This window comes from Sphingobacterium prati, assembly GCF_013167215.1.
GTDB lineage: Bacteria > Bacteroidota > Bacteroidia > Sphingobacteriales > Sphingobacteriaceae > Sphingobacterium > Sphingobacterium prati.
On sequence record NZ_JABJWY010000032.1, the window covers coordinates 57,672 to 115,342 of the forward strand.

The window sequence follows — 57,671 nt, forward strand, 5'->3', positions numbered from 1 at the left end:
GTTGAATGCTGGAATTTCGTGGGTGATATCGACAATATTAACATCAGACAACTGCGTTAAAAGGCTCCCTTTTAGCGCAGCTTGATAAAAATCTTTATGTCCTAGATCTGTCGTTAACGTAATTACTGCCATTATAACCTAAAATAGACCGAATTGCTGTCGAATTCCCTTTTTGAATGAATAGAATAGATCTTCTGTTGTTTACTTGCTCTGTTGTTGAAAAATCTATTTAAATAGAGAGCAAAATTACTATTTATCAGCTGATTTGTAAAGCTAATTGAAGAACTTATTTTGAATATATCTTTTTTCGATTGATATACACAAACATAGCTTTGTCTTCTGTTGTAAAGAATCGATTTGTGCAGCCTGCAGATCTACTTTTAAGAGCAAGACGCTAGTATGAAATGCAAAAAAAATAATTTGGTTTTCTTTTTGCAAAAATCTCTGCAGGATGGCATATTTTCTCATTAGAATACGTTAATTTTGAATAGTATTACGCATAGGAGTTATTGCGTAATAGCTACAATCTAATTAATTCTAAAATAGGATAAAATTTGAACGAATTACTAATTGCATTAGATGGTCTGAATTTGCCCATATTATGGGGAGCAGACAATGAGCACTTTGATTATTTGAAGAAACAATTCCCAAAACTGCGGATTGTAGCTCGTGGAAGTGAAATGAAAGTGTTGGGAGATGCGAAGGAATTGGAACTATTTGAGCAATCGTTTAAGGAAGTCATGGCTCATCTAGAGAAATTCAACAACATTACCTTGTTGGATTTTGAAAATCTCCTAGGGGCTAGCGCAGGCTCAGCCGCGCAGCAGGAAAAGGAGATTGCGGCTAAGCAAGCAGCATTTGGTTCTGAACCCATTGTTTACGGACCTAATGGTGTGATTGTTCGGGCACGAACAGCCAACCAACGACGAATGGTTGATAGTATTTCGAAAAATGACATCTTATTTGCCATTGGTCCAGCAGGGACGGGAAAGACATACACTGCTGTCGCACTTGCTGTCAGGGCACTTCGCAATAAGGAAATCAAACGGATTATTTTGACAAGACCAGCGGTAGAGGCTGGAGAAAATCTCGGTTTTTTGCCCGGTGACCTGAAAGAAAAGGTAGATCCCTATTTGAGGCCACTTTACGATGCGCTAGATGATATGATCCCGGCAGAGAAATTAAAAGGATATTTAGAAAATCGTACCATCGAGGTTGCACCATTAGCATTTATGCGGGGCCGTACACTTGATAACTGTTTTGTCATTTTGGATGAAGCTCAAAATGCAACGGATATGCAGTTAAAGATGTTTTTGACCCGTATGGGGCCTACCGCAAAATTTATTGTCACCGGAGATATGACCCAGGTGGATCTTCCCAAAAAGAATCAGTCTGGACTTTCAACATCGATCCGTTTGCTGGAAGATATTGAAGGTATCGATATTATCCACCTAAGCGGTGGCGATGTGGTGCGTCATAAATTGGTACGACGTATTTTGGAAGCGTACGGCGATATTTAAATTCTTCGTCGTGCCACGGACCGTTGAAATACCCATGATCGCAAAGGAATGATACTGATGTCAATCTGGATATTCGCTATAGCCTAAAAAAGGTACAATATCTGTACTTATCTATGCTGTCCAGTATAGGCGTAAACGAATAGTTAAGTGAATGGATTCATTGAGATGGATGAAAGCCAACATTGATTATTTAATTATATAATATTTGAATTTTACTTTGAACATGAACGCTATAAAAGAAACAAATTTCAATTTCGAGAATCAAACTGCTTTTTACAGAGGAAAAGTACGTGACGTGTATACGATTGCCGACACCTATCTGGCGATGGTAGCCTCTGACCGTATTTCGGCATTTGATGTGGTACTCCCTCGACCTATTCCCTACAAAGGACAGGTATTGAATCAAATTGCAGCTAAATTTTTAAAAGCGACAGCTGATATTATTCCAAATTGGGTCGTATCAGTACCAGATCCCAGTGTGACGATAGGTCAAATGTGTGAACCGTTTAAAGTAGAAATGGTTATCCGTGGGTATCTGTCCGGACATGCTTGGCGTGAGTATGCTGCGGGTAAACGTGAGGTTTGTGGAGAGTCTCTCCCTGAAGGATTGAGGGAGAATGATAAATTGCCTGAGCCAATTATTACACCAACGACCAAAGCCGCCGTAGGTCATGATGAGGATATTTCACGTGCAGATATTCTGAAAAAAGGTATTGTGAGTGAAGAAGATTACGTGCAACTGGAGAGGTACACCAAAGCTTTATTTCAACGCGGAACCGAAATTGCAGCACAAAGAGGGTTGATTTTGGTGGATACCAAATATGAATTTGGTAAAAAAGATGGTAAAATAGTGTTGATCGATGAGATTCATACACCAGATTCTTCCCGTTATTTCTATGCGGATGGATACCAAGAACGCCAAGAAAACGGTGAAGCTCAAAAGCAATTGTCAAAGGAGTTTGTTCGAAAATGGCTGATTGATAATGGTTTTCAAGGTAAGGATGGGCAGGTTGTGCCTGAGATGACAGATGAAATCATTGCCTCAATTTCCGAACGCTACATTGAGCTATATGAGCATATCGTGGGTGAAAAATTTGTTTACCCCGATCAAGAGAATGTCTTGGAACGTGTGGAAAGAAATGTGACAAAGGCCTTAAAAGAGCTAAATTATTAGTACATTGTATCCTCAAACTAAGGAGATAGACTTATGAAGTATACTATTGATAAACACGATCGCTATATTGTCATAGAGCCTCATGTCGAAGTGATAGATGCGGAGAATGCAGCTAAACTTAAAGGGGAGTTTTTGTTGCGCAATACAATTGGTCAACGTAATATCGTACTGGATATGGTTCATGTCCAGAAGACGGATGAAGTTGGTATACGTCTAGGTATACTGGCGCACCGTTTATGTCAATCTGTTGGCGGGGTATTTATTTTGGTCAATCTTTGCCCTAAATTAATGGATATGGTCCGTGTATCACATTTGGATAAATCGTTAAAAATTGCGCCATCGCTGAAGGTTGCTGAAGATTTGATCTTTGCACACGAATTGGAATCTGAATACCGCGGGACAATCGAGGATTAATATGAAGTTTGAAGTTCTAATATTAGGAAATAGTTCGGCGACACCAATGTTTGATCGGCATCCGACTAGCCAAGTGTTGAACTTTAATGAACAATTGTTTTTAATAGACTGCGGTGAGGGCACACAAATGCAGTTGAGCCGATACGGAATTAAAAGCAATCGCATTGCACATATTTTTATTAGCCACTTACATGGAGATCACTATTTAGGATTGGTGGGGCTGCTCTCTTCGATGCACCTCGTTGGCCGCAAAAGTGATCTTCATTTGTATGGACCGGCTGCCTTGAAGGAGATTTTGGATATCCAATTTCTGCATTCTGAAACGATCTTACGCTATAATCTTATTTTTCATCCAATATCACCCGAAGAGCCCGGTGTTATCTTTGAAAATCGGACCTTAAAAATAAGCACTTTCCCTTTAATACATCGTATAGCCTGCACTGGTTTTCGTTTTGATGAGGGACCAAGGGCCCGGACCCTGCTTGGCGATGTAGTCCAAGCGTTAAATATTCCCACGGTATATTACCCTGCCATTAAGAAAGGGCTTGATTATGTCGACGAAAAAGGGACTGTTTATCCGGCAGATCAATTGAGCTTACCTGCTCCCAAGTCTAGAAGCTACGTGTATTGTTCAGATACAGTGCGCACGGGCGATTATTTGTCCTATATTCAGCATGCTGATCTCCTATACCATGAATCTACATTTTTGCATGATATGGTAGACCGGGCAAAGGAAACCTTTCATACAACAACCTTGGAGGCGGGGGAAATCGCAAAAGAAACCCATGCAAAGAAATTATTGCTAGGCCATTACTCTGCTCGGTACCGTGACCTGGGGCCGCTATTGGAAGAAGCCCGAACGGTATTCCCAAATACCGAACTATCGGTTGAAGGTAAGTGGTTTTCAGTGTAGTTTTTATTGCGCTTCTTGTTGACATCACCTTTTAATCGATCCTTTTTTGCTCAACGGGAAAAGGATAATTTGTACACAACCATATCTACCGGTCAGGGACAGTCTTCTGCGAATAAATTGCTTATTATATTGCATTTGATAAACAATTTATCTAAGTTTACGGCTCTAATTTTTTTATAATGGATAATCCATTCAACTTAAACAACCTATTACGGGAAAATATCAAGAAGCTCGTACCGTATTCGTCCGCAAGAGATGAATTTAAAGGGGATGCATCTATATTGATTGATGCCAATGAAAATCCTTTTGGATCCCCACTAAACCATGATTACAACCGATATCCAGACCCACTCCAACATCAAGTCAAAGCAAAACTTTCAACAATAAAAGGTGTTCCATCTGAAAATATTTTTTTGGGCAATGGAAGTGATGAGGCTATTGATATTTTGTACCGCGCATTTTGTACACCCGGCGTGGACAATGTTATCCTCGTTCCGCCGACCTATGGCATGTACGAAGTGTCCGCAAATATCAACGATGTAGCGCTCAGGAAAGTAAACCTTACCACAGACTATCAATTGGATTTGGATGGAATCGCGAATGCCATAGATGCCCATACTAAGTTAATTTTTATCTGTTCGCCCAATAATCCCACTGGAAATTCTATCCGACGTCAGGATATAGAAACGATATTGAATAATTTTCAGGGACTAGTTGTGGTTGATGAAGCTTATATCAATTTTTCAGCTGTGAAATCATTTACGCAGGAATTGGCTGAATATCCTAACTTAGTGGTCTTACAAACTTTATCCAAAGCCTGGGGACTTGCTGCGTTGCGATTGGGCATGGCATTTGCAAGTAAAGAGATTATAGCGGTTTATAATAAAATTAAACCCCCTTATAACATTAATCAAGCAACACAGGATATTGTGTTGGAGGCGTTGAATAATGTGGATCAAGTCAACGACTGGATCAAAGAGACGGTAGCAGAACGTGATAAACTTGTACGCCAACTCCTTGAACTGGATTACGTGCAACATATCACACCTTCCGATGCCAATTTTATTTTGGTCAAGATGGAGCAACCCAGACAAGTGTACGACTACTTGGTTCAATATGGAATCATTGTCCGAGATCGGTCTAAAGTAGAACTCTGTGAGGGCTGTTTGCGGATTACAGTTGGAACGCCTGCGGAGAATCAAATATTATTAGAAAAACTTAATCAAATCAATAAATAATACTATGCCTGATAACTTAAAACGTGTACTGTTTATAGACCGTGACGGAACGTTAATTTTGGAGCCGGAAGATGAGCAGATCGATTCTTTCGCAAAATTAAAATTCTATCCGGGTGCCTTGCAGTACCTGCCACGTATCGCGAAGGAGCTGGATTTCGAATTGATCTTGGTTTCTAACCAAGATGGCCTGGGGACATCTTCCCATCCGGAAGAAAACTTCTGGCCCGTCCATCATTTTGTGATTGATACGTTTGCAGCAGAGGGTGTAGTATTTGCCAAAGAACATATAGATAAAACTTTTCCACACGAAAATGCCGATACACGTAAACCCGGTATTGGTATGCTCGGTGAATATTTCGATCCGTCAAAATATAATTTAAGTGAATCGTTCGTTATTGGTGACCGTGTCAATGATGTGAGGCTCGCGCAAAATCTTGGTGCCAAGGCAATATGGCTGCGTGCCAATGATCAATTGGGTGTGTTGGAGAACGTCGACATTGACCCGAAAGTGGTGGCTTTGGAAACAACAGACTGGAAAACAGTATACGAATTTCTTAAGCTTGGCACGCGTACTGCCGAACATCATCGTAAGACAAATGAAACTGATATTTTTATTCAGTTGAACTTGGATGGCTCCGGGAAATCAGAAATTGAAACTGGACTGCCATTCTTTGACCACATGTTGGATCAATTAGCGAGACATGGCGCGCTGGATTTAACGATAAAAGCAAAGGGAGATCTTCATATTGATGAACACCATACCATCGAAGATACAGGGATTGCCCTAGGCGAGGTGTTTTTGAAGGCTTTGGGCGACAAACGTGGCATTGAACGCTACTCGTACACCCTGCCGATGGATGATTGTTTGGCACAGGTTGCACTGGATTTTGGCGGACGCAATTGGATCGTATGGGATGCGGAATTTAAACGGGAGAAAATAGGTGATATGCCAACAGAAATGTTTTTCCATTTCTTTAAATCCTTTTCTGATGCCGCTAAATCAAATCTAAATATCAAAGCCGAAGGGGATAATGAGCATCACAAGATCGAAGCAATTTTTAAAGCTTTTGCCAAATCAATTAAGAAAGCGGTACGTCGGGATGCGGATCATATGCAATTACCAAGTACAAAGGGAGTTTTGTAGTTTTGTTTAATTAAAAACGAGAATCAATGGGTAAAGACTAAGGATGACCGCGTAAGCTTGTGGCTCCAAAGTCTTAATACTCAAGTCTCAATACTCAAATCTCAAAAATGATAGGAATTATTAATTATGGCGCTGGAAATATCTTTTCCTTAACTGCTGCGCTAGAGCGGGTGGGGCTGTCCTATGGTATGATTAATACGGCGGAGGAGATTGATCTTTACGATCGTATTATCATTCCAGGCGTAGGCCATGCCGGAGCAGCCATGAATAAATTGCGTGAGTCAGGGTTAGTACCTTATATTAAAGAACTCCGTAAACCTGTTCTAGGTATCTGTGTCGGCATGCAATTGTTGACGGATTATTCTGAGGAAGGGGAGGCCGAGATGCTGAAGTTGTTCCCGCTGAAAACGTTACATTTTGAGGCTGGAGTAGCGGGAAAAGTGCCTCATATGGGTTGGAATAGCGTTTCAATACAGGCAAATAATCCTTTATTTGCGAATATAGAAGATCAGAGCTACTTTTATTTTGTCCATTCGTATTATATCGAATACGACACAGCATTCACTGCTGCTAAATGTGATTACGGATTACCATTTTCAGCAGCAATTTCCAAAGATAATTTCTTTGGCGTACAATTTCACCCGGAGAAGTCGGGAAAGGCAGGTGAGCAGTTGTTGCTCAATTTTTCAACAATTCAATTAGACTAAAAATATTCTATTATGTATATCATCCCAGCAATTGACGTATTGGACAAAAAAGTTGTCCGCTTAAGAGAGGGTAACTATGACGACGTTACAACATATGATATTAGTTTAGAAGCTCAAATAGAAAATTACCATGCAAATGGCACCGAACTGGTTCATATCATAGATCTAAATGGTGCCAAAGGAGATTTTAGTAATCAGGCATATTTGTTTGATATCATTCAGAAGACAGAAATGAAAATTCAGTACGGCGGTGGCGTCAGAAGTATTGAAAAGGTGAAGGAATTGGTCGACGCTGGTGTATACCGGGTTATTGTTGGCACACAAGCGATCACAAATCCTTCTTTTTTGGAAGAACTTGCAACGCTAAATGAAGGGCAGGTTAAATACGCGGATCATATTGTGATTGCAATTGACGTATTGGACGAAGTGATTAAATACTCAGGCTGGCTAGAAAGCTCACCAATTAAATTGATCGAGTATATTGATAAATGCTTAGCACTGGGATTTTTTAGGTTTCTTTGTACTGATATTAGTAAAGATGGTAAATTAGGCGGTGCAGGTGTGGAATTGTATCAAAAATTGTTAAACCATTCACCGATCATCAAATTGATTGCTTCAGGAGGTATCAGTTCGATGGATGACATTCAAAAGCTTCAGGAATTGGGCGGAGTGGAATCAGTAGTTGTTGGAAAAGCAATTTATGAGAATCGGATCTCTATCGATGAAGTCAAAGACTGGAATCTTAAATCATTAATCAGATTTTAACATGTTGGCAAAACGGATAATTCCCTGCTTGGATGTTAAAGATGGACGTACTGTCAAGGGAGTCAATTTTGTTGATCTGCGCGATGCAGGTGATCCTGTCGAACTCGCTTATGAATACTCCCAGCAAGGAGCTGATGAACTTGTATTTTTAGATATTACAGCTACACATGAAGGGCGCAAGACGACAATCGACCTCGTGAAAGCGGTGGCTCGCCAGGTGAATATCCCGTTTACAATTGGTGGCGGTATCAACGAAATCAAAGATGCCGACATGCTATTAAATGCGGGGGCTGACAAGATATCTATCAATTCAGCTGCGGTACGTAATCCGGACCTGATTAATCAAATGGCAGCCGCGTTTGGTGCGCAGTTTGTTGTGGTCGCAGTCGATACGAGATCTATTGAAGGTCAGGATTTTGTCTATCTAAGTGGTGGGCGCATCAAGACGGAGATCAATACGCTGGATTGGATCCTCGAAGCGCAAGAACGCGGTGCTGGAGAAATTTTGCTCACATCGATGGATCATGATGGAACAAAGAATGGATTTGACAACGGATTCTTAAAAGCTGTAAACGATCGCATCCATATTCCTTTGATTGCATCGGGTGGAGCAGGCAATCAACAGCATTTTGTCGATGTATTTCAACAAACCAATGTAGATGCCGCATTGGCAGCTTCAGTATTCCATTATGGAGAAATATTGGTTCCAGACCTTAAACAGACTTTACGCCATAATGGTATTGTCGTTAGATAGTAGCGAATAAAGTAGCAAAGAATAAAGGAGTAATGATAAATATTAGGTAAGCCATCTGGGCTTGCAGAATAAGAAAAATGATTAATGAGTAAGGAGTAGGAACAAAGCTTGTAAGCCCTAGGCTGACACAAGTAAGATCTAAATACTCATATCTCAATACTAAATACTAATACCATGTTAGATTTTGCAAAAAGTGACGGCCTTGTTCCAGTGATTGTGCAGGACGCTCAGACCTTGGAAGTGTTGATGCTAGGTTATATGAATGAAGAGGCTTGGCAAAAAACACAGGCTGAGAAGCGCGTGACTTTTTTCTCCCGTAGCAAAAATCGTCTCTGGACCAAAGGGGAGGAGAGCGGAAACTTTTTAAATGTAAAAAGCATCCATGTTGATTGCGATAAAGATACGGTGTTGATCAAGGCTGATCCTATGGGGCCAACTTGTCATACAGGAAGCCGGAGTTGTTTCAATACAGAATTCAATCAGAATTTTATTTTGGAACTGGAACGTATTGTAAATCATCGTTACGAAAATCCTTCTGACGAATCCTATGTTAATCGTCTGCGTTCCAAAGGGATTAATAAGATCGCTCAAAAAGTGGGTGAGGAAGCCGTTGAAACAGTTATTGCAGCCTTAACAGAAACCGAGGCTGATTTTATCAATGAGACTTCGGACCTGTTGTTCCATTTGATTGTACTGCTTCGTGAGAAGGGATTCTCTTTGGAAACAATCGCTAAGAATCTGGAAAGCAGACATCAATAATGTTGTTTTTGCCAAAAGGTCACTATAGAATCAAAGATACACTTGCTCCGAATCATGCGGATAGAATCTAAGAATCGGGCGAAGCTTTAAGGTAATATGACAAAATAGTCTTGAAAGTGCAGTATATTTGTGAATATGCTGCACTTCATTTTTTTATCGTTTTCTAACTTTTGTTTGGAGTCGGGGAACTTAAGTTGATTGGGCAGGCAGGGGCTAAGCGAAGAATAACTTTCCGGTTATCATCCGGAGAATTTGAATAGATGACTATGGATATTAAATTAAGAGCGACCTTACCGGGGCATCAAAACCCAATTTTTTGTGTAGAAAAAGGATACGATCCACATACTTTTTTTACTGGTGGTAACGATAAGGGGGTAGTTGAATGGGATATTGAAAAGAATGGCTTTAAACGTATCCTATGTGCAGTAACCTCCTCGGTGTATGCTTTAAAATTAATACCTGGAACAGCGATCCTGGTGATTGCGCAACGTGAGGGAAAGCTTCTTTTCGTGGATGTACAGGAACAAAAACTTGTAGCGAGTTTGCAGCTCGGTAATAAGGCTATCTTTGCACTTTCCCATATCCAGAAAAAAAATGAACTGCTCGCTGTAGGGGAAGAAGGACGATTGTATGTGATTGAACTTGCAACGTACAAATCTATTTACGAATTACAGCTGTCCCCAACAACGGTGCGCAGTATCGCCGTTGATGCGGATGAATCCAAGATTGCTTTGGGCGATAAAGATGGTTGGGTATATCTGTTGGATAGCCAAGACTTCCATGTCATCGAACGCAAGAAGTTGCATAGCTTGCCTACAACTTCCTTGGCTTTCCTTCAAAACCAGCTGCTAAGTGGAGGAAGAGACGCCCAGCTTGTCATTTCGGACGTGAACCAATTAAGTAATAACTTTTCCTTTGTGCCGCACTTGTTCACCGTCTATGGGATTTATCCACATCCTTTTGAACCAATTTTTGCGACAGTAAGCCGGGATAAGTCACTGAAATTTTGGTCTAATGCTGATTTTGCACTATTGAAAAATATGAGCCGTGACAAAATGCAGGACGGCCATCATTTATCCGTCAACGCGGGGATATGGTCTGAGGATGGCCAGTATTTCTTCAGTGTCAGTGACGATAAGCTTGTCAAAATTTGGGAATTACAATAGCAAGGTTTTAAAGATCTTCGTAAACAATTTACCGAAGATCCTCTTGTGATCAATATAAATTGTAAACCTGCCTTGATCACCCTGTTATTTATTGAACAGGGCAATCCAATAGCTGCACGATCTGTGACAGGTATTTTTCGTCAATTTCGTCGAAGCTATTCAATTCGCTGCTGTCGACATCAAGTACACCGATAATTGATCCCTGTTTGTATACCGGCAATACGATTTCAGACCGTGATAGCGAACTGCAAGCAATATGTCCGGGAAATTGGTCCACGTCGGGTACGATAAGCGTTTTCGCCTGCGCCCAAGCTCCGCCGCATACTCCTCTTCCTTTTTTTATACGTGTACAGGCAACGGGACCTTGAAAGGGGCCAAGAACAAGTTCGTCTGCACTATCTACGAGATAAAAACCAATCCAAAAAAAATTAAATTGTTCCTTTAACGCTGCTGCGATATTGGCTAGATTTGCAATCTGATTATTTTCTCCCTGTAGCAATCCACTTATCTGTGGAAGTAAATTTTGATATTGTTCTTCTTTGCTGCCTTTGGCAATTGATAGATCCTCAGCCATAAAAATTCGTTTTATATTCTTGTGATGATATTACACTGTAATAAAAAAGCGCTAATACCTGTTCAAAGTTAACAGAATATTAGCGCTTTCTCATGAGCAGTGTGCTATTATTTCTTTGTATTGATAATGTTTACCCGAATGTAATTGCTCCGCTTTCCGGAGGCTGTCACAACCACGGCTTTAAATACACGCTCTTTACTGTTTGGAACGCTGACTTTCACCGGGCCAGTGTATTCAAGATCCAATTCTGAGGGATCATAGTTGTCCAGGGTATAATAAATTTTTGCTCCTTCGACAGATGGTTTTAAATCCCGGATGGTATATTCTGATGCGTATACCGTCGTGTCAACGATACCATATACCTCCGGTACACGGTAGAATGTGCTTGTCTGATCGATCTTTGCCAATTGGCGCGCCGCACGTTGTTCTGAGAAGTTTTTCCAGTCTTTCTTTTCAGGTTTTGTCCAAGCGATCTCAGAAAGTGCCAACACGCGTGGTAAGATTGTGAATTCTACTTTGTTTGAAGAACCGATATATTCTGTCCAGATATTCGCTTGCACACCCAAAACGTGCTTTTTGTTGTTTTCGGAGATTTTGGTAGGCATAGGATCCGCGGTATACACTTTACGCAAGGTCGACAGACCACCAATGCTCAATGGTTCTCTATTTTGGTCAGCACCTTGTTTATGGTCAAAGTAAAGGCCATAACTATTCGCTGTGATGATGACATCGTGTCCTTGATTTGCCGCATCAATAGCGCCTTGATCTCCACGCCAGCTCATGACAGTCGCATTTGGAGCTAATCCACCCTCTAAGATCTCATCCCATCCAATAATACGTTTGCCTTTGCTATTGATGTATTTTTCCATACGTTGAATAAAATAGCTCTGCAATTCATGCTCATCTTTGAGATTGTTATCTTTGATTCTTTTCTGACAATATGGACAAGTTTTCCATCTTGTTTTAGGGCATTCATCGCCGCCGATGTGAATGTACTCGCTTGGGAACAATGGGATCACTTCGTCAATAACATCTTCCAATAGCTTGAATGTTTCTTCTTTTCCAGCACAGAATACATCGTCGAATACACCCCATGTCTGCGCTGCTGTATAGGGGCCTGGTTTATCGCCACAGCCGAGTTCCGGGTAAGCCGAAAGTGCAGCAAGGGCATGACCGGGCATTTCAATTTCGGGGATGACGGTGACATACTTTGATTTTGCATAAGCTACGACTTCTTTGATCTGGTCTTGGGTATAGAAACCACCATAAGGGGTATTATCGTAGTCACCGTCAGTCTTATAGTTTCCTGACAGTGTTTGGTTGCGGTAACCGCCGATTTGTGTCAGCTTAGGGTGAGATTTAATCTCAATGCGCCATCCCTGATCATCGGTCAAATGCCAGTGAAAAGTATTTAACTTGTAAGAAGCCAAAATATCAATGTACTTCTTCACAAATGCTACGGGGAAGAAATGACGGCCGACATCAAGATGTAGTCCGCGGTATGCAAAACGAGGCTCGTCCTGAATGGAAGCCTGTTGAATTTCGATGCTCGCCTTTTTATCGACAGGAAGCAGTTGAATCAGCGATTGCATGCCATAAAACAAGCCTGCTTCTTTTCCTTTGACCGTAATTTGATCGGAAGCAATGTTAAGTTCGTAGGCTTCTTTATTGCTTGGATTTGCATTTTTAGACGAGAAATAGATGCTATTTTTGCCCACCGATTTCACGAGGGATAAATTGAGGTTATAGTTGCTTTTTAAAAAATCCTGAAATAAAGCAGCAACTTTTTTGTCTTCATCGCTATCAAAAACAATTTTGGTGTTTCCATTGATGTTAAATGATCCATTTTTGATTTGGACGTGTTGGGGTAGAGGTACAATGTTTAATGTGACATCTTTTTTTTCCTGCGCAAATAATGCTGCTCCTAAACTTAAAGCGAGCGCAAGCGAAAATAGTTTTTTCATGTGTGTGATTATAACTGAAATAAGAAGCCCTAAAAATAAAAGAATAAATACGATTTAGCAAAACCGTATTGTAACAAATACTGTGCTTTCTTAAAGCCTCTTTAGTGCTAATTTGATCATAGCCTCCACCGAAAGACCGCTTTCTGTTTTTAAAATGGTATTCAGTACTTTCTCGGCAGCGACTTTGTTAAATCCTAACATTACCAGTGCAGATAAGGCTTCGTCCGGTATGGACTGTGACTGAATGGTGGTTGAAAGGGCGTCCCCGCCTTGCTTTTTCAATTTATCCTGAAGCTCCAATATCAGACGCTGTGCAGTTTTAGGACCTATACCTTTGATTTTTTGGATTAAGGCCACCTGACCGTTGGCAATGGCTGATTGTATTTCATCAGGCGTGTTAGACGATAAAATCATCCGGCCCGTATTGGGACCGATGCCCGAAACAGAGATCAGATTCTCAAACAGTTTTTTTTCACCTTCGGATGCAAAGCCATATAGTGTATGGGAGTCTTCGCGCACTTGCAATGAAATAAATAATTTACAGTTTTCCTGATCCTTGATTTGGGAAAAGGTATAGAGAGAGATGTGAACATAGTAGCCAATCCCACTCACGTCAATGATAACGTGAGTGGGGGCTTTATATGCTAATTTTCCATTGAAATATTCGTACATAGTATTACGAATATAGGAAGATTTTAAGCGATTCTATAAATTTTTGAGATGTGCTTGAACATCAACTACAGCAATGGTCACCATATTGACGATTTCACGTACAGAGCTATCCAATTGTAGTACATGGATCGGTTTGTTCATACCCAAAAGAATAGGACCTACAGCTTCCGCTTCACCGACTTCTTGTAAAAGTTTATAGGCGATATTACCTGATTCCAGGTTAGGGAAAACAAGTGTATTTGCCGATTGTCCATTTAAACAGCTGAATGGGAAATTGGCTGTCAGCATATCACTGTTCAGGGCGAAGTTAGCTTGCAGGTCACCATCAGCGATGATATCAGGATGTTGTTCATGTAAAATCTGTGCCGCTGCTCTTACTTTCGTTGGTGTTTTTCCTTCACTCGACCCGAAGTTAGAGTACGACAATAAAGCAATGCGAGGTTGGATATTCATGCGTTTAACAGCTTTGTCCAAAAGTAACGTGATATCCGCCAATTCTTGTGCTGTAGGATCCTCATTCACGGTTGTATCCCCCATGAAAATAGGACCTTTTTTGGTTAACATCATATACATACCTGCTACCCGGCTGCCTGGTTTAGCACCGATAACATGCAATGCTGGACGAATGGTGTTTGCATAATTTTTGGTCATACCAGAAATCAAGGTATCAGCTTCACCAAATTCAACCAAAGAAGCACCAAAATAGTTGCGGTCGAACATCAATTTGCGTGCATCGTAAAGGGAGATTCCTCTACGTTGTCTTTTATTGTAAAGGTGTTCGATGAATTTTTTTGAACGCTCTGTTTCACCATCAACCTCAGCAATCGGATCAAGAATTTCTACACCATCCAATTCGAAGGCATATTCATGGATCAAACGTTGGATTTTGTCTTTCTTTCCTAATAGAATCGGGATCGCAATACCTTCCTCTTTTACGATTTGAGCGGCACGTAACGTTTTGTAATTATCAGCTTCGGCAAACACAACACGTTTTGGATCTCTTTTAGCGGCCATTGTTAAGTTGCGCATGATCGCATCATCTTTACCAAGACGTTTACGCAGTGCATCACGGTATTTATCCCAATCTTCGATCGCCGTTTTTGCTACTCCAGATTCGATCGCTGCTTTTGCAACAGCCATAGAAACTTCTGTGATCAAACGCGGATCGGTAGGTTTAGGGATGATATACTCTTCAGAAAATTTTAAATTGCTGGTGTTGTATGCTTGGTTAACTTCTTCAGGAACGGGTTGTTTTGCCAAATCAGCGATAGCACGTACAGCGGCAATTTTCATTTCCTCATTAATTGCTGTTGCACGGACATCGAGAGCTCCCCGGAAAATGTAAGGGAAACCCAATACATTGTTCACTTGATTTGGATAATCCGAACGGCCAGTACCCATGATAATATCATTACGGGTAGCCATCGCTAAATCGTAGGCAATTTCTGGATTTGGATTGGCCATCGCCAAAACAATCGGATTAGGGGCCATAGTCAACAACATCTCTGCTGACATGACATCCGCTGCAGATAAACCAATAAACACATCGGAGCCTTTGACAGCGTCTGCTAGGGTGTGGATATCACGATCTGTAGCATATTGTGCTTTCATACTATCAAGATTTTCTCTATCCGTACGAATGACACCTTTACTGTCAAGCATCACAATGTTTTCTTTGCTTGCGCCAACGGAAATATACATGGCTGTACAGGACATCGCAGCTGCACCGGCACCATTGACAACGATTTTTACTTTCGAGATATCTTTTCCGATAATCTCACAGGCATTGATCAAGGCTGCACCTGAAATAATCGCTGTACCATGCTGATCATCGTGCATGACCGGGATATTCATTTCCTCTTTTAGGCGACGCTCAATTTCAAAACATTCAGGAGCCTTGATATCTTCCAGATTGATACCTCCGAAAGTTGGTTCCAATGCTTTTACGATTTTAACGAACTCGTCTACGTTTTTGGTGTCAACCTCGATGTCAAATACATCAATATCAGCAAAAATTTTGAACAGTAAACCTTTCCCTTCCATCACAGGCTTGCCAGCTTGAGCGCCGATATCACCTAAGCCCAATACAGCTGTACCGTTACTGATAACAGCAACGAGGTTCCCTTTTGCAGTATATTTATAAGCATCTTCTTTATTCTCGGCAATAGCCAAACACGGCTCCGCTACGCCAGGAGAATATGCCAATGATAAGTCTCTTTGCGAATTTGTTGGTTTTGTCGGAACAACAGCTATTTTACCAGGTCTACCCATTGAGTGGTAATTTAATGCTGCCTGTTTACGATTAGTGTTACTCATTACGATTTTATTAATTTTAAGGCTACAAATCTATCATTCTTTTTGACAATTGAAAATATTTGCCAATATCTTATTATAAATAGACAATAATATGTTATTTCAAAATATCAAGCAATTTAAACATTTGTTTGCGCATATTGGCGCCTGATCCCGAATAATTATTGACCAATAGTGTAAAGGTAAATGACTGCCCACTTTTATTGGTGTGAACACCAGTATAGCCAAGAACTCCACCAATTGTTCCACTTTTCATCTTCATGTCGTTATAGGTCGGAAGGCTTTCATAGAATACAGGATACCAATTTTGCTTTTGTGCATATTGCATGATTTTATTCATGGCTAGGGTAGTGACCCTATTTTGTGGCGAGAGTCCCGAGCCATCCATGCTATTGATCTCACCCGGTTTGATGCCCAATTTAGCATTCCAATATTTCTGTATGTAATTGGCCCCATCATCCGTGCCTGTTTTTCCGGCAGTGGTATAGGCAATAGCCTTTAATAGGGCTTCCCCATAGAGGTTGATGCTTTTTTGGTTAAACCAATAGACAATTTTATCCATGGTAGGGGACAGGTGCACATCCAGTGTTTGTTTCTGGGATATGTCTATTGAATCCATTTTCGCTCCTGTTGTGGGTGGTTGGATTGCAAGGATGCCTTGTGCGTTGAGACCTTCATTCAATTGGAAAGCCAGATCGTATGCAGGGTCGGGAGAAGCCAGCACGATGGTTTTCTTTAAATCCTGACCATAAGTACCGCGGACAAATATCTTAGTAGAATAGGGCGCTGCATAAGCATAGACGTTGTCCCCGCTGCCTGCTCTGCCTGTTGTGGTTTCATTGATAATCTGCAGATAGGGAACTTGGATCGTGTAATTAATGATTTCAGCTTTTACCCCCACTTTGGCTGCAGGATTAAAATTAATTCCAAAGGCATTTTCGCGCCAATTCAGCGATGAGATGCCCGCTCCATAATAATTGCCCATATCTGTCCAGATCCATCCCCCCGGTATCTGGTTGCCATTGTACAGCCGATCGTCAGCAATTACTGCGCCATTGATACTTCGAATTCCTGCATGCTGAATGGCCGAAATCCATTTGTTCAGCACAACATCAGCTTTGGTCTCTGGGTAACGCTCGCTACCCAATGTGGGATCGCCAGTTCCTGATACGATGATATTGCCATTCAGTACTCCATTTTCATCTATTGTACCTGTATAGTATAAGGTTGTTTTGAATTGATAATTCTTTCCCAAAAAATCCAATGCTGTGGCTGCTGTAATTACTTTCATCGTGGATGCAGTGGCCAACCCGATATTTTCATTGGCGGCATAGATGGGTTGGCCTGTCTTTCCGTCAAATACCGTGAGAGAACTTATGGCGTTCTTAAGATTTTCCTGACTTTGAAATTGATTGAATGCATCTTGGATTTTGGTTCTGGTATCCTGTGCAAATAAAGAATTCGTCACAGCCATCAGTGCGTAGGCGGATAATGCAATGGAATAAAAGGTAAATTTTTTCATCAACATGTAATTTCTTCGGACGGTAATACCGCCCGGTTATTTGATCGTGTACTGCTGGTACGATATATCAATTTATGTAAGTGTATAGCAGTTAACGCTGTTTGTTTTATTTGGCTTAAAGTTAGGCATTCGACCCTAAAAAATCCTAACTTGCATAAAATTGTATAGACGACATGAAGCATATCGAAAAATTAGCTGCTATTCGTGAAGCTATGAAGGTTCAGGGAATTGATGGATACATTATCCCATCATCAGATCCTCATATCAGTGAATATTTACCAGAACGTTATAAATGTATTTCCTGGGCATCAGGATTTACCGGTTCTGCAGGTACGTTGGCGATTACACAGGACTTTGCAGGTCTTTGGACAGACTCAAGGTATTTTGTCCAGGCCAATGAACAATTAGACGGAACGGGTTTTGAATTGGTTAAGTTGAAAGCCCAAGGTGCTGCGGAATATGCAGACTGGCTTGGTGAGCGGTTACATGCAGGAGCGAAAGTTGCTTTTGATGGAAATCTGGCGTCACTTTTGGTTGCACAAGCTGTTAAAGGTACTTTGGAACCTTTGGATATACAGGTGGACGGTCATGTTGATTTATTAGCTGATTTATGGGCAAATAGACCTGAGTTGCCTAAAGCGCCGGCCTACTTATTGCCCGAAAGCATTACAGGCCAATCTACCGGAGCGAAGATTGAAGCAGTAAGGACCGAAATGAAGAAAAATCGGACTGATGCACATTTAATCTCTTCGTTAGACGATTTAGCATGGTTGCTAAATATCCGTGGGCAGGACGTACCCTGCAATCCGGTCGTTTTGGGATTTGTATTGATAACGGTCAATACGGCGACCCTCTACATCGAACGGTCAAAGTTGAGCGCAGACGCGATAGCCGAATTAAAGGGCTATGGCGTTGAAATCGCTGCATACGAGGATATCTATAAGACTATTGCGACATTATCAGCGAATGCTATCTTAATTGATCCAAAACGTACCTGTTTTGCTGTATTTGATAGTGTACCTGAACATGTTAAAATCATAGAGAAAATAAACCCTTCTACGAACTTAAAAGCAGTTAAGAATAAGATTGAAATTGAAAATAACAGGCGTACGTTTGTAAAAGACGGTGTTGCGCTTACAAAGTTTTTTAAATGGTTGGAAGAAAATGTTGCCAGTGAAGAGCTTTCTGAGTTGTCAATTGCAGATAAACTGCGCGGATTCCGCGCGGACCAGGATGGATTTGTTGACGTTTCTTTCACGACAATAGCTGGGTACCTAGACCATGGTGCATTGCCACATTATTCGGCAAATGAGATATCTAACTATACTTTGCGTTCAAAAGGTCTTTTGTTAGTTGACTCCGGTGGTCAATACAAAACAGGTACAACAGATATTACTCGAGTTGTTTCCCTCGGAGGTCTTACGCAAGAGGAAAAAGAAGATTATACACTCGTTCTGAAAGGAACGATCGAAGGTTCACAGGCCGTTTTCCCTGTAGGAACGCGTGGGTATCAAATTGATGCCATCACCCGTCGTCCATTATGGGAAACATTACGCAACTATGGACACGGTACGGGACACGGTGTTGGATTTTTCTTAAATGTACATGAAGGGCCACAAGTCTTTAATGCTGCCGCAATAGATGTTGCTATTGAACCAGGAATGATTACTTCGATTGAACCGGGGCTCTACCGTGTGGGTAAACATGGTATCCGTATCGAAAATTTAGTGTTGACCCGTAAAGCAGGATCCTCCGAATTTGGTGAATTCCTGGATTTCGAGACATTGACGCTATGCTATATTGCGACCGACTTGATTGAAAAATCTTTATTGGATAAAAGGCATATTGATTGGTTGAATAATTATAACCAATGGGTATTTGATCAGCTGTCCATGCATCTTTCGAGCGAAGAGAAGAACTGGTTAGCAGAGAAATGTAAGGCTATCTAATAATTTTGATAAAATAGGAACCTGTATTTTGCCGGTTCCTATTTTATGCAACTTGGACGGCATGTGTTTGTTATTGTGTCCAGTTTCATTTCTCAGTTTTTGCTTCAATGATGTTGTGTATTATGTATCATACCATCCTATACGGTACTCAGTGAGAAACCATGGATGTTAACGGGCTCTTCTCAAAATTTTATATAATACTTCTTTGCCAAAAGGTTTCAAAATAAAACCACTTATAAACGGATAATTTACGAGCTGCTCCTGATCTTTCTGACTGGATGAAGAGCTGATGATAAAGATCTCGCTTTGACTGACAAAATCCCTTTTATCCTTTAATACTTCCATTAATTCCCAGCCTGTCATCAGGGGCATACTGATATCCACAAAGAGTAAGGCTGGTTTTGGCGATACACTGATATCGTGTGACTCCAAAAAATCCAATGCGTTTTCAAAAGGGTGGAATTCAATAGGGTAATCAGGAAAACCCTGAACTATATAGCCAAAAATGGTGCGTAAGATCGCATTGTCGTCTATAAGAATGACTTTTCTTTTATTTTCCTGATTCATTACGCTCTTTCTAAAAATTTGACGGAAAAGCCGCTTCCTTCACCTCCCTTTCACAGAACTATTGCTTTACCATGGGGTGATCTGATGTTATGTTAGAAACAAGCCAATATCCGTATTGTAAAGCATGCAATGCAAACCTCCTTAAAACACGAGGTGTCAGGACTTGTATTTAGGTAGATTGAAGCTTAGTCCATGCTAATACTTACTCTAAAATAATAAATAAATATTCAAATAGGCAACATTTGTATAAAGAGTTATTAGATATGTTATGAGGTATATCAGTTTAAATCAAAGCAACTTTGGCTGCCAAAGTTGCTTTGATTTTTTAATACCGTTTTGAGAATAGTTTAGTGTTCTGTTTTCTCCAGCCATAACCAATTAAACCAGAACGGAAGCTGCTGTTGACTTTTGTAGGTCAGGATATATTTCCCGGGTTTATCAAATTTGAATGTCCCGATGCGTTTTTCCACAAACTCTTCGGTGTAGTTATTTTCATTTGGTTCAACAACCATCTTTTTGCCGGGAGCAAAACTTCCCTTGAGTTGTTGATTAGCAAGATCAATCTCGAATGGAATATGCTCTTTGTTTGGGTTGTGGGCAGAGAGATCCAGCGCATAAGTTCCTGCTTCTGGGATAGTGACTTCCCAGTTTATCGTTGTATTTCCGGTAAGTACAGCATGAGTTGGATTTTTGCCGTTATAAGATACAATCTTTAGATTGCTATTTAGGCTATTGGTTGATTTTAGGGAAAAACCGCCAAAGGTTGATTCAGGGACCGTGTTTCTGTCCAGTTCCAAAGGGCCGTCAAAGGTCAGTTTTACCTCTGAGACATAATGATCCGGTTGGTCTCCTGGTAATTCAATATGTATTGAACTAAGTTTCTGTGCATAGTTCAGGCTTGTCAAACTGCCGCCTTTCAGCAGTGCTATACTTGCGGGCTTGGATTTGATGCCCGTAATACGAAGTTTGTGATCCAATGGCCAGTTAAATACATGCGCATATACAACTGTTTTATTTTGTTCGATTTTGGTGGTCAAATAGCCCCAGTCAAAGTGATTGTTTTTTAAGGAAAGACCAGTGCCGCCATAGATGCTTTGGCCATAGCTGTTTAACCAGCTGCCGACATTATGTAATCGGCTTACACTTTCGTAGGGGACAGTGCCATCAGCCCGGGGGCCGATGTTTAAGGTAAATCCACCATTGAGGCTAACATTGGAGATCAGTGACTGAAAAATCTGGCTTGTCGATTTCCATTCGTTTTCTTGGCCGTTATAACCCCAAGAATGAGCGATGGTACCTGGTGTCTCCCAAGGATGAGCAATAAAGTTGCTGCCAAACTGGTTGTCACCCAGTGTTTCGAAATCGACATTTTCGGCATCTGTAGGAAGGCCGAGACGTGAATTGATCAGGCAATTCGGCTGTAGCTCTCGGATTAATTTTACCACCTGGAGTAGTTGTTCTTTTTTAATAATAGATTTTTGATAAGGAATCCACATATCAAACCAAATGAGTGAAATATCGCCGTAGTTGCTCATGAGTTCACGGAGCTGTGGAACGACTTTTTCTTGCCAGTACTGGTTATATTGCGCATCTGTCACATGACCGGATAACTCCTGTTGATGGTTCCAGCCATAGGGATGTTCCCAGTCGATCCAATGTGAGTAGTAGAATCCGAGTTTCATCCCATGCTTTTTACAGGCCGCTGCGATTTCTTTGATCACATCGCGGTTAGCACCACTAAGTTTAGGTAAGCTATAAGTGCCTACTTTGGTATCCCAAAGGGCTACACCATCGTGGTGTTTGGTGGTGATGATGATGTATTTCATTCCGGCCTCCTTAGCCAGTAGTACCCACTGTTCGGGATCTATCTTATCCCAATCGAAGCGTTTGGCCAGACTGCCATATTCTTCCTTTGATACCCGGTTGCGGTAGCGCAGCCACTCCGCATAGTTATTCATATAGCGTAAGGGTTCGCCTTTCCATATCCCTTCCGCAGCGCTGTATAGCCCCCAGTGGATAAACATGCCAAAGCGGGCATCTTTAAACCAGTCTGCCTTTCCACTATCTTGTGCAAAAAGTTTGATGGAAGTGCTGAGGAGCAGTAAGGAGAAGATCGCGATTTTTTTGAGTTGTGCTATCATTAGGTTATTCGATTTTGGATTGCAAGATAAGTAAAAAAAAAGAATGCTAAATCGTATTTTTTAATATGTATATACATTTGATAGCGTGGGAAAAATTTATATTTTTATGAAAACCAAAAAAAATAGACCAATTAAACGAACTGAAGATGGGTTTACATTTTTTTAACATGATGTTAAAATTTGGATAACCCCTAATTTCTACTTTCGCCACACATTATCAATCATATGAATAAATTTCTAATTCTACCACTCGCACTTGGAATTGCCTATCAGGGACAAGCATTTCCTAACAAAAAGCCTTTTTTGTTTACTATTGGAAGTAGTGTCTTTCAGGAGCAAGTCACAGGGACAGTAGTTGCGAACAATGGCGTGCCTGTTGCAGGAGTAACAGTTAAAAACGTTCAATCAGGAAAAACAGCAATGACTGATGCACGGGGACAATTTCAATTGTCTGCCAGAAAAGGTGAAACCTTGCGTTTCAGTTTTGTCGGGTACAAGTCCCTCGATCAGCAGGTGACGGGCAATAGCCTTTCCGTGACGTTAGCCGAAGATGCCAGTCAATTGGAGGAAGTCGTGGTGGTTGGTTATGGTACACAGCGGAAGAGTACAGTTTCTGGGGCTGTTGCTGCCACGGATCTGAAAGGTACAAACAGCCGTTCAATGGCCGGAATAGGAGAAGTGCTTCAAGGGAAGACACCTGGTGTTACAGTAACAGCAGAGGGGGGAGATCCTACTTCGAAACCAAGTATCAATATCCGTGGTATGGGTGGTATCAATGGTGAACAACCGTTATACGTTGTCGATGGTGTACTCCAGGCAAGAGCTCCAGAACTCAATCCCAACGATATCCAAGATATCAGCGTATTGAAAGATGCAGCGGCCGCGGTCTATGGAGCGCGTGCCTCTGGCGGTGTTATTTTGATTACGACAAAAGGAGGTAAGAACGGTGATTTGAAGATTGATTTTGAGGCTAAGTATGGTGTACAAAAAGCACATAATCTACTGCAATCGCTGAATGCGGCAGATCGGGCAATGATCTCTAATTTGGCCGCTGATAATGCCGGTGTAGCACGCGATCCGGCTTTTGACGCTGCAAAAAATCCCGATGGGCAGATTACCCGTACCGATTGGGTAGATGAAATTTTCCGTACAGCACGTACACAGGATTATAATATATCTGCAAGCGCTGGCAATGAAAAGTCTTCTTTTTACACAGGGTTCAATTACCGAAATGCTGAGGGTATATTGATTAATACCTATACCAAGCGATATAATTTTCGTGTGAATTCGCAGACCCAGGTAACACCATGGTTGAAATTGGGCGAAAATATTTCCTACTCCTTTACCAATGGACAGGGCGCCAATACAAGCTCGGGTTATACAGGCGCAGTATTATCCGCGATTCACTATCCAAGGAATGTATCTGTTTATGATGCCGCAGGCAAGTTTTCGGGACTTCCAGAAAAATATGGTCCCGGATCTTACGGTGATGTCATCAATCCGGTAGCTTATCTGATGCGATTGGATGTCAATAATCCAGTGCACAATCTATTGATCAACCCGTATGTTGAGTTTAAATTGCTTCCCGGGTTGAGGTTTAAGTCAAATTTTGCCTATACAAAGCAATTCACTGATTTCAAAGAATTTACCGCACGAATCCCAGAGATTGGAAAACCTTCTTTGTCCAATTCACTTGCAGTCAATACCAATCGTCTGACAGATATCTTGGCTGAGCAGACATTGACGTACGAAAAAGATTTTGGTTTACACCATTTCGACGCCCTGGCAGGATACATGTATCAAAAAACGACAGAGAATTACAGTAACGTGGTGGGCGAAAATTTCGATGATGAAGCCAAAAACTACCGTTACTTAGTCAATGCCGGACGTATTAAGCCGATCGAAGATGGTAAGCTTGAGCAATCTTTAATTTCTTACCTCTTACGTGCAAACTACAATTACGACAATCGTTATATGTTGACCTTGATCGGGCGTCGGGATGGTACTTCATTGGTGGCAAAAGATAACAGATTCCAAAATTACGGTTCTATTTCTGGAGCTTGGGCAATCCATCGTGAGGCATTTCTTTCGGATTCCGAAGTAATCAATACCTTGAAATTAAGAGGAAGTTATGGTATTTTAGGTAATCTGGGATCGTTGACTTCTACGGCTGTAAGTCCGTTATTACAGCGTGTAGACAATTGGGTGGGTAAAATACCAACGTTAATGCCAGGATATGTGGAAAAAATCATGGGCAATCCTATATTGACCTGGGCGCAATCGAAGCAGACGAATATTGGTTTAGATATCGGTGTATTAAATAATCGTTTGACCCTGAATGCGGATTATTTCGTTAAGCGGACAGATCGGATGTTGATGGACATCGCATTAGCAGGGACAACTGGTATGCAGACGAAAACTGTCAATGGTGGACGTGTTACGGACAAAGGAATTGAACTCGCTGTGACCTATAGCAGCAAATCAGACGCAGCCTTCCAATATGATATTTCAGCTTCAGTCAATAAGATCTCCAATAATGTGGATTATCTAATTGATGATTTCCCTCGAATAACCTCGCAGGTAGACTATCGTGGCATCCTGAAACCTTTGTTGACCGAACCCGGTCAGCCACTGTATTCATATTATGGTTTAGAAACTGCTGGTCTTTTTAGATCCAATCAGGATGCTGAGCAATATAAAAACAGTGTTGGGACAAAAATTCAACCGAATGCCCAGGCTGGAGACATGAAATTTGTCGACCAAAACGGGGATGGTAAGATCGATGATAATGACCGTGTATTTTTGGGCAGTGCTTATCCGAATTTTAATTATGGTTTGACTTTTAACAGTAGCTATAAGAATTTTGACGTCAATATCTTTTTCCAGGGGGTACAAGGTAATAAACTATTTAACAGTTTGAAATATACCGGTTTGAATGCCGCATCCGGACAGCCTTATAACATGTTTGAGGAAATTAAGAATGCATATTCAGAGAGCAATCCAAATTCAGATATACCACGTGTGTCGGTAAAAGACCCCAATGGTAACTTCTCGAATGTGTCAGATTTCTATGTAGAAAATGGATCATATCTACGTTTAAAAAACCTGACCCTAGGCTATACGCTGCCGCGGGAGCTGACACAAAGGTATAAGGTGCAGAAGTTGAGGTTCTTTGCTTCGGCAAGCAACCTGTTTACCGTGACGAAATATACGGGAATGGATCCTGAGGTAGGAATGAACAATTATGGTGTGGATGCAGGCCGCTATCCACAATCGCGTACTTTCCTATTGGGAGCAGCTGTTACCTTTTAATTTAAAATTTGGATAGATCAAGGATTAAATAAGGGTTTAAAGTCGGGAAACGAATGGTTAGACTCGACCATCCTATGCATATTTAAATAAATACTCCAATGAAAAAAATAACTCGAACTATATGTTTTGCCCTGCTTTTAGGAAGTATGGGAATATCTTTTCAATCTTGTACCAATAAATTGGATATCCTGCCTGAGGGCGCTCCTTCAAAGGCAAGTTTTTGGAAAACAAAAGAAGATGCGATAAAAGGAGCCAATGGGCTTTATTACCTCTATGATGAAGAAGATTTCTATGGCCGTGGATTTGCGTGGTTTATGAATGCCAGTGATGATATGGTTACTGGAAGAAACAATGCGCAGGCAGAGAATATCCGTACGTTTAACAGCAATTACATCGGCGGCGGTTACACAGAGTCACAATGGCAAATGCGTTATGCCATTATCAAACAGGCCAATGATGTTTTGCGCTATGTTCCTTCAATCTCCATGGATGAAGCGTTAAAGAAACGTATCTTGGGTGAAGCTAATTTTAATGCTGGTTATATGTACTTCCAGCTGGCTGCGAATTATGCGGATGAACGAGCAGGCGTACCTATTGTCACCGTTGAAAATATGGACAACGAAAAGGCTACACCAAGAGCGGCCAATATCGAAGAAAATTATCATCATATAGAAAAGCTGCTGAAAGAGGCTGCTGATCAACTACCTTTTTTCAATGAACTGGAAGAAGCGGATTATGGCCGGGCGCATAAGGTGGCGGCATGGGCTGTGCTTTCCAAAATGTACCTGTATAAGAAAGATTATAAAAACGCCATCCTCTATGCCGATATGGTGATCAATCAAGGCAAACGTGGATTAGAGAAATCTTTTACGGATGTTTTCAAAGCAGCGAATAACTGGGGATCCGAATACATCTGGTCTGTCACAAGCACAGCAGCAGGTACCGATGGTTGGGGATCTATTTTACCGGGTGTTATGTTGACCAATGGAGCCTGGGGCCTATACAATGGCTGGGGCTACTATATGCCAACCAAAGAATTGTATGACTCCTATGAAGTCGGTGATGTGCGTCGGGAAGCAACGATTTTGAAGCCAGGGGATAAGTTTATGTTTTTTGGCAAAGAGCGGATATTTGAACCTGCAGGTTCAGCGACTTGTGATATGCAGTTCAATAAATATATGGAGCCTTTCTCGCATACGGATCCAGTAAAAACGGGGCATGTGAGTCCTAATGGGAATCATATGGCGACGGATCTAAATGTGCCTTTGATCCGTTTTGCAGAAATATTACTTATTAAAGCAGAGGCTTCGATTATGCTCAACGGTGCCGGGGCCGGAGACAAAGAACTCAATATGATCCGTAATCGTGCCAACCTTACTGAAAAAACAGGGATGAGCTTGGACGATCTGAAACGCGAACGTCGTAATGAGCTGGCAGGCGAATTTGCGGATCGTCACCGCGACTTAGTACGCTGGGGCGATGCGGAGGCAACCTATGCCAAACCACTCCATACCTATGCTATGGTGAACGGTTCAGGTATGCCAATTGAGTTTGCCGGTCGTAAGTTTGACCCGAAAATTCACCATGTATGGGCTGTGCCACGTAGGGAAGTGGATAATAGTGGAGGTCTGATTAAACAGAATCAAGGATGGTAAGATTTTCAAAAACCTCTGCAAGTAGACTGGGAGCCTTATTAATAATCGCCGGTTTGTGTGGGGCACCTGTATGGTCCTCCGCACAAACGCTGAATGAGAAGTTTGAGCAGCTGATGTTCAACCGCGACAAGGGACGGGAAGGAATAATCCACTATGCGGGGCATAGTCACAACGACTATTGGCAGCCGCAACCGTTCTATACAGCTTACTATGCGGGGATGCAGTCCATCGAGGCGGATATTTTCCTCCGTGATGGAAAACTGATGGTAGCACATGAGACAAAGGAAATCAAAATGGAGAATACGCTCAATGCGCTTTACCTGGATCCTGTTGCCAAACTATACAAAAAAAATGGAGGAAAAGCATTTGCGGATAAGTCAAAGCACCTTCAACTTTTGATTGACATAAAAGAAAATTACAAACAGCTATTGCCTGTGTTGATCAAAACACTTGAACAGTATGGTGATCTATTCAATCCGCTTAAAAATCCCAATGCTATTAAAGTAATTGTGACTGGTGGAAGACCAAAACCCGATGGGTTTAAGGACTATCCCAAATGGCTGTTTTTTGATGGTGAAGTGAATTGGAACTATGATCCTGCAAGCCTAGCGCAAACAGGGTTGATCAGTGCTGATCTGAAGGACTACACGGATTGGAACGGAAAAGGGTTGCCTGAAAATATTCCAGCGATCAGGAAAGCGATCGCCAAGGCAGATTCATTGGGGTTGCCGTTCCGTTTTTATGGAACACACGATAGCCCAAATGCTTGGCAGCAACTGATTAATATGGGCGTGTATTGGATCAATACCGATCATCCCAAGACTTTAGAATTATTTCTTGATCAGCGTGAACGTTCATCTTTCCAATTAGCAAAACCACAGGCTATCTATACCCCAAGTTTTCAATATGACGGTCAGGATCGCAAGGTGAAACGGATTCTATTGTTAATTGGAGACGGAATGGGACTAGCCGCTGTAAAAGCAGCGACATTAGCCAATGGCGGTGCACTCAATATGACACAGATCAAAACAGTCGGATTGTCACAGACTGAGGCATTGAATTCGGATAATACGGATTCTGCAGCCGGAGGGTCGGCCATCGCCGTAGGGCAGAAAGTAAATAACCGGGCCATTGCGGTAGATTCGAATGGTAAGTCACTTCCAAGCATTGCTGCGGTACTGGCTGATCATGGATGGAAAACAGGAGTAATCAGTATCGGTGATGTGACCGATGCTACGCCGGCTGTATTCTATGCACATCAGCAAGAACGGAATGAGAGTGAATCGATCTTAGGACAGTTTCAACATTCCACCATGGGTTTCATTTTGGGAGGAAAACCAGATTGGTTGAAGAAGAAAAGTGACTGGAAAGGATACGCTGGTGTTTCGGTTGAGAAGGATCAGATCAATCAAGCCGGAGGTAAGCAAATGGTGTTTCTCTCAGATGAGCTGTTGAAGCCAGTGAAAGATGGTCGCCAAATGATTTTGAAACAGTCTATGCTGGACGGCATAAAGTTTCTGTCCCGCGATAACAAGCCATTCTTTCTGATGGCTGAATCTGCGCAGATTGATTATGCCGGTCACGCAAATGATCTCAAATATTCAGTCATGGAAACATTGGATTTTGATAAAACAGTAGCGGAAGCCCTCAAGATCGCCGATCAGGATCCGGAGATGCTGGTTGTAGTAACTGCTGATCATGAAACCGGGGGAATTACATTGCTCGATTCCGACCGTAAATCAGGGCGTGTGCTAGTTAATTTTAGTAGTAACGATCATACGAATGCTTTCGTTCCGGTATTTGCTTACGGAGCTCGCTCCTTTTTATTCCGAGGAGTATACGATAATACCGCAATTTTCCACAAGCTTTTGGAAGCTGTAAAATAAAGTATTTAATTTCCTTTACATTTTCAAACCCCGTCTGTGTGTGAAGTCACAGCGGGGATTTTTTTGATAAAAAGCCTTTAAAAGGCGGCGATGGAATAAATTACTCCTTGAACTCTTTTCCGGTATAGATGTCTATGTGATAATAATTATCTCCATTTCCCTTGTCTTTTACCCGTACTAGACCGCTTGGGTTGATTGTATCATAGCTTTTGGTCCCGATCTGCTGTTTTGTTTTATTATTGTACAAGGTAAAAGGGCCATCTTTTTGCATCTGTAAGGCAAAGATCTGTTGTTTGCCATCCAAGATATCAATATGCTGAAAATTTGGCGGTAGATCCCATGTTTTGGTCTCGGCATTCCAGAGGCCCATGGTTGGATCCTGCTCTCCTTTTTTGATGTTGATAAGATATAATGCCTCAGTTTGATAGACGTATTTTATTTTTCCCGTTTTCCAATCTTTTTCAAGGGTATTCTTCGTAAACAACATATGCTTATCAGGCCAGACCAGATAACCTACCTGATCCAAAATAAAGAAATCCTTGACGTTGATCTCATCCAATAAGTTGCCCTGCTTGTCAAGATACAGCCAGTCATAAGCCCATACCTCGTGGTCATAATTAAATCTCCCCAGAATAAAGTAAGGTGAATTGTTGACAGAATACACGAGAGAAACTTCTTTCAGGAAAGCCATCTGTGCTGCAGTAGCCTGTTTGATCTGTTTTGGCAAAGCTTTCTCATATTCCGGAAAAACATAGATGGCACCTGTGCTGTTGTCTTTTAACAATTTAGGCACTGTTGGTTTATAGCGATCCTGATTGATGGAATCCAGCTGTAAAGGCTGGCCGTTCCAGAGCAAATCTATTTTATCGACACCGACCAGATTGGAAAAAATAGGCCGCTTATGTTGAATATCGTAGATCTCAAAACGATTTTCAGCAGGAGGAATATATCGGCCATTTTCCAAAATCATATCAATTTTTGTATTAAGCTTTTTTAGATGCTGATTTTTTAGTTCATAAAGATTCCCATTTAGGACGAAATGTTTATCATCCAGTTGGTATGCAGCCGAACTGTATTCGTTTTCGTCGTAGGGAACATCTTTGTCCAACAGGATCTGGTCGGTTTCAAGCACACGGATTTCTACCTTAACATAGGACGCTGTTTTTTTTATGCCACCGCCCATGATATTCCAGTCCCAGTTCCAGAAAGGCAGTTTTTTCTCATGTTCCCGACGTTTCATAAGCAGCGTCACTTGGCCTAGTGGTTGTAACCCAAGATCAGTATCAGAATAATTTTCGATAAAATCCCCCTTTGAATTAATTAAAGCCTGCTGGTTCTTCTCATTTGAGACGATAGCATAGCCAGTGGAAGTGAAAGGTTCGGCTCCATAGAATTTTTGTGTCAGCTGCTTCCGGAGCGAGCTGTCCACATAGACAAATTGTTTGTCCTGGGTCTGCATCGGAATCCAATGGATAGATTTTAGCGATGAATTTATGGTGGACTCTTGTGCACAGGCTGTCATACAAAGAATGGATATTAACCCTACTATTATTGATTTGATCATTTTTTTTCTTTTTAATTGAAAGCGTTAGCTGTTAAAAGAGCAACGAAAAGTTTTGTATACTCATTATGCCAATGCAACGCTTTATGACAGGATCCATGTTAAATACAGGGATCCTGAGGCTAAAGTAGACGAAAATTGCCTTTGGAAAAATAGCCGAATTCAGTGATTATAAAGCGACTTGATTGGTTGCTGGACAGCCATGTTAAGCTCGTTTGTTCCTGTATTATTTTTTCGATGAGCCGATTAAATTGGCTAATCGGCTCAAAATTTGCTTATATTTGAGCCGATTAGAGTTTAAAATCGGCTCAAATGTATAATTGGCAATATAAAGAATGGCCCCATTTCAGCTATAGTATCGAAGATATTCTACCTATAGCTGTTGCATTTGCTAAAGAAATGGGAGAGCTAAATGGTTTGTTAACAGGATTAAATGCGGAACTAAAACAGGAAGCGTTTATGGAGATTCTGATCGCTGAGGCAATGAAAACTTCAGAGATCGAGGGCGAATATATGAGCAGAGAGGACGTAATGTCCTCCATCAAAAGAAATCTTGGCATTAAAGACGACGTAGTCGTTCATGACCAAAGAGTTACTGGTGTTGCGAAATTGATGACAACCGTACGGGAGAGTGCGGTAAAAGAATTAAGCGTCGATTTGATCCAGCAGTGGCATGCCATACTTATGGCAGGATTTCCGAAAATTAATGCCGGAGTATGGCGTACAGGTGATAAACCTATGCAGATAATTTCCGGCTCATATGGTAAAGAAGTTGTCCATTATGAAGCTCCCCCATCTGTTGTTGTTCCGAAAGAGATGGAGCAACTGGTTCACTGGTTTAAATCCTATGAAATTAAAGAGTCGGAGTATATTATCGGCGCCCTGACTAAGACAGCTATTGTCCATTTGTATTTTGAATCTATTCATCCTTTTGAAGATGGGAATGGACGGATCGGAAGAGCGCTGGCAGAATACACTTTATCCAATACATTACAGGCCCCTGTCTTGTTGTCGATATCAAAGACGATTGAAAAAAATAAGCAGGCTTATTATGAAAATCTAAAAATTGCTCAGGCTAGCTTGGATATTACAAGTTGGATAGGCTACTTTACCCAAGTTATTTTAGAATCTCAAAAAGAAGCAAAAGAACTGATTGAGTTTACAGTAATAAAAGCAAAGTTTTTTGATCGTAACCGGGATTTATTGAATGAGCGGCAAATGAAGGTTATTAATCGCATGCTCGAACAGAGAATTGAAGGATTTGTCGGTGGTATGACCGCAAAAAAGTATATGTCCATTACGAAGACCTCAAAAGCTACTGCGACAAGGGACCTGCAATACCTGCAAGAGCATGGTATAGTTGAACAAATTGGGCTTGGAAGATCAGTGCGTTATGAACTTATACTTAGTTAGACGACCGATTTTAAAAGAATAGATTCAAGCGATATCATTATTTCTTCTCTACCGGAATAAGCTCCGCTCCGCCCGCTTTGGGTCGATACCAATACTTATGCCCCAGATCATCCTCAAAATCGTGGTTTACTTTTGCTTTATCTACACTTCTGAAGCTTTTGACATCGGGACCTTCAAAGATTTTATCGCCGACGAAAATATGCTTGGCATCTTTAGCAACGGCACGTTTCAGCACTTCAAAGGTTTTTGGGTCAGCTGCCGACAGGGGCTGTTCGTTGTAATAAATATGATTTTTGTCGCCGGACCAGAACGAGTTCCCTCCAATCCCTTCCAATATTTTGAAGCTTTCGGCATCCACATCTGTGAATTCAAATTTCTTTCCTTCAATGAGAACCAGTTGATCAATGAGTACCGTTTTTCTATCAAGTAATTTAATTTTATTGGTCGAAGGCAAAGTCGTTTCAAGGACCCCGATACCCTGATAGGGCTGGTAATAAAGTAATTTTTTACCATCCAAAATGATGTATTCATTGTTGAGTACATCAATCTTATCCGTTGTGTAATTGAGCGAATTGATACCTTTCTGAGTGACCACATAAAGCCTATTTTTGTCTTTCACAAAATTTTCATTTAAAATTTTAAATGAAGCGTAGTCAACAGCTAATGGTTGGGCATTGTAGAAATAATGTGATTTATCTTTCGATAGGGATGCGATTGTATCATACAAGGTAATATACGTTTCGGGATCAGCACCTGTCACGACGGTAAGCTGTTGTTTGCTACATGCTCCTGTAGCTGATGGAGAGCCATCGAATTCGAATACGTGAGACTGGTCGACGGGAATCTTTCCTTTCAATCGAAAGGTCTTTGCATCCACGAATTGTTGCGGACAGCCCATAAAATAGATATTGTCTTTATCACGTGCATAGACATCTCTGATCACGGAAAAGCTATTTATATCGGCCTCCATCTTTCTTGATCCACGCTCAAAACTATTGCCTCCGGGAATAAAATAAATTGTTTCTCCTTTTTTGTAGTAGTTTTCAGACAAAGGACTGACCTGCTCTTTGCAGGAAAAGAACAAACCTATGCATGTGCTGATAATTCCCATTTTTAAAATGCTTTTCATACGTTCCTATGTGATCTACTAACTTTGCCTGGTCTTACTCCACTATAAAAATACAACGCATCGATTTCAAACTCGACAGGAGTTTACAATCCGCTTATGGCTATTTATGATCCGTCTACTGTAAATTGCAATACCCTGCTGCACTCTATTATTCACTAAGTCCTGCCCGGTCAATTTATGGATAAACATAGCAATAATTTGGTAACTATTTTCCTATTCATATCCGCTTGCCGAGAAACTGTTTAATGCAAAAAAGCACGCTTCTACTCTTGAATATAGGTTAAGCATTGGTAAAGACTCTCATTAGGTATGGCTGTCATACATAAGCATACTAGAGATACCCAAATTGACCGATACCGGGGAAGCGGTATCGTTTGTAGCAAAAGAGAGGTCTGCTTTAACATTTTTAAAGATATAATCAATATAAATATTTGTTATAATATTTATATTGATTATATTTGTATATATAAACTATAATAATGTATTGTTATATGTTTTCTGTAAGAGGATTACATACTGTTATGTCTGTTTAAATGCCAACTCCGGACAATAACTTTTTCGCTTAATGAATATTTCAATACATTTTGATTTCAAGATTGGCACTTTCTAACTAGACCAAGGGGCAAACGTTTATATTTATTACCGTCTTGAACCCTATTCAGTCTCCTTGGTGACGGCAACTATTTTTTTTACAAATTAAGTGTTTGTTATGTGCAATTATAGCTATCGACAGCTTCGTTGTTAAGCTTTTTGTTGCGCCATTTTTTACCTAAAATCGTGTTTTGGAATGGAAATTAATAGCCAATTGATCATTGATCGTCTATCCGAGCGTATGGATCTCGATCGCGTTTATCTCGTTAAATACCAGTTTCTCAATCAGGAGTATTATCATTTACTGTTAGCGCTCAAACCCGTGAGCGGTCTTTCGCATAAGGTTTTAAAACCTATCGTGGAGTTATGTTTGATGGGTCAGGAAAATGTTTCCTTCGAATTAGTGCCAATAGGCGAAATGCTCAACAAGATAAAAACAGGCAGTTTATATTATTCATACGCCTCCTTACCTGCGTATAATATTCATCTCGCCAGTAAGAAAAAGAATCCACCCCTTAGCGCCAAGGAACTAAAGAGTATTTTGGAACTCTCTGCCGAATATTATCAAAAGATGTTGCCTGTTTCCAAAAGTTTTATCGAGGGAGCCGAAATGTTTGCCGAACAAGGAAACTATCAAAGAGCTGTATTTATGTTGCACCAAAGCGTGGAAAACCACTTGCGGTTTTTGCAGATTATGATCGATGGGAAAGCAAATAATGTTCCTCATATCAATAACAGGATCAAGAGTCTCAATGAGCACTTTTCTATATTAAGGGAATCGATAATTGGAAAGAATGCAGATGAAAAGGAGCGCTTTAAACTATTGGACAGCGCCTTTGATGCGGTAAAACAAAATAAGGATATAGAAATTTCGGTATGTGATGCATCTTGGCTCTACGATCACTGTTCATTTATTCTTGATCTGGTTGAACAGCTGTATTTGAGTTTTATAAAGGGCCTTCAAACTGGATATGAAAAATCACTGGAGGCGGAGGCACAAAAGGTAAGAGAGGACAAAACTGCCACCTCTGGGAACTGTGCTGAAGGAGGGAAAAATGTGGTACAGCAAGGCCAACCTATCTTCCATGCATTTCCTTGGCCGGAGCAGTATCAATCGGATATATATCATTTGCTAAATCAGCTTCGCCAGGAAAATCATCCCGAACAGATCATGTTGCTTAATTATTATACAAGCAATGCCAGTGGAAAAGGATTATTTGATTATCCGAGGAAAGAAAGTGGGGCAGCAGCGATCTATCTGGCCGTGATCAAAAAGAAAATCGGATCAAGCTACTTCCGAAAAGTCTCCTATGGTCAAGTTACTGCAGTAGTCGCTTTTTTGAATACAAGCTTTGTAGAAACAAAATTGAACAAAGGGAGCCGTTTTTCCCAAACGATATGGAACGAGTCTGTTGTGCTTTACCGGAATCCAGCTTATAAACCAACTTATTTTATTTGCCCGATCAATTGGTCGGACACATTGGTAAAAACCAAAAATACTTGGACACGCAATTTAAAACTTATACAGGATCTCGTGGAAATTATGTCCGGGGAGCATTCTTCCAATAGGCAATTGGCCGCGCTACTGTTAAACCAACTGGTGTCCATTGGACTGCATAGCTACCTTTATTTGCGGATCGGTTATGCTCCGCCCAGCGCTACGATAGAGGACCTGATCGAATGGACCTGCATCTGTGATAAAAAAGTAAAAGCATTCTTTGAACCCCACGGGGCTTTGGAAGAAATACTGAACAGCGAGATATTAAAAGTAATGAAAGGGCGGGTCTATGAACTTCCTTCGGAATTGGATCGGTTGGATATTGCACATTTCAAGTCAAGAGCTAAAGAAATCGCGGATTTCTTTATTGATTTATGCGAGCAGAGTTTAGCGTATATGGAAATGAAATCGGGGGTGGCAGAACATCAAAATTAATGGAGGAACAATGGGAACTGATTTGAACAAAACAATGGCGGATCCGAAGATTACGCCAATAGAAAAAATACTTCCAAAGAGAAATTCGAATGAGCCTATTTTAATTCCATGGGAAAGCGGAAATACAGGTCAATTGACACCAAGTTATCTGAACAAATATTTTATTGAAGCCGAGATTCCATTGATGGAACGTGAAAGCATTAATATTGCTGCCAGTCCATTCCCGCCAAAATATGAACTTAGGGTAAAAAATCTCTCAGGTATTACTGTTAAAATAACGCTGAATATTGAACACATAAGCGTTAATTGTTCTTGTGGAGAGGAGGTGGAGGGACTCTGTGTACATGAAATAACCTTGTTATCCAACAAACTGCACAATGGTTTTCCAAATTATTTACGCGATCTATATAGTGAAGAAATTAATCAATGGCCGCTCTGGAAGAAACAGATGGTACCATTTAAAGTCAGTGACAGGTATTCTTATACTAAATTGACTATAGAGGTAGGGCAAGAATATGGGCGATTTTATGGCTTGGATAAGGATGTTTATGACAGAGGCATTCGTTTATCAGCCCGGAACCTGGAGGGATGCTTAGATCTACAACGAAATGACGAAGTATCTTTCATTGTGGCGACTAATTTTTCCACTTTTGGTTTGCCTGTTTTTTTTCCCTTTCACTATAAATTCAAGCGCTCCCGTTCCTTTTCGCGATCCTATCTACTGGATGAAAGTAACCTGGAGATGTCTTTAAACTCCTATGATCAGTATCTGGAATTGTTCAGTAGGCGATTTGCAAGACTTGTTATGGAGGATAGGACTCTTAGGGAAGAAAAGAAGGATCTGATTAATGAAGATGTAAATTACACCGAACGAAATCAATGGAAAATTATACAGATATGGTGTGATCTATTGGAAGATCCCCCTTTCCCTATTAAACTAAATTTTGTCGAAACATATAAAAGCTATAGGTATGCTCATCAGCTTAATCTAAAGAATTCAAGGACACCGATTACTGCGATGGTAAGTAAGGCAAAAGAGAATTTGCATATCAAAGTAGAAATTGATGACCGGGATAAATACCTGAAAATGCGTATCTGTCTTTATTATGAAAATCAGCTAATAGATCTTCCTGAATTCTTAGGTGGAGAAAATTGCTTCTTTCTGAAAGTAGCTGATGGAAAAGTTTTGTTCATTGACGACCTTATGTTGGCGGAAATATTACAAAAATTTAGAGCATGGAAATATAGGCTGACCATTTTCAAAGATGATTTTTCTGCTTTCTTGAAGGACTATCTTATACCGCTGTCTAAAATAGCAGAACTTGTCATATTACAGAGAATCGAACAGCATATGATGGTTCCTCAAAGCTTTAAACCGTTTAAGAATATCGTTGCTATTTCCGTGATTGACGAATTTCTTCGTATTCAGGCTTTTATTGAGTATGATAAAGAGGGACGCTTTCTGATTAATTCCCGCAGCAATTTGATTATTCAGGATATGCGGGACCGACTAGCATATTTTGAACGGGATAAAGCCTCAGAGTTTGATTTTCAGGAGCTTGTTAAAGCTCAGCATCCGATTCTGAAAGAGACGACATCGGAGAATAATTGGCTGATTCCCCTGAATGAAATTGCACATACAACATGGTTGCATGATTTTATGGATAACTGCACGTTGAATGAAATATTCATTGAGATTGATAATGTTAACAAAGGAAGTACGTACTACCCCTTTCCCTTAAACTGTATAGTACGGAATGTTCATTTAGAAAATAATCAATGTTCGATTTTGTTTGTGCCAAAATTTGGTCGGCATACTGTTTCAATGGATCGGTTCGAAGATCTGATAATGGGAACAGATAAGGTTTTTGAAATTGAAAAAGGAGATTTTGGAATTATACGTAATATTGATCGGCAAATCTACAAGCCTTTGTTTTTAGGTGGGAAAAGAGAAGAAGATTGTTTCGTTTTAAATACGATTCAACTTGTTTCTATGCATAATGTATTAGATAAAATAGACAGAAAAATTATTCAGGATAGCATTCGGGAGCGTCGTGAAAAACTTGCTGCACTGGAAGAGATCCCCATTTTGGAAGTGCCAAAATGTATTCAAGCTCAATTACGTCCATATCAACAGGTGGGTTTTAGTTGGCTCGCATTTTTGAATGAATTTCAATGGGGTGGTCTTTTGGCCGATGATATGGGGCTGGGGAAAACCCTGCAGATAATTACATTATTGGAATATTTTTACGAATTGCATCCGATGGGGAAATCCGTTCTGATTATCGTACCGAACTCCCTCTTGTTCAACTGGGAAAATGAATATAAAAAGTTTGCTCCACATCGGATTATAAAGACCTACCACGGAAAACAGCGAGATGGTTTCGAGTTTGAGGCACATGCTACCATCATTCTAACGACATACGGTACTTTATTGACCGATGCGGTATATCTGACTGGTCTTGACTTTAGCTATCTTATCATGGATGAGTCGCAAGCAGTGAAAAACCGTAATTCCAAACGTTTCGAAGTGCTGTCTGAGGTTAAGGCTGATTATCGCATTGCAATGACCGGAACACCCATTGAAAATGGTATCCAAGATATTTACGCTCAAATGTCCTTGGTCAATCCCGGTTTCTTTGGTAACTATCGAAATTTTAATAAAAGCTATAAGGGGATTAAAGACGAGGAAACAGCCCAGGATACGATCCATAGCCTTCAAAAAATGATTCAACCATTTATTCTTAGACGTACAAAAAAACAGGTTGCTTTGGACCTGCCAGAGAAAACAGAAACAGTACTTTATTTAGATATGCTTCCAGAACAAAGGAAGATATACGATAGGTTTAGAAGGCTCTTCAAAGGGGAGCTCGAAGATAATCTGGCCAATTCTGATCCTTCAAAATCCAAATTTTTAGCAATTGAAGCATTGCAGAAACTCCGACAGCTGTGTAATTCGCCTGTGTTGATGAAAGATGGCGGTTATGTCAACGAATCCGTCAAACTGGATTTTATCGATGAAATCATGGAAGAAGTCGCTCCAAATCATAAAATTCTGCTCTTTTCTTCATACACCTCCATGCTCAAGCTCGTGGCCCAACGGATCGAAAAGTGTGGTATAGGCTATACCTATCTTGATGGTAAAATGAACCAGGAGCAACGGCAATCTGCAGTTGAAACATTTCAAAACGACGATGCATGCCGTGTTTTTCTGATTAGCCTCAAAGCTGGCGGAACCGGTTTGAACCTGACCGCCGCGGACTATGTCTACATTTTGGACCCTTGGTGGAATCCCGCGGCCGAGGCACAGGCAATAGACAGATGTTACCGCATTGGACAGGACAAACATGTCATGGCTTATAAGATTGTTTGCCGGGACTCTGTCGAAGAACGAATCCTGGAACTTCAGGCCAGTAAAAAAAGAATGGCCGAAGGTATAATCTTGGATGAAACTAATCTGATGAAATCTATTAGCAAAGAAGAACTGTTGAGACTGTTTGAATAACTAACAATAAATTGAAGTAGTGCATAATTTAATTAATAAACCGGAATTAGAAAAAATCAGGAAGAAATTTTCTATGTACTGGGCAGGTACAATTTATCTTCTAATCCTGAATCGGATAAGTTGCGGCTATACACGTGAAGAATTAGCTTTCCTAATGGGACAGGATGAAAACTATATCAAAGATATGGAGGAACTTAAAATTCCTGTTGGAAATTTAGAGGTTATGGTTCATCTCCATTGGATATTTGATCGAAGAAAATTACAGATCAGTGAATTTGACAACCGATCTGATTATCTGTTTGAACTTTCCACCTGGGAGGAACATGATGTGCGCTATTACCACATGGAATATTTTATCAATGAGGTGGAGTCCATCGTCTTCTTTCGGCTTATGGAGTATATAAACGAAGATAAACAGGATAATGCACGTTCGGAAAGAGAATGTGTATTAGTAAAAGGCCTATTAATTGGGCTAGTGGAGACGGATTATTTTAAAAAATACAGGACAGCTCTTCAACTCTGGCGCTCTATGGAACAACACATCGGCGAGAAAATTCATGTAAAAAGCTTAATGCGGGAACTGATGCTGATTGTCGGAAAAAAAGGTATAGCTCCCCTTCGTAAATCTAAGGCCAGAAGTTTTGGTTACCGCTATATTCAACACAAATAGAAAAATGGAAGATATGCAATCTGTACCCTTGGTGGTACCTCGGAATTTTAAACTGATCTGCGAACTCTTTGGTATAGCGGTTCCTGCATTTATACAATTGTTTTTGGATCATTACTCTTTTATGGATCAAAATTTTACGGATAACTCAAGCTACAATTTGGTTACCAGAGCTATTCGTTTTATTGATGATAAGTTCAAACTGGGAACAGATCCTCTTCCTTCCAAATTGGACAAAGTGGAAAAAGAACGTGGTGTAAAATTGATACAGCGTCAGGTAAAACTGGGCCTAAATAGAAATTATAGCACAACGGAACGTAGGAATAGGGGGCGTGTAATTACTGGGCAAATTTATGATATCTTATCAAAAGGAAGAAAAATGAAAGATATCATTTATCTGGATGAAAATACTTGTTTCAAACTTAGCAAGGATTTATTATTGACCTGCATTTTAAATAATACACATCCTTCCCGTTATATCAATAGTATGATGAAGCTGGTTTCCATACCCGATTATCTTGCGGAACTTCATTTGGATGAAGGTGAATATAATCCTATTCTTGGATTTATTATTCGGGTTCACGATGGTTATGGTAATATTAACAACTTGCAATATCGTAATTCAGCCAGATTTAAAAATTTTATTATGGAGATTCAGGAATTGAATAAACGCTATTTTTTTTATCGTGGGCTTGAAAAACGGGTTGCAGTCTATCAGGAGTGGCTAGACGATTTTTTGGAAAATAGAGCGGAGGATAACATATTATAAAAAATCAATGAAAACATTAGAAAAAATTAATTTAACCACCGAATTTACACAGTTCTGTGATATCTTCAATTTCACACCCGAAGAAGTAGTTCAAGAATTTATAAATAAAATTGATATTGCCCAGTATATGTGTGAATTCCTTGATCCTCACCGATGGGCCAATTTATTTGCCATGGAATATATGATTAAATACACAAAATCGAAGGGAATAATGTTTGAATATGAGGATTTTGCGAAAAGATGGGTGGAAATGATGGAAACCGGTGGTGATGATCCTATCGGGAAAACCAAGGAGCTTCTTGAAAAATGGCATAAAAAGGTATTGGAGGATCGAATTCATGAGATTATGAAAAATGATGACAAAGAAGAAAATACCTAGTATGAATACCGAATCTACAATAAAAACTTCCTACGCTGGAATGATGTATTCACACGATTTCCAGCTTTGGTATACGTATCTCAGAAGGAGGATTAATAAAGAGTGGCGACCCGAAGAGCTTTCGTTCTTACTGGGCAAGCCCGATCATGCCTATCTCGATTTTGAGAAAATGTTTCAGGTCCGAAATTTTTTAGCACAGCAATCGCCTCTTCTCGATCGGATATATACAAGCTCATGGATCGAAGCGATGGAATTCCATCGAGAAGAATATGAAGTTTCTCAAGAGCGTCTGGTACGTCTTAAAATCGAAGAGGATGAGGTGAAATGGAGCTATTCCATTGAGGTGCCTTGGACCTTTTCAACGGGTAAAAAAAAGCCTCCTTCGCCGGGTCTGAGATTTGAGGAATGGAAAGCCGAGAAAGATCTTCAACTTGAATCGGATGCCATGCTCCATGTCCGGCAAAAACTGGAAGCATTACTGGAGAATAATTACTTTGAAAATGGTGCCACAGCGTTGCAAATGTTTCGTCAGGTCGAAAATACCGGTCTTGTTCATTTACAGATTTTACCTCGATATCTCAAAAATGTCCTGTATAGTTTTATTCAACAAAACAAACTCGTTGTCAGAAATATCGAAAATAGTTATTCTTTTTTCTTGCCGGATTTTCAGTAAGCTAGCCACAAACAGTATTTATTAAATGGCTAGCGATGAGTAGAAAAACAATCATTATATTTATCCCAATGAATACAATGATTCCTAGCAATAGAATATTCATGGTACCAACCATTTTGAAAGGAGTGGCTGGTACCATTTTTATTTTTGCTGTTTTGACTGTCATTTCCTACCAAGATAGTTTGCCTGTAGATGGTAAAATAATTATTGGATTCCCTTGGGAGTACTATTCGGCGGGAACAGGGTATGATGCCGAATTGGATGAATATGCTAGCTTCGAAAATTTTGAGCCACTCAAACTGATCGGCAATGTCCTTTTTGCGGCTGGTCTATATTTGATAATATTGCTGCCGATTCGGCTCCTTTTTCGGAAAAAGAAAAGTTAATTCTATCTTTATTGTTATCCTTTTGTTAAGAATTAGTTGTTTGCTAACCCGGTTTAGTTAAAAACTATTAACCTTTTATTGATACTACCTTCATATTGCATTTGTAACCTTGTACCCGTAAATCAAATGCACTACTTATGAAAATTAAAACCAACAATGTCTTTTGGTTGTTATGTGCCATTGCAGCAAGCTCATCCGCTGTTCAAGCCAAACCGATCACAGAAACCCGATCACAATTCATGCAGGTGCAGGGTCCAGTCAAAGGTCGTGTGGTCGATGCCCAAGGGAATGCTGTTTCGGGGGCAACAGTTCAAAATTTGAAGAATAAAAAAACCGTTCAGTCGGACGTAAAAGGAAATTTTCAGATCGAAGCCGAAATTGGGGATAATCTTAGTATTTCATTTATCGGTTTTGCGAAATTGGTTCAACCTGTCGCTAAATCCAATGGGCAAATCTTTTCCTTACAGGACGATGAAAATACACTGGAGGAGGTTACTGTTTCAATTGGATATCAAAGAATTAGAAAGTCTGATGTCACAGGTGCTATTGCTAGCGTAAAGGCGGAAGAACTGAATTTGAGCGCGCCAAAGTTATCGCAAGCATTAGTTGGTAAAGTAGCGGGGGTGCAAGTGATGCAGACAAGTGGTGCTCCATACGATGGAACTAAAATGCGTGTCCGCGGTATGGGGTCGATTAACGCTGGTTCAGATCCATTGTACGTTATCGATGGTTATCCAGCAGGGAACAATTTAAATATCAACCCCAACGATATTGAGTCCTTTGATGTTTTAAAAGACGCGGCCTCGGCAGCGATCTACGGATCTCGTGGAGCTGGTGGTGTTATATTAATTACAACCAAGCGTGGTAAGGAAGGTAAAAGTAATGTGGACTACGAAGTATTGGGTGGCTTTGGTCAGCTTTCCAAGAAAATCGATGTTTTAAATTCAGAACAGTTTATTGATCTCTTGATCGATGGACGAAACAATTCTTATAGAGATCTTTTGGCAACAAAAGGAATTGCCTGGACGGATAACAAAAGATTTGACGATAATAAGACTCGTATTGCCAATGTGGGTAATGCCGGGTCGGTCAGTATACCAGAGGAATATTATGATTTTTCAACGGGTACAGCCAAAAAATCAAAATACGATACCGATTGGCAGGATGCGCTATACCGTAATGCGCCTTTTCAACGTCATAACCTTTCAACGTATGGCGGTAATGAAAAAAATCGTTATTTCCTCAGTGGATCTTATCAGAATCAGCAAGGTATCATGCTTGGAACAGATCAGAAAGTATTTAATTTCCGCGCTAATTTGGACAGTAAAGTCAGCAAGAGACTGACGGTTGGAGCCAATGTGTCCTTCACATACAACGATAACAATGAGGTGACCACAGGTCGTTATGATCGAAGCCCATCCATGGCTGCCTTAATCTATTTGCCAACGTTACCTGTTTATAACGAAGATGGAACCTATGCAAAATACCTGATGGCTGATCTTTCAGCAAACAATTATGGTATTCAGAATCCTGAAAATCCATTGGCCTATGTCACTGAGATCAAAAATAATCGCCGTGGAAAAAGAGGTTTGTATAATGCCTTTGCGGATTTTTCGATCATCGATGGCTTAAACCTGAAAGTGAATGGCGGATTGTCTACTTATGACGAAAAGTATGATTATTTCCGTCCGACAAGTATATCAGATGGAAACAACAAACCATTTTCACCGCAGGCAATTTCTGCAGCCTATGCAGATGCCAAGTCAAAAAATGAATTGGACAAATTGCTCGAGACAACATTAAACTATAACAAGTCCTTCGGTGACAAACATCAGGTATCTGCTTTATTGGGCTATTCGGTTCAACGCACAGACTACGATTATCAGGGCGTAAGGGCCAACGGTTTTAATAACAATGCAATTGGTGAAATTACGGACAAGGGAGCAGATCCTTCTAATTTCCAATTGCTAAAGGATGATACCTTCAAACGTACTACAACGCTTCAGTCATATTTTAGCCGGGTAAACTACAGTTTTGATTCAAAATATTTCCTTTCAGCTTCCATCCGTACCGATGGGTCGTCGCGCTTTGGGCCGAACAGCAAATGGGGAACTTTTCCTTCGGTGTCGGGCGGATGGACTCTTTCCAAGGAGGAGTTTTATACGGACTGGTTAGGCCAACAATCGACAGTTAAGCTAAGAGCGAGCTGGGGACGTAGCGGTAACAATAACATCAAAGAATATCGTTCTGTTTCTGTTTTTAACTCTCCTACAGGTGTTGTTTTGGGAGATAAAGTGGAGACTTCATATACTGCTGGAGACCTATATGACCCCAATTTAAGCTGGGAAACTACCTCTCAATACAATGCGGGTCTTGATCTTGGACTATTGAAAGGCCGCTTGAACATTATGGCCAATTTTTATTTGAGCCGTTCATTTAATTTATTATTTGATCAACCAATTTCGGCGGTATCTGGATCAACGACAATATTGACAAACTTGCCAAATTCTAAGGTACAAAATAAAGGTTTTGATCTACAGGTCGACGCAACGCTAATTCGTAAGAATGACTTTGAACTTGGCTTTAGCGGAAATATCAATGTTAACCGTAATAAGGTGTTAGATTTGGGGGGATCATCGACGATATTAACGAATGGAGCTGAGCGCTCTTACTTGACCCATATTACGCAGGAAGGCAGCCCAATCGGTATGTTCTATGGCTTTAAAGTGCTTGGCGTAGCAACGGAAGATAATTACAAAACTGTCGCGCCTTCTGCGGCTTCAACAACACCTCTACAACCCGGAGATCTTTACTTCGAAGATGTGGACGGCAATGGCATCGTCAATGACGCTGATAAAAGAGTCATAGGCAATCCGCATCCGAATTTTACGTATGGCTTCGCTTTGAATGCGCGTTATGAAGCATTTGATATACGTGCTTCTTTTAATGGCTCTCAAGGAAATAAAGTGTTAGATGGTTATGATTATTATCTCTATAACATGGAAGGTTCCGGCAATCAATATGCGGATGTGGCACAACGTTATCGTTCGGCACAAAATCCAGGTAATGGTAAAGTATACCGCGCATCACGTGGTGGTACACAAAGTAATAGTACACGCCTTTCGGATTTTTATCTCCAAGACGGTTCATTCTTGCGGATGACAAACATTGCATTGGGCTACAATCTTCCCAAAGGGCTAGCGGAGAAACTTACACTTTCTGGCGTAAGGGTCTATGCTACTGTCGACAATCCGTTTACAATTTCCAAATACAAAGGCTACAATCCAGAGCCGGATTATAACCAACGTGGCAATTTAACTCCGGGAGTGGATTATGGACTATATCCATTGGTCAGATCTTATAATCTTGGTGTGAAAGTAACTTTCTAATATCGTTGAAAAAAGCTGGCAAACCCATTATTCGGGAAGCGGCCGGTTAATAAAAAATAATGGAAGGACCCTGAAATTGGGTCTTTCCAAACCCATAAAAAATTGAACAGATGAAAAAAAGATATTTATTACCCTTTGCGTTGTTTGTTTTATCGTCGTGCAGCAAAGATTTCTTGAACCAGAAAGATCCCAATGCAGTACAGATCGATGATTACTTTAAATCGGAAAATGATGTGCTCTTAGCGGTTAACGGTCTCTATCAGTCCCTACGTTCGGGAAGCACAATTGGCGAATCGAGCACTTTATACAATGAAGAACGCTCAGACAATAGTGGACGCAATGATAACCAATCCAATGCAGGGGAGCCTTTCCAGTTCAATGACTTTTCATTGCTGCCGAGTAATACCTATCTAAAGACACATTGGTCGGCCATGTACGCGGCAATCAGCCGTTGCAATGTTGTTCTCTCTCATGTGGATGAGGTGACTTTCTCCAGCGAAGAGTTAAAAGGGCGTTACATCGCAGAAGCAAAATTCGTGCGCGCATTATTGTATTTCCATATGGTACGTAAATTTGGCGATATTCCATTATCTACGGTACAGGTGACCAGCAAAGAGCAAGCAAATGAATTGGCTTTCCGTCAGAAAGAGTCGATTGTTTACGAGCAGATTATTAAGGATTTGACGGAGGCATTGTCCAGCAATCTTCCCAATACGCAGAAAGATTACGTGATTGGTAGAGCATCAAAAGCTGCCGTCAATACAATCTTGGGACAAGTATACTTAACTTTGGGAGCAACACAGAGATCGGGTAACGCCGAAAATTTTGCCAAAGCAGAACAATACCTCAATGCGGCCTATCAAATGCGTACTTTTGGCAAACTGAACGAAATCCCCTATGCGGATGTTTTCGATGTGACCAAGAAAAATAGCTGTAAAGAACTTGTTTTTCAGATTCAGTACAAGCAAGGCGACCAAAATTATAGTTCGAGCATCGCCCGTAATTACCAGGCACGAGGGGAGACCATCAATTCACGTTATAACTCAACAGGTTCTGGTGAGGTCGTTAAACTAGATTTGATCAAGGATTACGAGCAAGACGATATACGAAAAGACTTCTCGGTCAAGTTTGCAGCGAATACGCAGGTGAACGATTGGTTCGTTACCAAATTTAGGGATAATAGTGACGCTGCAGGAACCAACGGCTGGGGTGGTAATGATTGGATTTTGATCCGTTATGCGGATGTGATGTTGTTACTGGCCGAAGCGAAATTTCATTTGGGTAAAGACGCTGAAGCTATTGCGCTTTTGGATCAGGTACGTGAACGTGCTGGATTGCCCTCCTATGCAAGCTCTATGCAAAATACCGCGTACAGAAGTAAATATCCTAGCCTGAAGGAAGCTATTTTGCACGAACGTAGAGTTGAATTGGCTTTCGAAAATCAACGTTGGTTTGACTTAATCCGGAACTATAATCCGCAGGAATTGGTGACGTACTTTAAAAGTAAAAACCAGGCGGATTATGGGAATGCTAAAATCTCCAATTTATCCACAAAGGATCGGTACTATCCAATTCCTTTCGATGAATATAAATTGGATCCACAGCGTATGTATCAAAATCCTGGTTATTAATAGAATCGGAGATGACAGGTATCCTTAAAAAGATCATTTTGTTGACTTTGGGAATATGCGGAATGTATATTTCCAAAGGCCAGCTCCAAGATCCTCCCGCTGGACCTCAAGACTGGGTAGTCCGTAAAAATTATTATGCAACCTATCTGTTGCTAAAGGATTCCGCCTTAACACAGCAGCTTTGTGCGTCTCCAGCTGTTTCAGCATTGTTGAACCAGCGGTTTGACCGTTTTAAGCAAAGTGATCATTGCAAAGATCTCAGCTGTTTTCTGGAAGCTTTTAAATGGGAAGATTCCGAGATCGAACTCTTGGCTGAACAAATTTCCAGTCAGACCAAGGGCAACAGGAAATTGGAGGAATTGGTTGAATCAGCTTTGATGCTATCAAAGGCTTACGGTATACCGAGGGATGAAACTGCAAAAGTGTATCTTAAGAAAGCGCTGTTACAGGACTTTGGTGCCATGAACTATGTTGTTGATGTCTATGGCGGTGGCAAGAAGCCCAACTATCCCAAGATTGATTCAATTTCTTTTGATGTGAATCGTAAGGCTTACCTTCAGCTTTTGGATGATGTACGTCAAGATGTGCTAAAAGATATTCCGACAGGTAAGGAGTCGCTTTTTATGACAATGATGACAGCAGTAAGGCTGCTTGAAATCAATGAACGTTGGGATGCCGCGCAATTAGAGCCACTGACAACACTGGAAAATAAAAAAGCGTTTGAACAAGTGAAAAGAACGGATTTTTCAGCCTACCCTTACAGCCTGTTGCTGACTCTGGGTGCAGGTCCAGAAATCTATGGACAGCCGATCAGTCCGGGCGGAATGTTACGTGCACGCATGGCAGCCCGTAGTTATTTTGAAAAATTGGCGCCTTTTGTTGTACTTTCCGGCGGAAGGGTACACCCCTATAAAACAGCTTATATCGAAGCGATCGAGATGAAAAAATATCTAATGAATGTAATGGGAGTGCCGGAACAAGCGATCTTGATCGATCCGCATGCCCGCCATACGACAACAAATCTGCGCAATACTGCCCGTATACTACTGAACTATGGATTTCCTAAAGATAAATTTGCCATTGTCAACAGCAGTAAGGTACATATCGATGCGGTAGAAAAAATGGCCGACCGTTGTATCCGTGAATTGGGTTATGTTCCCTACAGTCTTGGAAAACGAATTTCGGATGTTGTCATCGAATTTCGTGCGACAGAAGAAGCATTTATAATCGATCCTGATGAACCTTTGGATCCATAGTAAATAATTCTACAATAAGTCTCCATATGAAATTGTCAATTCTTGTTGGTATATGAGTAAAAACGGTATGTGAATGATGATATCCACATACCGTTTTGTGTAAAAGATCAATTTAATACAATTGTCTTTCCCTCTTTTGCGGAACGCTTTGCAGCTTCCAAAATCTCAACCACCGTTACATTGTTACTAATGGAGCCTAGATCTGCTTCAGACTGTTGATTTCCGCTTAAGACCTGCTCCAAATACTGGATGTGATTTTCAAAATAAGGTTGATCCGTTGGGATGGCTGTTGGCTTCTCATTATGCTGTGTATATTCTACCAGTCTTTTATCATTTTGTGCATAGAGTTGGGCCTTTGTCCCAAATACCTGAAGATCTTTTACACTGTAAGGCCAAGCCCAAGATGCCTGTATAATACCAGTACTGCCATCGCGGTACTTTAAGATAATCGTCGCATCATCCTCGACTTTGGGATAGATCTCGGGTTTCAGTTGATGTGTAATAGCACTGACAGAAATAGGACGCTCGCCATTCTTGATCCAGGTCATTAGATTGGCGCCATAACAACCAAAATCCATTAAAGCACCGCCGCCATTTTTTTGTGGGTCCGTCAGCCAATCAAGAAAATAACTGCTGCATCCGATCTCTTTTGGCCCTTCATGCCCATCCTTTACAATCATTCGTGTAACAGTTCCCACGGCATTTTGCTCCAATAATTGCTTGAGTTGCTGATTGCTCTTATACCAGGTCGTTTCATAATTGACAAAAAAAGGTGTTTTGTTTTCCCTGGAGAGTGTGGCGATACGTTTAGCATCAGCCAATGTGGTTGCCATTGGCTTCTCCACCATGACCGGTATTTTGCGTGGCAGACAGATTTCTGCTACCTGAATATGTTCATTGGTGGGATTGTAGGCAAGCACTACTTCGGGCTTTACTTTTTTTAATAATGCACCGAGATCCGCGTAAAAAACAGACTTCGGTAGATTGTATTGCGCTTGAATCTTATCAACCAGGATGCTGTTGGCTTCCGCTATTCCGATAATCTCTACTTTCTTCTCTTTGTATAAGTTCAACAAGAGGTAAACATGGTCGTGATTGAGTCCGGCAACAGCTACTTTAAGTAGACTATCTGCATAAGCAGCATGCTGGAATAGCATGGTCAAGAAAAAAAATACCTTAATTATATGTTTCATCGTATACTGTTTAGGTACAATAAAGATAGCACTTTGAAATCTTTAAATCGTTTTATGAATCCACTCTATCTTTAGGTGTGATTGTATTATTTCCGCTACGATATCAAAATAGGTCTGTCCTTTCCCGCTTTGTAAATCGATTAGTTTTTGTTGAAAATAGGCTTGATTGAACGGTGAATTGGCGGCCAATTTTTCCTGGTAGTATGCGAGGGTGGTGGTCATACCCAATGCCGCTCTACTGTCATCGATATCCTTCCAAATGATGCTGTGCTTTTTTGCATCCTGAAGCTTTCCAAATCCACCATACAGTAGGTCATCAAATCCATCCAGACTTCCAATTTTCCAATTCTCATCGGCCATATAGACCCGATTGATTTCGGCATAAAAGCTTGGGATATCTGCGATATGTTTCCCCTCGATGATGACAAAGCCCAGCTCGGGATGAAAGGAAATGAGTTTCGTGAAATCCTCCCAAAGTTCTGTCATTGAGATTGACGCTGGCGCCTTAGACCATTTATCTGCGAAACTAAAAAGCTGTGGCATTGGGCTGTCCCGAGAATATCGAACGAGTATTTCAAAACACGCATCTAAAGTCGCCTTAGGTAGATTACCGACCAAAACGTTAGCGATATTTGTGAGTTGGTTGCTCCCCTTTGTTTCCATCTGTTTCGGATTAGATTCACTCCTCTAAAGGACTAAAAAAAAATGACTTAACGAAATCGTATTGTTCTTTTTAACAAAAAATCTGACCGTCCATGTCATCGTGATGCTGTGCGGCAATGATTTTGGATATTTTCACTTCGTTTTTTTATATTAAAAGTGTACTTCCCTGTCGATTTAATGCTTTTGGCTTGTCCCTAAGTAGTTATTCACTCCTTAGGGACAATTGAAGGACAAGATGCGCTGTCGGACGCTAGAATTCAATCCGATAGTTAATGGTTGGAATGATACCCGTCCATTTTTGGGGTTCGATAATCCTTTTGCTGAAATTATAATGCATACCGACCGTATTTTCTCTGTTGAGGATATTCTGAATATCCAAGATAATGAGATGACTCACCTTTTTACGGTTGATGCGGTAGCTAGATGAAAAATCAAGTCGGGTATAGGGATCAGCGGTTAACGTATTGATCCGGCTTTGATCAATGATTTCTTCATCCAATCGTAGCGATTCTTCTTCTAATACTGGGGAGTATTTTCTACCCCCAGCGTAGATCAGTTTGGCGTTCATCCCGAATAGGTTATTTTTATTTTGTCCTACTGCCCATTCTTTTCCCAGCAACAGATTTCCGACATAGCGTGTGTTGAATGTGGTATTGTATTCTTTGCCATTGAGCGCTTTGAATTTGGAGTCAAATATAGAGGTGGTTGCCATAAAATAATAACCCTTACTGAGCGATTTCTCAAGCGTTAGCTCAACGCCATAATTTCGGCCTGTCCCTTTGTTGACCAGCTGACGATAGGTCGAGGTACCAATTGCCGAAATATCCGATACGTTGAGCAGGGAGAAGTTCATGTCTGGGTCGGAAGAAACGGGGACATTGTATAAATGTTGATAATAGACTTCGGTTTTGAATCTCAGCGTGTGGTTTAGATTTTTTTCATAGCCTATAACAGCCTGTGCAGATTTGGTCGGGGATAGTGCTGTATTGTCTGTTGTATTTTGACCGGTTCCGCTCTTGGCAAAATAGTAGCTGAGCGGTTCTAAACGATTGTAGAGTCCCGTACCAAAGGATATCGTCTGATCTGCTGCAACTTTCCAGTTTAAGCCCAGCCTGGGTTCTGCAGTCCAACTCTTGCTTAAGGCAAAATAGTTGGCATGCAGCCCAGTATTTAAGGTCAGACGATCAGATAATTCAGTTTTGAGTTGCGCGAAAGCGTCATAGGTACTAGTATTCCCCTTTTCATTGATCCGTTCTTTTAAGGCGGCAAGTTCAGTATCGTAGGTGAGGGCGTAGAGATCATAGCGAAGTAAACTAGCGTTGATACCGGCACGGATCGTGTTTTTACTGTTTGCTCTATAATTCAGGCTACCGGCATAACGGATTGCGGTATTTGTAAATTTATCTTTGTGATATAGGCTAGCCACGTAATCCTGTGTCAGGGTATCTGTTTTATTGGAATTGTGGCTAATTGATGCTGAAATAATGTTATTGAAATACAATCTATCGTTGGCGATATACTGATGTTTTAGCCCGGCACTTCCAGCATTAAATCCCAGGTTCATGTCCTGCGCATCTGTACGTTCTTCCCATTCCTGGAAATTGCGCTTGGCAGTTTCCTTTATTTTTCCGAGACCGCCGATCCCAAAGAGCGAAAATGTTCCGGCCTTCTTGGTCGGAAAAACAAAATTGAAGGAGAGGTCCTGGTATTTTGGGATACCTGTATCCGAGACTTTTACACCTACTTTTTCCAATAGACTCAACGAGGAGTAACGGTAGCTGATTAAATAAGATGCATCACTTCCTTTTTTGAAAGGCCCCTCTAAAGTGGCTCCTACCCCCAACACCCCGACATTGAATGTATACTCACGTTTATCCGTATTTCCCTTTCTGAATCTGAGGTCAAATACCCCCGATATGGCGTTGTTGTATTCCGCGGCTAGTCCGCCTGTATAGAAATCGGATTTTCCCAAAACCATTGTATTAAGCATACTGATCCCTCCGCCAGCGGCACCTTCAGCACCAAAGTGGTTAGGGTTTACAATCTCGATGCCTTCCAGTCGCCACTGTAAGCTTTTAGGCGAATTTCCGCGCACGATAATCTCGTTGTCGTCACCACCGGCAACAACTCCGGGAAAACTTTGTGCCATTCTGGCTGGGTCAAAGAAAGCTCCAGCATAACGGTTGGTCTCCTCTGGAGAAAAAGAGCGCCCGCTGACCATCGCCATTTGATTTAAAGGCTGCTTTCCGGTGTTGGCATAAACCACAGCTTCGCTTAAGGTGTTTGCCTGTGGTTCCATTTCAATATTAAGGATATTCTCACGGCCAGAGGTGATGAGCAGTTCTGATAGTTCTTCCTGTCGATAGCCTGCCATACGTACCCGTAATACTTGACGTCCAACAGGAACGTCCAGGAGCCTAAATAAGCCTTGGTGATCTGTACTAACAGATTTTATATTGCCGTTAGCAGATAATATAATCGTGGCGCCAATAAGTGGCAGTCTCGTATTTTTGTCCAGGATGGTGCCTTTGAGGGTCTCCGTCACCATCTGCCGGTCTGTTTTCGTCGAATCTTGTACTTGGGCAAGCGATTGTGTGGCCTGGGTCGCCAATGCAATTATTAAGATTGATGTTAGTTTCATATTGATTAAGCTTTATTTTTATGACAGCTAACTTTCGCTTTACCCTTAGCAAACAGCATAAATTTTTTTAATAGATTCTTTTTTTTAATAGGATGCGGTAAAAATGTTATTAACAAAAATAGTTCTGATATACAGTAAATTAACAGTGTTATTAACATTTTTTATACAAAGCGATTGCACGGTACGCTGAAAAAATCGCGCATTGAATTGATTATTTCTTATAGGTAAACACAGAAAATTACCGCCCGATGTGCTGGGCAGGTTTTCAACAAAATGTCGTTTAATACTTAGGTACTTAACATGGTTGTTAACAAAAATCAAGGCTTATTGTACAATATCGATCCCATCTTATTTAAATGGGAAGATTGTGTTTGAAATCTTCTAGAAAACTTAACATTCGCGTAATCTTGTGCCACTATCTTTGTAGGGTGAAAACGACCAAAGCCAATGTAGATAACCACTATTTATTACTTTTTAAAACGGGTAATCCCAAAGCTTTTACCTATTTTTTTGAATTGTATTGGGAGGAGTTATACACAATGGCCTATCGCCATTTTCAAGACGAAGTTCCTGCAAAAGATCTGGTGCAGGAAGTTTTTATACACATTTGGGAAAAGCGCGATCTCATTAATACTGAATATAGCTCCTTAAAATCCTACCTCTATAAATCAGTTAAAAACAAAGTGCTTAATTATTATGCAGCTGAACGGGTCCGAAAACAGGTATTAGAGCAAGCAACCGAACAGATGGAGCGATTTACCAATTTAGATGACCATAGCTTGGCGAAATACAAAGCTTTAGAGCTGATCGTGGATGATTCTATCGAACGATTGCCCAAGCTAATGCGATCTGTTTATTTGATGCGTTATGAGAACTATTCAATCGCACAAATCGCCAAGGAACTGAACCTGGCCGAACAGACCGTCAAGAATTATTTATCGGATGCGAAAAGGATGCTGCGTCAAGAATTGAGACAACGATTTGCCGACCATGATTCTATTTTTCTGCTCTTTATTGGCAGTTATCTGCTTCATTATTATTTAATATAAAAAACATATTGCGTTAAAGTACTTTGAGGGTATTTACCTGTATTAGAATAAAAAATAATACAAGTGAAGATCGAGAAATTTAAAAGTATAATACGAGATTACCTCCGTGGGAAATTGACCGACAGGGATCGTGAACGGGTAGATGCCTGGTATCAATCTATTGCAGATGATGCCATTGATCCATTTCATGATTCGGCCCATCGTCATGCTGTAAAGGATGAATTGCTTAAACGCCTTGCTCCATTTGTACAGACCGAAAGAAAAAAGGCGTTTCAGCTCCCACGGATTCGCTGGCTATCTGCTGCTGCTGCAATACTCTTGCTAGGTAGCGCTTCACTTCTATTTTTTCAGGACCATCAATCAGTATTCAATTCTGGGGCAACATTATCCGAAATGCAGCTTACGCAAACAGTGGCGAAAGCCGGTGAATTGCGGGAGATTTTTCTTCCCGATGGCACTTCTGTTTTTCTTAATGGAAACGCACAGATTCGCTATGATAAGATGAACTACGGGAAAAGTAGAACCATTTTTTTAGATCGCGGCGAAGCCTTCTTCAGTGTCAAACGTGATACCTTGCATCCTTTTACAATAGCCACAGGGGCTGTTAGGGTTGCCGTATTGGGAACATCCTTCAATATCAATCGTTCGCAGGCTTCTGGACAGGTTACGGTGAAAGTTAAAACCGGACGTGTAAAGGTGTCAGCCGAAGAAAATGGGGAGCAGCATATCCTAACTTCTGGCCAAGCGGTACGTTACAGTCTTGCTGAAAAACACTTTGAAATCTTTGATCAGAATCCGACCACCGTAAACCTATGGACACAGGGAGGAATGCTATTGAGTAATGTGCGATTCAAGGAGCTTAAAGAAATTGTCTATAACCGTTATGGCGTTGTATTGGTTGCCGAAAATCTCGATACAGATAAATTTAGCTATTCACTGATGATTCCACAGGTTCGGTCTTTGGACCAGGTCTTGAGTATGATCTGCACCATTCATCAATTAAAATTTAGGAGGGAAAAAAATGAAATAATCTTACACAAATAAGCTGCCTTTCAGCGTGCAGTAGAAAATTTACCGAAGAAAAAGTGCTCAACTGGTAAACCGCTAAATCGACCAGAGAGCACCTTTATAAGTCATGTTAAAAACATTCATACAAATATATGTATAAAATAATAAAGCTCACCAGCCTGGCAACGAAGCTTGCACTCTGTTCGATGTTTTCGATGTCGGGAACAAACAGTAATGCCAGGTCGATGGATAGCATACATCTGATCCAAGGAGACTATATCAATATTCATCTCCATAATGGTAATGCGGCACAGGCCGTGCTCCAACTGTCGCAGCAAACCGGTCAAGCCATTGGCTATGATCGGAATATTCTCCAGTTGGACCGCATCGTAATAACCGAGAAGGTATTCCATAATGCACGCTTCGAGGAGGTGTTAAATTATATTTTAAAAGGTACAGACATACAGTCCAAGAAAGTCCCTGGAGGGATTGTCCTCGTTAGAAATGCAGGTAGACAAACATCATATCCGTTAAAACTGCAGATTCTGGATGTAGACCATCAACCAATAGCTGGTGCTTCAGTGCAAGTACTCCAGATGGAGCAGAGTAACTTGACTAATGTGAAAGGGGAAGTAACGATTAAACTGCCTGCCGGTGAATATCAGCTCATGATAACACATGTTGGATATGAGAAAAAAGAGCTCCACCAGGTAAAGCTGGACGGAAACAATATGGCCGTACGTCAGGTGGTCTTAAAAGGAAATAATAAGGCGCTGGATGAGGTCGTGGTGACGGCACTTGGGATCAAACGTCAGGACCGTTCCCTAGGCTATGCTGTCGGCAAGATCAAGGGCGAGGATCTCAACCGTGTTAACAATGATAATTTCTTAATGGGGATGGCTGGAAAGGTTCCCGGAGTCTCGATCAGTTCGACAGGACCGACAGGCTCGACGGTCAATATGGTCATTCGCGGTGCGTCTTCCTTAAGCACCGACAATCAACCTCTTTTTGTGGTAGATGGGGTACCATTAATGAATAGTTTGAACAACATTGGGCAGATCGGGGATGACAATAAAGTCGATTATGGCAATGCAATCGCCAATATCAATCCCGAAGATATCGAGAATATCTCAATATTAAAGGGGCCAAGCGCCGCAGCGCTTTACGGTTCCAGAGCTGGAAATGGTGTCGTGTTGATAACGACAAAGACCGGAAAGAATGCAGAAAAAATGACCATTGCTGTCAATAGCAATACCGTTTTTGATATCCCCTATAAATTTATCGACCTGCACAATAAATTTGCAAGTGGCACCATGCCCTGGAGACCAGGTGACCAGCCCGGAAATTTGATCATCGAAGAGGAATCGAGTGCGATGGTTGGGCCTGCTTTGGATAAAGGATATAAAGCTGTTCAATGGAATAGCCCACTCGATGCGGAGGGTAAACCGATCCCAACGGAGTTGAAATCATATCCAAACAACATCAAGAATTTTGTACAAACGGGTATCACAAGCTCCAACGGCATTTCACTGAGTAACCGCAGCGAAAGATTAGATTATCGTTTCTCGTACTCTAACATGGCAAATAAAGGAATTATTCCCAATTCGGACCTTTTTCGAAATACATTGAATATCAATTCGACTATGCGGCTTCGGAATAGCCTTACTTTGGGCCTTTCATTGGATGCCAGTAGAAATAATTCAAACAATAGACCTGCTGGAAACCGCGGCACGAATCCCATGCAGGCAGCTTATGAAGTCGCGCCGCATATCAATATTCTCGAACTAAAAGATTATTGGTTGCCTGGACAGGAACAGATACAACAGCGTTCCCAATCCATTGGCAACCATAATAATCCCTATTTTCTGGCTTATGGTGTTACAAATGCTTTTACTCGGGACCGGGTATTTGGCAATCTGCGGTTGGATTGGGCGATTAAACGCGATTGGACAGCGATGTTGCGGTATGCCACAGATGTTTATTGGGAAAATAGGGAAACAAAAATCCCGTATAGTTACACCAACGAACCCCGAGGTGCCTATGGTATCGTCAATCTGATGAATATGGAACAGAATATTGATTTTCTTACCACTTATACACGGAAATTGAGCAATTTCAATGCGACAGGTTCGCTGGGGGGAAATTTGCGCTACAACCGTGGTAAGTCTGTTCAAAACACATCAAAAAATGGTGCCGGGCTGATCACGCCGGGATTATATACCCTGGCGAACATCAGTCCGCTGAATCTGGACTTTTATAGTTCAATCTCAGAAAGAGCGATAAACAGTATATATGGATTGGTGAATCTAAGTTACAGGGATATGGTTTATCTGGACCTAACGGGGCGTAACGATTGGTCAAGTACACTTCCGATAGACAACCGGTCCTATTTTTATCCTTCGGCGTCTTTAAGTATATTGGCCAATCAGGTGTTGAAGTTGCCCAAGACCTTCAATTTGATGAAATTGAGGGGCGGGATTGCACGCGTCGGAAACGATACCTATCCCTATAACCTGTCCAATGTGCTGGTCAATCCAGGAAGTTGGGGGGATGTTCTGCAGCTGACGCGTTCCGGAGCACTTTTGGTGCCGAACCTGAAGCCCGAGATCGCGACCTCGTATGAGCTGGGCCTGGATCTCGGCTTGTGGAATAATCGCTTAAAATTTGAAGGAACCTATTACAAGCTGGAGAATAAGAACCAGATTATTCCCACGACACTTCCGAGC

The 57,671-nt window shown here is 41.0% G+C and carries 42 protein-coding genes (2 of these 42 cut by a window edge); 29 read left to right on the forward strand and 13 right to left on the reverse strand.

Annotated features, from left to right (window positions below):
* On the reverse strand, window positions 1–132 hold the beginning of the coding sequence (locus HPC41_RS08625) for an SAM hydrolase/SAM-dependent halogenase family protein (RefSeq protein WP_104385071.1). The gene continues 657 nt to the left of window position 1, outside the view; the window shows 132 of its 789 coding nt (coding positions 1–132); the start codon lies at window positions 130–132; its stop codon lies off the left edge, out of view.
* 422 nt (window positions 133–554) lie between these two features.
* Here HPC41_RS08625 and HPC41_RS08630 point away from each other — a divergent pair, with 422 nt between their 5' ends.
* The 11 genes from HPC41_RS08630 (at window position 555) to HPC41_RS08680 (ending at window position 10,554) form a co-directional block, all read left to right on the forward strand.
* Window positions 555–1,520: a PhoH family protein gene (locus HPC41_RS08630; RefSeq protein WP_172393633.1), complete on the forward strand. Its 966-nt coding sequence runs from the start codon at window positions 555–557 to the stop codon at window positions 1,518–1,520.
* A gap of 223 nt (window positions 1,521–1,743) precedes the next feature.
* On the forward strand, window positions 1,744–2,694 hold the full coding sequence (locus tag HPC41_RS08635; RefSeq protein WP_172393634.1) for a phosphoribosylaminoimidazolesuccinocarboxamide synthase: 951 nt from the start codon (window positions 1,744–1,746) through the stop codon (window positions 2,692–2,694).
* Window positions 2,695–2,727: 33 nt separating this feature from the next.
* Complete coding sequence (locus HPC41_RS08640; RefSeq protein WP_172393635.1) at window positions 2,728–3,108, forward strand: STAS domain-containing protein; 381 nt, start codon at window positions 2,728–2,730, stop codon at window positions 3,106–3,108.
* A gap of 1 nt (window position 3,109) precedes the next feature.
* A complete protein-coding gene (locus HPC41_RS08645; RefSeq protein ID WP_172393636.1) occupies window positions 3,110–4,021 on the forward strand; it encodes a ribonuclease Z in 912 nt (303 codons plus the stop codon).
* Window positions 4,022–4,200: 179 nt separating this feature from the next.
* On the forward strand, window positions 4,201–5,259 hold the full coding sequence (gene hisC / locus HPC41_RS08650) for a histidinol-phosphate transaminase (RefSeq protein WP_172393637.1): 1,059 nt from the start codon (window positions 4,201–4,203) through the stop codon (window positions 5,257–5,259).
* 4 nt (window positions 5,260–5,263) lie between these two features.
* The gene (gene hisB, locus HPC41_RS08655; protein WP_172393638.1) at window positions 5,264–6,403 is read left to right on the forward strand and encodes a bifunctional histidinol-phosphatase/imidazoleglycerol-phosphate dehydratase HisB; all 1,140 of its coding nucleotides are present in this window, start codon (window positions 5,264–5,266) and stop codon (window positions 6,401–6,403) included.
* A gap of 107 nt (window positions 6,404–6,510) precedes the next feature.
* Entirely contained in the window at window positions 6,511–7,110 is a 600-nt protein-coding gene (hisH, locus tag HPC41_RS08660) for an imidazole glycerol phosphate synthase subunit HisH (protein WP_172393639.1), read from the forward strand.
* Between the two features lie 12 nt (window positions 7,111–7,122).
* Window positions 7,123–7,875: a 1-(5-phosphoribosyl)-5-[(5-phosphoribosylamino)methylideneamino]imidazole-4-carboxamide isomerase gene (locus HPC41_RS08665; RefSeq protein ID WP_172393640.1), complete on the forward strand. Its 753-nt coding sequence runs from the start codon at window positions 7,123–7,125 to the stop codon at window positions 7,873–7,875.
* 1 nt (window position 7,876) lies between these two features.
* The gene (hisF, locus tag HPC41_RS08670; protein ID WP_172393641.1) at window positions 7,877–8,629 is read left to right on the forward strand and encodes an imidazole glycerol phosphate synthase subunit HisF; all 753 of its coding nucleotides are present in this window, start codon (window positions 7,877–7,879) and stop codon (window positions 8,627–8,629) included.
* Window positions 8,630–8,803: 174 nt separating this feature from the next.
* Window positions 8,804–9,388: a bifunctional phosphoribosyl-AMP cyclohydrolase/phosphoribosyl-ATP diphosphatase HisIE gene (hisIE, locus tag HPC41_RS08675; RefSeq protein WP_172393642.1), complete on the forward strand. Its 585-nt coding sequence runs from the start codon at window positions 8,804–8,806 to the stop codon at window positions 9,386–9,388.
* A 266-nt stretch (window positions 9,389–9,654) separates the two neighbouring features.
* Window positions 9,655–10,554 (forward strand): WD40 repeat domain-containing protein, encoded by a 900-nt coding sequence (locus HPC41_RS08680; protein WP_246250495.1) that lies wholly within the window; start codon window positions 9,655–9,657, stop codon window positions 10,552–10,554.
* A gap of 88 nt (window positions 10,555–10,642) precedes the next feature.
* On the opposite strand, the gene HPC41_RS08685 is transcribed toward HPC41_RS08680, so the two are convergent.
* The 5 genes from HPC41_RS08685 to dacB form a co-directional block, all read right to left on the reverse strand.
* On the reverse strand, window positions 10,643–11,128 hold the full coding sequence (locus HPC41_RS08685; protein WP_172393644.1) for a GAF domain-containing protein: 486 nt from the start codon (window positions 11,126–11,128) through the stop codon (window positions 10,643–10,645).
* A 107-nt stretch (window positions 11,129–11,235) separates the two neighbouring features.
* Entirely contained in the window at window positions 11,236–13,092 is a 1,857-nt protein-coding gene (locus tag HPC41_RS08690; RefSeq protein WP_172393645.1) for a beta-N-acetylhexosaminidase, read from the reverse strand.
* 90 nt (window positions 13,093–13,182) lie between these two features.
* Window positions 13,183–13,764, reverse strand: coding sequence for a Holliday junction branch migration protein RuvA (gene ruvA, locus HPC41_RS08695; RefSeq protein ID WP_172393646.1), 582 nt, complete (start codon window positions 13,762–13,764; stop codon window positions 13,183–13,185).
* A 33-nt stretch (window positions 13,765–13,797) separates the two neighbouring features.
* Entirely contained in the window at window positions 13,798–16,080 is a 2,283-nt protein-coding gene (locus HPC41_RS08700; protein ID WP_172393647.1) for an NADP-dependent malic enzyme, read from the reverse strand.
* A 94-nt stretch (window positions 16,081–16,174) separates the two neighbouring features.
* Window positions 16,175–17,599 (reverse strand): D-alanyl-D-alanine carboxypeptidase/D-alanyl-D-alanine endopeptidase, encoded by a 1,425-nt coding sequence (gene dacB / locus HPC41_RS08705; protein ID WP_246250497.1) that lies wholly within the window; start codon window positions 17,597–17,599, stop codon window positions 16,175–16,177.
* Window positions 17,600–17,772: 173 nt separating this feature from the next.
* Here dacB and HPC41_RS08710 point away from each other — a divergent pair, with 173 nt between their 5' ends.
* Window positions 17,773–19,548 carry an aminopeptidase P family protein gene (locus tag HPC41_RS08710; RefSeq protein ID WP_172393648.1) on the forward strand — a complete coding sequence of 592 codons (1,776 nt, stop codon included), beginning with the start codon at window positions 17,773–17,775 and terminating at the stop codon, window positions 19,546–19,548.
* Between the two features lie 168 nt (window positions 19,549–19,716).
* Here HPC41_RS08710 and HPC41_RS08715 read toward each other — a convergent pair whose 3' ends face one another.
* Window positions 19,717–20,115 carry a response regulator gene (locus tag HPC41_RS08715; protein WP_172393649.1) on the reverse strand — a complete coding sequence of 133 codons (399 nt, stop codon included), beginning with the start codon at window positions 20,113–20,115 and terminating at the stop codon, window positions 19,717–19,719.
* A 347-nt stretch (window positions 20,116–20,462) separates the two neighbouring features.
* A complete protein-coding gene (locus tag HPC41_RS08720) occupies window positions 20,463–22,256 on the reverse strand; it encodes an alpha-L-fucosidase (protein WP_172393650.1) in 1,794 nt (597 codons plus the stop codon).
* 225 nt (window positions 22,257–22,481) lie between these two features.
* On the opposite strand from HPC41_RS08720, the gene HPC41_RS08725 reads away from it, so the two are divergent.
* The 3 genes from HPC41_RS08725 (at window position 22,482) to HPC41_RS08735 (ending at window position 29,109) form a co-directional block, all read left to right on the forward strand.
* Window positions 22,482–25,568 (forward strand): SusC/RagA family TonB-linked outer membrane protein, encoded by a 3,087-nt coding sequence (locus HPC41_RS08725; protein WP_172393651.1) that lies wholly within the window; start codon window positions 22,482–22,484, stop codon window positions 25,566–25,568.
* A gap of 98 nt (window positions 25,569–25,666) precedes the next feature.
* The gene (locus HPC41_RS08730) at window positions 25,667–27,223 is read left to right on the forward strand and encodes a RagB/SusD family nutrient uptake outer membrane protein (RefSeq protein ID WP_172393652.1); all 1,557 of its coding nucleotides are present in this window, start codon (window positions 25,667–25,669) and stop codon (window positions 27,221–27,223) included.
* Window positions 27,217–29,109 (forward strand): alkaline phosphatase, encoded by a 1,893-nt coding sequence (locus HPC41_RS08735; protein WP_172393653.1) that lies wholly within the window; start codon window positions 27,217–27,219, stop codon window positions 29,107–29,109. Before HPC41_RS08730 ends, HPC41_RS08735 begins: the two co-directional genes overlap by 7 nt.
* 100 nt (window positions 29,110–29,209) lie before the next feature.
* On the opposite strand, the gene HPC41_RS08740 is transcribed toward HPC41_RS08735, so the two are convergent.
* A complete protein-coding gene (locus HPC41_RS08740) occupies window positions 29,210–30,673 on the reverse strand; it encodes a hypothetical protein (protein WP_172393654.1) in 1,464 nt (487 codons plus the stop codon).
* A 309-nt stretch (window positions 30,674–30,982) separates the two neighbouring features.
* Between HPC41_RS08740 and HPC41_RS08745 the strand changes: the two genes are divergently transcribed.
* The gene (locus HPC41_RS08745) at window positions 30,983–32,083 is read left to right on the forward strand and encodes a Fic family protein (RefSeq protein ID WP_172393655.1); all 1,101 of its coding nucleotides are present in this window, start codon (window positions 30,983–30,985) and stop codon (window positions 32,081–32,083) included.
* Window positions 32,084–32,120: 37 nt separating this feature from the next.
* Here the strand turns inward: HPC41_RS08745 and HPC41_RS08750 are convergent, their stop codons facing one another.
* Entirely contained in the window at window positions 32,121–33,212 is a 1,092-nt protein-coding gene (locus tag HPC41_RS08750) for a DKNYY domain-containing protein (RefSeq protein ID WP_172393656.1), read from the reverse strand.
* Between the two features lie 787 nt (window positions 33,213–33,999).
* On the opposite strand from HPC41_RS08750, the gene HPC41_RS08755 reads away from it, so the two are divergent.
* The 10 genes from HPC41_RS08755 to HPC41_RS08800 all read left to right on the forward strand — a co-directional run bounded on the left by HPC41_RS08755 (window position 34,000) and on the right by HPC41_RS08800 (window position 48,391).
* On the forward strand, window positions 34,000–35,736 hold the full coding sequence (locus HPC41_RS08755; RefSeq protein ID WP_172393657.1) for a HEPN domain-containing protein: 1,737 nt from the start codon (window positions 34,000–34,002) through the stop codon (window positions 35,734–35,736).
* 10 nt (window positions 35,737–35,746) lie between these two features.
* Window positions 35,747–39,241, forward strand: coding sequence for a DEAD/DEAH box helicase (locus HPC41_RS08760; RefSeq protein ID WP_172393658.1), 3,495 nt, complete (start codon window positions 35,747–35,749; stop codon window positions 39,239–39,241).
* Window positions 39,242–39,260: 19 nt separating this feature from the next.
* A complete protein-coding gene (locus tag HPC41_RS08765) occupies window positions 39,261–39,911 on the forward strand; it encodes a hypothetical protein (RefSeq protein ID WP_172393659.1) in 651 nt (216 codons plus the stop codon).
* A 4-nt stretch (window positions 39,912–39,915) separates the two neighbouring features.
* Window positions 39,916–40,677 carry a hypothetical protein gene (locus tag HPC41_RS08770; protein ID WP_172393660.1) on the forward strand — a complete coding sequence of 254 codons (762 nt, stop codon included), beginning with the start codon at window positions 39,916–39,918 and terminating at the stop codon, window positions 40,675–40,677.
* A gap of 7 nt (window positions 40,678–40,684) precedes the next feature.
* A complete protein-coding gene (locus HPC41_RS08775; RefSeq protein WP_172393661.1) occupies window positions 40,685–41,056 on the forward strand; it encodes a hypothetical protein in 372 nt (123 codons plus the stop codon).
* Between the two features lies 1 nt (window position 41,057).
* Window positions 41,058–41,729: a hypothetical protein gene (locus tag HPC41_RS08780; protein ID WP_172393662.1), complete on the forward strand. Its 672-nt coding sequence runs from the start codon at window positions 41,058–41,060 to the stop codon at window positions 41,727–41,729.
* Window positions 41,730–41,764: 35 nt separating this feature from the next.
* Window positions 41,765–42,115, forward strand: a complete 351-nt coding sequence (locus tag HPC41_RS08785) for a hypothetical protein (RefSeq protein ID WP_172393663.1) — start codon at window positions 41,765–41,767, stop codon at window positions 42,113–42,115.
* Between the two features lie 137 nt (window positions 42,116–42,252).
* The gene (locus tag HPC41_RS08790; RefSeq protein WP_172393664.1) at window positions 42,253–45,504 is read left to right on the forward strand and encodes a SusC/RagA family TonB-linked outer membrane protein; all 3,252 of its coding nucleotides are present in this window, start codon (window positions 42,253–42,255) and stop codon (window positions 45,502–45,504) included.
* Window positions 45,505–45,614: 110 nt separating this feature from the next.
* Window positions 45,615–47,135, forward strand: a complete 1,521-nt coding sequence (locus HPC41_RS08795) for a RagB/SusD family nutrient uptake outer membrane protein (protein ID WP_172393665.1) — start codon at window positions 45,615–45,617, stop codon at window positions 47,133–47,135.
* Between the two features lie 11 nt (window positions 47,136–47,146).
* Window positions 47,147–48,391, forward strand: coding sequence for a YdcF family protein (locus HPC41_RS08800; RefSeq protein ID WP_172393666.1), 1,245 nt, complete (start codon window positions 47,147–47,149; stop codon window positions 48,389–48,391).
* Between the two features lie 107 nt (window positions 48,392–48,498).
* On the opposite strand, the gene HPC41_RS08805 is transcribed toward HPC41_RS08800, so the two are convergent.
* The 3 genes from HPC41_RS08805 to HPC41_RS08815 form a co-directional block, all read right to left on the reverse strand.
* The gene (locus HPC41_RS08805; protein WP_172393667.1) at window positions 48,499–49,584 is read right to left on the reverse strand and encodes a Gfo/Idh/MocA family protein; all 1,086 of its coding nucleotides are present in this window, start codon (window positions 49,582–49,584) and stop codon (window positions 48,499–48,501) included.
* Window positions 49,585–49,626: 42 nt separating this feature from the next.
* Complete coding sequence (locus HPC41_RS08810) at window positions 49,627–50,247, reverse strand: barstar family protein (protein WP_246250501.1); 621 nt, start codon at window positions 50,245–50,247, stop codon at window positions 49,627–49,629.
* A 250-nt stretch (window positions 50,248–50,497) separates the two neighbouring features.
* Window positions 50,498–52,888 (reverse strand): TonB-dependent receptor, encoded by a 2,391-nt coding sequence (locus HPC41_RS08815; RefSeq protein ID WP_172393668.1) that lies wholly within the window; start codon window positions 52,886–52,888, stop codon window positions 50,498–50,500.
* Between the two features lie 428 nt (window positions 52,889–53,316).
* Between HPC41_RS08815 and HPC41_RS08820 the strand changes: the two genes are divergently transcribed.
* The 3 genes from HPC41_RS08820 to HPC41_RS08830 form a co-directional block, all read left to right on the forward strand.
* The gene (locus HPC41_RS08820) at window positions 53,317–53,937 is read left to right on the forward strand and encodes an RNA polymerase sigma factor (protein ID WP_172393669.1); all 621 of its coding nucleotides are present in this window, start codon (window positions 53,317–53,319) and stop codon (window positions 53,935–53,937) included.
* Between the two features lie 63 nt (window positions 53,938–54,000).
* Window positions 54,001–54,981: a FecR domain-containing protein gene (locus HPC41_RS08825; protein ID WP_172393670.1), complete on the forward strand. Its 981-nt coding sequence runs from the start codon at window positions 54,001–54,003 to the stop codon at window positions 54,979–54,981.
* Window positions 54,982–55,097: 116 nt separating this feature from the next.
* Window positions 55,098–57,671 carry the 5' portion of a SusC/RagA family TonB-linked outer membrane protein gene (locus HPC41_RS08830; protein WP_246250507.1) on the forward strand. The gene runs 1,080 nt beyond the window's last position, so 2,574 of the gene's 3,654 nt are visible here — the first part of the coding sequence; its start codon is at window positions 55,098–55,100; its stop codon lies beyond the right edge, outside the window.

What these genes read in the sequence shown, in the direction of transcription:
- HPC41_RS08745 (WP_172393655.1), top strand. Translation starts at nt 30,983, where the DNA reads ATGTATAATTGGCAATATAAAGAATGGCCCCATTTCAGCTATAGTATC.
- HPC41_RS08790 (WP_172393664.1), top strand. Translation starts at nt 42,253, where the DNA reads ATGAAAATTAAAACCAACAATGTCTTTTGGTTGTTATGTGCCATTGCA.
- HPC41_RS08760 (WP_172393658.1), top strand. Translation starts at nt 35,747, where the DNA reads ATGGGAACTGATTTGAACAAAACAATGGCGGATCCGAAGATTACGCCA.
- HPC41_RS08740 (WP_172393654.1), bottom strand. Translation starts at nt 30,673, where the DNA reads ATGATCAAATCAATAATAGTAGGGTTAATATCCATTCTTTGTATGACA.
- HPC41_RS08665 (WP_172393640.1), top strand. Translation starts at nt 7,123, where the DNA reads ATGTATATCATCCCAGCAATTGACGTATTGGACAAAAAAGTTGTCCGC.
- HPC41_RS08640 (WP_172393635.1), top strand. Translation starts at nt 2,728, where the DNA reads ATGAAGTATACTATTGATAAACACGATCGCTATATTGTCATAGAGCCT.
- HPC41_RS08805 (WP_172393667.1), bottom strand. Translation starts at nt 49,584, where the DNA reads ATGAAACATATAATTAAGGTATTTTTTTTCTTGACCATGCTATTCCAG.
- hisC (WP_172393637.1), top strand. Translation starts at nt 4,201, where the DNA reads ATGGATAATCCATTCAACTTAAACAACCTATTACGGGAAAATATCAAG.
- hisF (WP_172393641.1), top strand. Translation starts at nt 7,877, where the DNA reads ATGTTGGCAAAACGGATAATTCCCTGCTTGGATGTTAAAGATGGACGT.
- HPC41_RS08635 (WP_172393634.1), top strand. Translation starts at nt 1,744, where the DNA reads ATGAACGCTATAAAAGAAACAAATTTCAATTTCGAGAATCAAACTGCT.
- HPC41_RS08715 (WP_172393649.1), bottom strand. Translation starts at nt 20,115, where the DNA reads ATGAATCAGGAAAATAAAAGAAAAGTCATTCTTATAGACGACAATGCG.
- hisH (WP_172393639.1), top strand. Translation starts at nt 6,511, where the DNA reads ATGATAGGAATTATTAATTATGGCGCTGGAAATATCTTTTCCTTAACT.
- HPC41_RS08795 (WP_172393665.1), top strand. Translation starts at nt 45,615, where the DNA reads ATGAAAAAAAGATATTTATTACCCTTTGCGTTGTTTGTTTTATCGTCG.
- HPC41_RS08680 (WP_246250495.1), top strand. Translation starts at nt 9,655, where the DNA reads ATGGATATTAAATTAAGAGCGACCTTACCGGGGCATCAAAACCCAATT.
- HPC41_RS08750 (WP_172393656.1), bottom strand. Translation starts at nt 33,212, where the DNA reads ATGAAAAGCATTTTAAAAATGGGAATTATCAGCACATGCATAGGTTTG.
- hisB (WP_172393638.1), top strand. Translation starts at nt 5,264, where the DNA reads ATGCCTGATAACTTAAAACGTGTACTGTTTATAGACCGTGACGGAACG.
- HPC41_RS08810 (WP_246250501.1), bottom strand. Translation starts at nt 50,247, where the DNA reads ATGGAAACAAAGGGGAGCAACCAACTCACAAATATCGCTAACGTTTTG.
- HPC41_RS08815 (WP_172393668.1), bottom strand. Translation starts at nt 52,888, where the DNA reads ATGAAACTAACATCAATCTTAATAATTGCATTGGCGACCCAGGCCACA.
- HPC41_RS08645 (WP_172393636.1), top strand. Translation starts at nt 3,110, where the DNA reads ATGAAGTTTGAAGTTCTAATATTAGGAAATAGTTCGGCGACACCAATG.
- HPC41_RS08735 (WP_172393653.1), top strand. Translation starts at nt 27,217, where the DNA reads ATGGTAAGATTTTCAAAAACCTCTGCAAGTAGACTGGGAGCCTTATTA.
- HPC41_RS08800 (WP_172393666.1), top strand. Translation starts at nt 47,147, where the DNA reads ATGACAGGTATCCTTAAAAAGATCATTTTGTTGACTTTGGGAATATGC.
- HPC41_RS08690 (WP_172393645.1), bottom strand. Translation starts at nt 13,092, where the DNA reads ATGAAAAAACTATTTTCGCTTGCGCTCGCTTTAAGTTTAGGAGCAGCA.
- HPC41_RS08685 (WP_172393644.1), bottom strand. Translation starts at nt 11,128, where the DNA reads ATGGCTGAGGATCTATCAATTGCCAAAGGCAGCAAAGAAGAACAATAT.
- dacB (WP_246250497.1), bottom strand. Translation starts at nt 17,599, where the DNA reads ATGAAAAAATTTACCTTTTATTCCATTGCATTATCCGCCTACGCACTG.
- hisIE (WP_172393642.1), top strand. Translation starts at nt 8,804, where the DNA reads ATGTTAGATTTTGCAAAAAGTGACGGCCTTGTTCCAGTGATTGTGCAG.
- ruvA (WP_172393646.1), bottom strand. Translation starts at nt 13,764, where the DNA reads ATGTACGAATATTTCAATGGAAAATTAGCATATAAAGCCCCCACTCAC.
- HPC41_RS08710 (WP_172393648.1), top strand. Translation starts at nt 17,773, where the DNA reads ATGAAGCATATCGAAAAATTAGCTGCTATTCGTGAAGCTATGAAGGTT.
- HPC41_RS08700 (WP_172393647.1), bottom strand. Translation starts at nt 16,080, where the DNA reads ATGAGTAACACTAATCGTAAACAGGCAGCATTAAATTACCACTCAATG.
- HPC41_RS08775 (WP_172393661.1), top strand. Translation starts at nt 40,685, where the DNA reads ATGAAAACATTAGAAAAAATTAATTTAACCACCGAATTTACACAGTTC.
- HPC41_RS08770 (WP_172393660.1), top strand. Translation starts at nt 39,916, where the DNA reads ATGGAAGATATGCAATCTGTACCCTTGGTGGTACCTCGGAATTTTAAA.
- HPC41_RS08785 (WP_172393663.1), top strand. Translation starts at nt 41,765, where the DNA reads ATGAGTAGAAAAACAATCATTATATTTATCCCAATGAATACAATGATT.
- HPC41_RS08720 (WP_172393650.1), bottom strand. Translation starts at nt 22,256, where the DNA reads ATGATAGCACAACTCAAAAAAATCGCGATCTTCTCCTTACTGCTCCTC.
- HPC41_RS08725 (WP_172393651.1), top strand. Translation starts at nt 22,482, where the DNA reads ATGAATAAATTTCTAATTCTACCACTCGCACTTGGAATTGCCTATCAG.
- HPC41_RS08780 (WP_172393662.1), top strand. Translation starts at nt 41,058, where the DNA reads ATGAATACCGAATCTACAATAAAAACTTCCTACGCTGGAATGATGTAT.
- HPC41_RS08755 (WP_172393657.1), top strand. Translation starts at nt 34,000, where the DNA reads ATGGAAATTAATAGCCAATTGATCATTGATCGTCTATCCGAGCGTATG.
- HPC41_RS08730 (WP_172393652.1), top strand. Translation starts at nt 25,667, where the DNA reads ATGAAAAAAATAACTCGAACTATATGTTTTGCCCTGCTTTTAGGAAGT.